The 57,671-nt window shown below is 71.3% G+C and carries 43 protein-coding genes, 1 tRNA gene and 1 pseudogene (1 of these 45 running past the window's edge); 26 read left to right on the forward strand and 19 right to left on the reverse strand.

Translation table 11 applies throughout. The features are described 5' to 3' along the window. Positions 1–211: 211 nt before the first annotated feature. A tRNA-Thr gene (locus AB0P17_RS35405) sits at positions 212–284 on the forward strand. A gap of 62 nt (positions 285–346) precedes the next feature. Here AB0P17_RS35405 and AB0P17_RS35410 read toward each other — a convergent pair. After that, positions 347–2,971 carry a SpoIIE family protein phosphatase gene (locus tag AB0P17_RS35410; protein ID WP_365817684.1) on the reverse strand — a complete coding sequence of 875 codons (2,625 nt, stop codon included), beginning with the start codon at positions 2,969–2,971 and terminating at the stop codon, positions 347–349. Between the two features lie 418 nt (positions 2,972–3,389). Here AB0P17_RS35410 and AB0P17_RS35415 point away from each other — a divergent pair, with 418 nt between their 5' ends. From AB0P17_RS35415 to AB0P17_RS35455, 9 genes are all read left to right on the forward strand, one after another. Next, positions 3,390–8,933, forward strand: a complete 5,544-nt coding sequence (locus tag AB0P17_RS35415) for a HAMP domain-containing protein (RefSeq protein WP_365817686.1) — start codon at positions 3,390–3,392, stop codon at positions 8,931–8,933. Positions 8,934–9,210: 277 nt separating this feature from the next. Beyond that, on the forward strand, positions 9,211–9,879 hold the full coding sequence (locus AB0P17_RS35420; protein ID WP_365817688.1) for a response regulator: 669 nt from the start codon (positions 9,211–9,213) through the stop codon (positions 9,877–9,879). 191 nt (positions 9,880–10,070) lie between these two features. Then, on the forward strand, positions 10,071–12,890 hold the full coding sequence (locus tag AB0P17_RS35425) for a DNA translocase FtsK (RefSeq protein WP_365817690.1): 2,820 nt from the start codon (positions 10,071–10,073) through the stop codon (positions 12,888–12,890). Positions 12,891–13,364: 474 nt separating this feature from the next. Further along, on the forward strand, positions 13,365–14,123 hold the full coding sequence (locus AB0P17_RS35430) for a helix-turn-helix domain-containing protein (protein ID WP_365817762.1): 759 nt from the start codon (positions 13,365–13,367) through the stop codon (positions 14,121–14,123). Positions 14,124–14,172: 49 nt separating this feature from the next. After that, the gene (gene rimO / locus AB0P17_RS35435) at positions 14,173–15,690 is read left to right on the forward strand and encodes a 30S ribosomal protein S12 methylthiotransferase RimO (RefSeq protein WP_365817692.1); all 1,518 of its coding nucleotides are present in this window, start codon (positions 14,173–14,175) and stop codon (positions 15,688–15,690) included. Next, on the forward strand, positions 15,687–16,355 hold the full coding sequence (pgsA, locus tag AB0P17_RS35440; RefSeq protein ID WP_365817694.1) for a CDP-diacylglycerol--glycerol-3-phosphate 3-phosphatidyltransferase: 669 nt from the start codon (positions 15,687–15,689) through the stop codon (positions 16,353–16,355). Before rimO ends, pgsA begins: the two co-directional genes overlap by 4 nt. A gap of 32 nt (positions 16,356–16,387) precedes the next feature. After that, entirely contained in the window at positions 16,388–16,909 is a 522-nt protein-coding gene (locus tag AB0P17_RS35445; protein ID WP_365817696.1) for a nicotinamide-nucleotide amidohydrolase family protein, read from the forward strand. A 109-nt stretch (positions 16,910–17,018) separates the two neighbouring features. Then, positions 17,019–17,402 (forward strand): helix-turn-helix transcriptional regulator, encoded by a 384-nt coding sequence (locus AB0P17_RS35450; RefSeq protein ID WP_365817698.1) that lies wholly within the window; start codon positions 17,019–17,021, stop codon positions 17,400–17,402. A 244-nt stretch (positions 17,403–17,646) separates the two neighbouring features. Beyond that, complete coding sequence (locus AB0P17_RS35455; RefSeq protein ID WP_365817700.1) at positions 17,647–18,117, forward strand: DNA starvation/stationary phase protection protein; 471 nt, start codon at positions 17,647–17,649, stop codon at positions 18,115–18,117. A gap of 105 nt (positions 18,118–18,222) precedes the next feature. On the opposite strand, the gene AB0P17_RS35460 is transcribed toward AB0P17_RS35455, so the two are convergent. Next, complete coding sequence (locus AB0P17_RS35460) at positions 18,223–18,981, reverse strand: DNA-formamidopyrimidine glycosylase family protein (RefSeq protein ID WP_365817702.1); 759 nt, start codon at positions 18,979–18,981, stop codon at positions 18,223–18,225. Positions 18,982–19,025: 44 nt separating this feature from the next. Continuing rightward, on the reverse strand, positions 19,026–23,657 hold the full coding sequence (locus AB0P17_RS35465) for an ATP-dependent helicase (RefSeq protein ID WP_365817704.1): 4,632 nt from the start codon (positions 23,655–23,657) through the stop codon (positions 19,026–19,028). 230 nt (positions 23,658–23,887) lie between these two features. On the opposite strand from AB0P17_RS35465, the gene AB0P17_RS35470 reads away from it, so the two are divergent. The 4 genes from AB0P17_RS35470 to AB0P17_RS35485 all read left to right on the forward strand — a co-directional run bounded on the left by AB0P17_RS35470 (position 23,888) and on the right by AB0P17_RS35485 (position 26,726). Beyond that, entirely contained in the window at positions 23,888–24,733 is an 846-nt protein-coding gene (locus AB0P17_RS35470) for an AzlC family ABC transporter permease (protein ID WP_365817764.1), read from the forward strand. Further along, positions 24,730–25,038: an AzlD domain-containing protein gene (locus tag AB0P17_RS35475; protein ID WP_365817706.1), complete on the forward strand. Its 309-nt coding sequence runs from the start codon at positions 24,730–24,732 to the stop codon at positions 25,036–25,038. Before AB0P17_RS35470 ends, AB0P17_RS35475 begins: the two co-directional genes overlap by 4 nt. 51 nt (positions 25,039–25,089) lie before the next feature. After that, entirely contained in the window at positions 25,090–25,284 is a 195-nt protein-coding gene (locus tag AB0P17_RS35480) for a DUF3046 domain-containing protein (protein WP_365817708.1), read from the forward strand. A 305-nt stretch (positions 25,285–25,589) separates the two neighbouring features. Continuing rightward, a complete protein-coding gene (locus AB0P17_RS35485; protein ID WP_365817710.1) occupies positions 25,590–26,726 on the forward strand; it encodes an AI-2E family transporter in 1,137 nt (378 codons plus the stop codon). 10 nt (positions 26,727–26,736) lie between these two features. Here AB0P17_RS35485 and AB0P17_RS35490 read toward each other — a convergent pair whose 3' ends face one another. From AB0P17_RS35490 to AB0P17_RS35510, 5 genes are all read right to left on the reverse strand, one after another. Then, the gene (locus tag AB0P17_RS35490; protein WP_365817766.1) at positions 26,737–28,743 is read right to left on the reverse strand and encodes an MMPL family transporter; all 2,007 of its coding nucleotides are present in this window, start codon (positions 28,741–28,743) and stop codon (positions 26,737–26,739) included. 233 nt (positions 28,744–28,976) lie between these two features. Further along, a complete protein-coding gene (locus tag AB0P17_RS35495) occupies positions 28,977–29,753 on the reverse strand; it encodes a cytochrome d ubiquinol oxidase subunit II (RefSeq protein WP_365817712.1) in 777 nt (258 codons plus the stop codon). 40 nt (positions 29,754–29,793) lie between these two features. Beyond that, on the reverse strand, positions 29,794–31,119 hold the full coding sequence (locus AB0P17_RS35500) for a cytochrome ubiquinol oxidase subunit I (protein ID WP_365817714.1): 1,326 nt from the start codon (positions 31,117–31,119) through the stop codon (positions 29,794–29,796). Between the two features lie 136 nt (positions 31,120–31,255). Beyond that, positions 31,256–31,921, reverse strand: a complete 666-nt coding sequence (locus AB0P17_RS35505) for a response regulator transcription factor (RefSeq protein ID WP_365817716.1) — start codon at positions 31,919–31,921, stop codon at positions 31,256–31,258. 10 nt (positions 31,922–31,931) lie between these two features. Further along, entirely contained in the window at positions 31,932–33,251 is a 1,320-nt protein-coding gene (locus AB0P17_RS35510) for a sensor histidine kinase (protein ID WP_365817718.1), read from the reverse strand. Positions 33,252–33,515: 264 nt separating this feature from the next. On the opposite strand from AB0P17_RS35510, the gene recA reads away from it, so the two are divergent. After that, a complete protein-coding gene (gene recA / locus AB0P17_RS35515; protein ID WP_365817720.1) occupies positions 33,516–34,643 on the forward strand; it encodes a recombinase RecA in 1,128 nt (375 codons plus the stop codon). Next, positions 34,577–35,233: pseudogene (recX, locus tag AB0P17_RS35520) on the forward strand (recombination regulator RecX); the annotation flags it as partial. The gene recA and the pseudogene recX, both read left to right, overlap by 67 nt. Before the next feature lie 422 nt (positions 35,234–35,655). On the opposite strand, the gene AB0P17_RS35525 reads toward recX, so the two are convergent. From AB0P17_RS35525 to AB0P17_RS35560, 8 genes are all read right to left on the reverse strand, one after another. Continuing rightward, positions 35,656–36,072, reverse strand: a complete 417-nt coding sequence (locus AB0P17_RS35525) for a rhodanese-like domain-containing protein (RefSeq protein WP_365817722.1) — start codon at positions 36,070–36,072, stop codon at positions 35,656–35,658. Beyond that, complete coding sequence (locus AB0P17_RS35530) at positions 36,069–36,626, reverse strand: cysteine dioxygenase (protein ID WP_365817725.1); 558 nt, start codon at positions 36,624–36,626, stop codon at positions 36,069–36,071. Before AB0P17_RS35530 ends, AB0P17_RS35525 begins: the two co-directional genes overlap by 4 nt. Before the next feature lie 76 nt (positions 36,627–36,702). Next, entirely contained in the window at positions 36,703–36,789 is an 87-nt protein-coding gene (locus AB0P17_RS35535; protein ID WP_311605579.1) for a putative leader peptide, read from the reverse strand. A gap of 32 nt (positions 36,790–36,821) precedes the next feature. Next, a complete protein-coding gene (locus AB0P17_RS35540; protein ID WP_365817727.1) occupies positions 36,822–38,534 on the reverse strand; it encodes an FAD-dependent monooxygenase in 1,713 nt (570 codons plus the stop codon). Between the two features lie 146 nt (positions 38,535–38,680). Beyond that, positions 38,681–39,592 carry an amino acid ABC transporter permease gene (locus AB0P17_RS35545; protein WP_365817729.1) on the reverse strand — a complete coding sequence of 304 codons (912 nt, stop codon included), beginning with the start codon at positions 39,590–39,592 and terminating at the stop codon, positions 38,681–38,683. Next, positions 39,589–40,263 (reverse strand): amino acid ABC transporter permease, encoded by a 675-nt coding sequence (locus AB0P17_RS35550; RefSeq protein WP_365817731.1) that lies wholly within the window; start codon positions 40,261–40,263, stop codon positions 39,589–39,591. The genes AB0P17_RS35545 and AB0P17_RS35550 overlap by 4 nt, the downstream gene beginning before the upstream one ends. Positions 40,264–40,338: 75 nt before the next feature. Beyond that, positions 40,339–41,178 (reverse strand): glutamate ABC transporter substrate-binding protein, encoded by an 840-nt coding sequence (locus tag AB0P17_RS35555; RefSeq protein ID WP_365817733.1) that lies wholly within the window; start codon positions 41,176–41,178, stop codon positions 40,339–40,341. Between the two features lie 280 nt (positions 41,179–41,458). Beyond that, on the reverse strand, positions 41,459–42,244 hold the full coding sequence (locus AB0P17_RS35560; RefSeq protein ID WP_365817735.1) for an amino acid ABC transporter ATP-binding protein: 786 nt from the start codon (positions 42,242–42,244) through the stop codon (positions 41,459–41,461). Between the two features lie 277 nt (positions 42,245–42,521). Between AB0P17_RS35560 and AB0P17_RS35565 the strand changes: the two genes are divergently transcribed. Beyond that, positions 42,522–43,229: a response regulator transcription factor gene (locus AB0P17_RS35565; protein ID WP_365817737.1), complete on the forward strand. Its 708-nt coding sequence runs from the start codon at positions 42,522–42,524 to the stop codon at positions 43,227–43,229. Then, positions 43,226–44,629 carry a HAMP domain-containing sensor histidine kinase gene (locus tag AB0P17_RS35570; RefSeq protein WP_365817739.1) on the forward strand — a complete coding sequence of 468 codons (1,404 nt, stop codon included), beginning with the start codon at positions 43,226–43,228 and terminating at the stop codon, positions 44,627–44,629. The genes AB0P17_RS35565 and AB0P17_RS35570 overlap by 4 nt, the downstream gene beginning before the upstream one ends. A 52-nt stretch (positions 44,630–44,681) precedes the next feature. Here the strand turns inward: AB0P17_RS35570 and AB0P17_RS35575 are convergent, their stop codons facing one another. Continuing rightward, positions 44,682–45,680 carry a TAXI family TRAP transporter solute-binding subunit gene (locus AB0P17_RS35575; protein ID WP_365817741.1) on the reverse strand — a complete coding sequence of 333 codons (999 nt, stop codon included), beginning with the start codon at positions 45,678–45,680 and terminating at the stop codon, positions 44,682–44,684. 92 nt (positions 45,681–45,772) lie between these two features. Here AB0P17_RS35575 and miaB point away from each other — a divergent pair, with 92 nt between their 5' ends. Both miaB and AB0P17_RS35585 read left to right on the forward strand, forming a co-directional pair. Next, the gene (gene miaB, locus AB0P17_RS35580; RefSeq protein WP_365817743.1) at positions 45,773–47,290 is read left to right on the forward strand and encodes a tRNA (N6-isopentenyl adenosine(37)-C2)-methylthiotransferase MiaB; all 1,518 of its coding nucleotides are present in this window, start codon (positions 45,773–45,775) and stop codon (positions 47,288–47,290) included. A gap of 164 nt (positions 47,291–47,454) precedes the next feature. Continuing rightward, entirely contained in the window at positions 47,455–48,177 is a 723-nt protein-coding gene (locus AB0P17_RS35585; protein WP_365817745.1) for a hypothetical protein, read from the forward strand. A gap of 91 nt (positions 48,178–48,268) precedes the next feature. Here the strand turns inward: AB0P17_RS35585 and AB0P17_RS35590 are convergent, their stop codons facing one another. Continuing rightward, the gene (locus tag AB0P17_RS35590; protein ID WP_365817747.1) at positions 48,269–48,511 is read right to left on the reverse strand and encodes an antitoxin; all 243 of its coding nucleotides are present in this window, start codon (positions 48,509–48,511) and stop codon (positions 48,269–48,271) included. Positions 48,512–48,774: 263 nt separating this feature from the next. Here AB0P17_RS35590 and miaA point away from each other — a divergent pair, with 263 nt between their 5' ends. The 6 genes from miaA to hflX all read left to right on the forward strand — a co-directional run bounded on the left by miaA (position 48,775) and on the right by hflX (position 56,885). Next, positions 48,775–49,713 (forward strand): tRNA (adenosine(37)-N6)-dimethylallyltransferase MiaA, encoded by a 939-nt coding sequence (miaA, locus tag AB0P17_RS35595; RefSeq protein WP_365817749.1) that lies wholly within the window; start codon positions 48,775–48,777, stop codon positions 49,711–49,713. Positions 49,714–49,842: 129 nt separating this feature from the next. Next, positions 49,843–50,280 (forward strand): hypothetical protein, encoded by a 438-nt coding sequence (locus tag AB0P17_RS35600; protein ID WP_365817768.1) that lies wholly within the window; start codon positions 49,843–49,845, stop codon positions 50,278–50,280. Positions 50,281–50,420: 140 nt separating this feature from the next. After that, positions 50,421–51,350 (forward strand): diaminopimelate epimerase, encoded by a 930-nt coding sequence (gene dapF / locus AB0P17_RS35605; RefSeq protein ID WP_365817751.1) that lies wholly within the window; start codon positions 50,421–50,423, stop codon positions 51,348–51,350. Positions 51,351–51,490: 140 nt separating this feature from the next. Next, positions 51,491–53,605, forward strand: a complete 2,115-nt coding sequence (locus AB0P17_RS35610; protein ID WP_365817753.1) for an HD domain-containing protein — start codon at positions 51,491–51,493, stop codon at positions 53,603–53,605. Between the two features lie 186 nt (positions 53,606–53,791). Then, a complete protein-coding gene (locus AB0P17_RS35615) occupies positions 53,792–55,357 on the forward strand; it encodes a M1 family metallopeptidase (RefSeq protein ID WP_365817755.1) in 1,566 nt (521 codons plus the stop codon). 37 nt (positions 55,358–55,394) lie between these two features. Beyond that, a complete protein-coding gene (gene hflX / locus AB0P17_RS35620; protein ID WP_365817757.1) occupies positions 55,395–56,885 on the forward strand; it encodes a GTPase HflX in 1,491 nt (496 codons plus the stop codon). Between the two features lie 194 nt (positions 56,886–57,079). On the opposite strand, the gene AB0P17_RS35625 is transcribed toward hflX, so the two are convergent. After that, positions 57,080–57,671 carry the final stretch of a hypothetical protein gene (locus tag AB0P17_RS35625; protein WP_365817760.1) on the reverse strand. It continues 605 nt past the right edge of the window, so 592 of the gene's 1,197 nt are visible here — the last part of the coding sequence; its start codon lies off the right edge, out of view; the stop codon is at positions 57,080–57,082.

Here is a 57,671-nt window from a genome sequence, read left to right on the forward strand (position 1 = left end):
CAGGGGGGACCCTGTGGGAGAGTAGGACGCCGCCGAACAATTATTGTGGGAATGCCCCGCACCGTATGGTGCGGGGCATTTCTGCGTTCAGGGGCAGGCAGGCGCTGTTTCCTTCCGGCGGTGCTGCCTGGTTCGTGGCGGGCGTCGCCGGCCGCGTTCTTGCTGGTCTTGCGCACCTCTGATCATCGGGTATGCTTTATCTCGTTGCTGCGCCCCAATAGCTCAGTCGGTAGAGCGTCTCCATGGTAAGGAGAAGGTCTACGGTTCGATTCCGTATTGGGGCTCAAGTAAAAGGAAAGGCCCCCGCCTCTTGGCGGGGGCCTTTCTCGTTGAGCCGGTGTGTGGCTCAGGTGGTGTGTGGCTCCGGGACGCGCATCGCGAGGATGGCCATGTCGTCCGAGGCCGGCTCGGCGGCGAAGCGTTCCACGGCGCGCAGGACGCGCGCGGCGACCGCGCCCGCTGTCAGGCCCGTACAGGTCGTGAGGACGTCGGTGAGACCGTCGTCGCCCAGCATGCGCGTGCCCTCCCGGCGTTCAGTGACGCCGTCGGTGACGCACAGGAGGACGTCGCCCGGGTCCAGGGTGATTACCTGTTCGTACAGCTCCAGGTCCTCCATGACACCTAGCAACGGCTGTGGTTCCGCCGCCGGTTCGACCGTGCCGTCCTGGCGCAGACGCAGTGGCAGGGGGTGCCCGGCGCAGACCACCTTCAGGACCGCGCTGCCGTCCTCCTGCGGCAACAGCTCGCCGTAGAGGAGGGTCAGGAAGCGGCTTCGGGCGCCCTCGTCGAGGATCGCCGCGTTCAGACGTTCCAGGACCGCGGGGCCGCCGAAGCCCTCCCGGGCGAGCAGCCGCAGGGCGTGGCGGGCCAGTCCGGTCACGGCCGCGGCCTCCGGGCCCGTACCGCAGACGTCACCGATGGCGAAGCCGTAGGCACCGTCCCGGATCGGGAACAGGTCGTAGAAGTCGCCCCCGACCTCGTTGCCCTCGCCCGCCGCGCGGTAGATGACGTCCACCTCGACGCCGGGGACCTGCGGGAGCCCCGGTGGCAGGAGGCTGCGCTGGAGGGCCTGGCTGATGGCTGTGCGTTCCGAGTAGAGGCGGGCGTTGTCGAGCGCGAGGGCCGCCCTGCGCGAGAGGTCCTCGGCCAGCTCCAGGATCTCCTGGCGGAAGTGGTCGCCCGAGGGCTTGCCCAGGGTCAGCATGCCGATGACGCGGTTACGGGCCACCAGGGGCAGGACGACGGTCTCGCCGCCCACGGCCGCCGCCGTCGCCAGGGTGGTGCCGATCCCGAGGGTGGGCGGCCGGTTGCTTCTGCTGACGTCGCGCATCGAGGTGCGCAGCGCCGCCTGGTGGGCCGCTTCCGCCGGGGCGGTCCAGATGCGGGCGCCCGGGGTGGGCACCGGGTCCGGTGGGGAGATCTTGGAGAGGAGGGCCTTGAGGCCGTCGATGCGGTCCTCGTCCTCGTGGAGCACGTACGAGAGGTACGGGTCGGAGGCCTGGTCGGCGATCGTGTAGACCGCGCACCAGGTGGCGAGCGTGGGGACGGTCATCTGGGCCATCAGGGCGAGCGTCTGGTCCCGGTCCAGGGTGCCCGCCAGCAGGTCCGACGCCTCGACGAGGAAGGAGAGGGAGCCGCGGCGCAGCCGTTCCAGCTCGCCCAGGCGGGCCGATTCGACGGCGAGGGCGATCCGGTCCGCGGCGAACTGCAGGCGCAGGGCCTCCTCGTTGGTGTAGCGTCCGGCGCCTTCCGCGGCGACGCCCAGGGAGCCCGTCAGCCGGCCCTCGACCTTGAGCGGGACCGTGACGACGGAGCGCATCCCCGTGCCGTTGAGGAGCGGAACGGCGCCGGGGACGGCGGTGAGGTCCTCGTGGACGGCGGGCATCCGCGCGGAGCCGAAGCGCCCCGCGCCGGCCTCCACCGGGACGCGGGCGAAGCGCTGGCGGGCGGAGGGGAGGCCGGTGGAGGCGCGTACCTCCAGTTCCGTCTCGTCGTCCGTGGCGAGGAGGAGGAAGGCCGAGTCACCGTCGAGCATGTCGCGGGCGCGCTCCACCGTGCGCTGGAGGAGCCCGTCGAGATCGTCGGGGGCGGGGGAGCCGATGAAGACCTCGAAGGGGTCCACGATGCGGCTCTCGGTGCCCGCCTCGGCCGCCGGGGTGCGCAGCGGGGTCTGGATCACGGCGCGTTCGTAATCGCGTACGAGGAGGCAGACCGTGGACGGCTCGCCATGGGTGTCGCGGACGCGGAGGTGGGACGCGTAGACGGGGACGACGCGGCCGTCCGCCGCACGGATGCCGTAGCTGCCCTCCCAGCGGGAGAGCTGGAGCGCTTCGACGATGCCGGTTCCGATGCCCGGTGTGTGGGGCCAGGCGGCGATATCGGTGAGGGGTTTGCCGATGACCTGATCGTCCGCGTAACCGAAAATGTGCTCGGCGTCCTCGTTCCAGTTGACGACGGCGCTCGCGCGGTCGATCTGGATGACGGCGACCCGTACGCGGTCGTCGGCCACGGGCAGCAGGTCGGTGGGGAGTACGGGGCCCGCGGAGCGGGTGCCCACCGGGCGCTGCGGCAGTTCGAGCTGGAACCACACCTGTTTGAAGGTGGGTGAATATTCGACGCCCCAGCGTGACGCGAGCGCGGCACAGAGAAGCAGTCCCCGGCCGTTCTCCTGCTCCGCGTTGGCGAAGGAGCGCGTGCTGCCCTGGATGGGGACCTCGCGCTCCGGATAGCGGTCGGCGACCTCGACGCGTACTCCCTCTTCCGTACGGAGGCAGAGGACGTCGGCGGACGTGCCGGCGTGGATGACGGCGTTGGTGACCAGCTCGCTGGTGAGAACGACCGCGTCGTCCACGACATCCGAATAACCCCACCCCTGGAGCGTGTCGCGGACAAAGGCACGGGCGGTCGCGACGGACCGCCCTACCGGATCGAAGGTGGCAGCCGCACGCGCGGTGATCACAGCACTCCCCATTGGTGTTTCGTCTCTCCCCAGAGTCCTGTGCCCGTTTCTTGTCGCTTCGATTCGCCTGCCAGGCTAGACGGTCGTCGGGTGCCTCGTGTGACGGAGTCCCGACTCGGTGAAGCTGCTGGGGTCCGGCGGCCACGCGCGCACCGCGGGCGCGGAGCCGGAGGGAAAGGTCTTCGTCCGGTGGAACGGTGGAATTCGTGGTCGTGGGGCACCGTCAGGCGCCGTGATGTGTTCGTGAGACTTCGATGACCATGAGGGCGGCTGTGCTACAAGGGCGGTCCCGCCCTTGTAGGCTTCAACGATTTGACGCTTGTGCCGTCACGCCTCAAGGGTTGGTTGTGGCAGTGAGCCGCAGTGAAACACTGGGCAGGCTTCCGGAGACAGCTCGGGCAGTACGGTCAACCCCTGCGGGAGGGACACGGTGGAGTCTGGCACGGCGGCGCGTGGCACGAGTACGCGCGCGAAAGGCGGACGGGCCCGCAGCAACGGGACGGTCGAGGTGGACGCGGCTGAGCTGAACAGACTGCTGACGGCCTTGGCGTCGATGCGGGACGGCAACTTCCGTAAACGCCTGACGGTCTCCGGGGACGACGTGATGGCGGAGATCGCCGCCGTCTTCAACGAGGTCGCCGACCGTAACATCCATCTCACCGGGGAGTTGGCGCGCGTACGCCGCGTGGTCGGGCGTGAGGGGAAACTCACGGAGCGGCTGGAGACCGGCGCCTGCGAGGGCTCCTGGGCCGCCGCGATCGACGCCTCGAACGCGCTGGTGGACGATCTGGCCCGGCCCGTCTCCGAGGTCGGCCGGGTGCTCACCGCGGTCGCGGAGGGCGACCTGGAGGAGCGCATGGATCTGCGCTCCCAGACGGTGGAGGGCGCGGAGCGTCCACTGAGGGGTGAATTCCTGAAGGTGGCCCGTACCGTCAACAGTCTGGTCGACCAGCTGTCGGCGTTCACGGACGAGGTGACGCGGGTAGCGCTGGAGGTCGGTACCGAGGGGAAGCTCGGGGGCCAGGCCAAGGTGCGCGGTATGTCGGGTTCCTGGAAGGACCTGACGGACTCCGTCAACACCATGGCGTACCGGCTGACCGCGCAGGTGCGGGACATCGCCCTGGTGACCACGGCGGTCGCCAAGGGCGATCTGTCGCGCAAGGTGACGGTCCATGTGGCCGGCGAGATGCTGCAGCTCAAGAACACCGTCAACACGATGGTGGACCAGCTGTCGTCGTTCTCCTCCGAGGTCACGCGGGTGGCCCGGGAGGTCGGCACCGAGGGCGAGCTGGGTGGTCAGGCGACCGTGCCGGGGGTGGCCGGGGTCTGGAAGGACCTCACCGATTCGGTGAACACGATGGCCGGGAACCTGACCAACCAGGTGCGCGGTATCGCCGAGGTGACCACGGCCGTCGCCAGCGGTGACCTGTCGCAGAAGGTCACGGTGAGCGCGCGCGGCGAGGTGGCGCAGCTCGCCGAGACGATCAACCAGATGACCGAGACGCTCCGTACCTTCGCGGACGAAGTGACCCGGGTGGCGAGCGAGGTCGGTGCCGAGGGACTGCTGGGCGGCCAGGCACAGGTGCCGGGTGCGGCGGGTACGTGGAAGGACCTGACGGACTCGGTCAACACGGTTTTCCGCAACCTGACCACCCAGGTGAGGGACATCGCGCAGGTGACGACGGCGGTCGCCAACGGTGATCTGTCCCAGAAGGTCACCGTGGACGTCGCGGGCGAGATGCTGGAGTTGAAGAACACCGTCAACACGATGGTGGGGCAGTTGAAGTCGTTCGGCTCCGAGGTGACCCGCGTCGCCCGGGAGGTCGGCGTCGAGGGCCGGCTGGGCGGCCAGGCCGAGGTGCCGGGTGCGGCGGGTACGTGGAAGGACCTCACGGACTCGGTCAACACGGCGTTCCGTAACCTCACCGGTCAGGTGAGGGACATCGCGCAGGTGACGACGGCGGTCGCCAATGGCGACCTCACCCAAAAGGTCACGGTCGACGTGGCCGGCGAGATGCTGGAGTTGAAGAACACCGTCAACACGATGGTGGCTCAGCTCTCGTCGTTCGCCGATCAGGTCACGGTAATGGCCCGCGACGTGGGCACGGAGGGCCGGCTGGGCGGCCAGGCGCGGGTGGACGGCGTCAGCGGTACGTGGAAGGAGCTGACCGATTCCGTCAACTCCATGGCAGGGAATCTGACCGATCAGGTGCGGCAGATCGCCCAGGTGACCACGGCGGTGGCGCGCGGTGACCTGTCGCAGAAGATCGACGTGGATGCCCGTGGCGAGATCCTGGAACTGAAGAACACGATCAACACGATGGTCGACCAGCTCTCCGCCTTCGCCGATCAGGTGACCAGGGTCGCGCGCGAGGTGGGCACGGACGGCCGGCTGGGCGGTCAGGCGCAGGTGCCCGGCGTGGCGGGGGTCTGGCGGGACCTGACGGACTCCGTGAACGGCATGGCGGGGAACCTGACGGCGCAGGTGCGCAACATCGCGGGTGTCGCGACGGCGGTGGCGCGCGGTGACCTGTCGCAGAAGATCGACGTGGACGCGCGCGGCGAGATCCTGGAGTTGAAGAACACCCTCAACACTATGGTGGACCAGCTCTCCAACTTCGCCGAGCAGGTGACGCGGGTCGCCCGTGAGGTGGGTACGGAAGGCATCCTGGGCGGCCAGGCCGAGGTCCAGGGTGTGTCCGGTACGTGGAAGGACCTCACGCAGTCCGTCAACTTCATGGCGAACAACCTCACTTCCCAGGTGCGCAACATCGCGGAGGTGACCACGGCGGTCGCCAAGGGCGATCTGTCGAAGAAGATCACTGTCGATGCGCGAGGCGAGATCCTCGATCTGGTGACGACGGTCAACACGATGGTCGACCAGCTGCTGAACTTCGCAGACGAGGTGACGCGTGTCGCGCGCGAGGTGGGTACGGAGGGCATCCTGGGCGGGCAGGCCCGGGTCCGGGGCGTCACCGGGATCTGGAAGGACCTCAGCGACAACGTCAACACCATGGCCAACAACCTGACCAGTCAGGTGCGGAACATCTCGCGGGTCTCGTCGGCGGTGGCCAACGGTGATCTGACCAAGAAGGTGACGGTGGAGGCGCGCGGGGAGGTCGCGGAGCTGGCCGACACCGTCAACACGATGGTGACGACCCTGTCGTCCTTCGCCGACGAGGTGACGCGCGTGGCGCGCGAGGTGGGCACCGAGGGCGAACTGGGCGGGCAGGCCCGGGTTCCCGGCGTCTCCGGCACCTGGAAGGACCTCACCGAGTCGGTGAACTCGATGGCGTCCAACCTGACGGGGCAGGTGCGCCAGATCGCCACGGTCACCACCGCCATCGCGAAGGGCGATCTCACCAAGAAGATCGACATCGACGCGCGCGGTGAGATCCAGGAGCTCAAGAACACCATCAACACCATGGTCGACCAGCTCTCCTCCTTCGCGCAGGAGGTGACCCGGGTGGCCCGTGAGGTGGGTACGGACGGTCAGCTCGGCGGTCAGGCGCGGGTCCGGGACGTCGACGGCACCTGGCGGGATCTGACGGAGTCGGTGAACGAGATGGCCGGCAATCTGACCCGCCAGGTGCGGGCGATCGCCGCCGTCGCCACCGCGGTGACCCGGGGCGATCTGAACCTCAAGATCGATGTGGACGCCGCCGGTGAGATCCAGGTTCTCCAGGACAACATCAATACGATGATCGCCAATCTGCGGGACACCACCCTCGCCAACGAGGAACAGGACTGGCTGAAGGGCAACCTCGCCCGGATCTCCGGGCTGATGCAGGGGCGCCGCGATCTCGACGACGTGGCATCGCTCATCATGAGCGAGCTGACGCCGGTCGTCTCGGCGCAGCACGGCGCGTTCTTCCTGGCGATGCAGACCGGGACGGTACCGCAGGTCGGTACGGACGTGGGCCGCGACGGTTCGTACGAGCTGTGCATGCGCGGCAGTTACGGCTACTCGGCGGGCTCGATGCCCACCGCGTTCCGTCCCGGTGAGACCCTGATCGGGACGGCGGCGGAGGAGAAGCGGACCATCCAGGTCAATGTGCCGCCGGGGTATCTGAAGATCTCGTCCGGGCTCGGGGAGGCGTCTCCGGCACATGTGATCGTGCTGCCGGTGCTCTTCGAGGGGAAGGTGCTCGGGGTGATCGAGCTGGCGTCGTTCCAGCCGTTCACGCAGATCCAGCGGGACTTCCTCAACCAGATCGCCGAGATGATCGCCACAAGCGTCAACACGATCAGCGTCAACTCGAAGACCGAGGTGCTGCTGAAGCAGTCGCAGGAGCTGACCGAGCAGCTCAGGGAGCGTTCGGCGGAGCTGGAGAACCGGCAGAAGGCCCTTCAGGAGTCCAACGCGGAACTGGAGGACAAGGCCGAGCTGCTGGCGCAGCAGAACCGCGACATCGAGGTGAAGAACACGGAGATCGAGGAGGCGCGGCAGGTGCTGGAGGAGCGGGCCGAGCAGCTCGCCGTCTCCATGCGCTACAAGTCGGAGTTCCTGGCTAACATGTCGCACGAGCTGCGTACGCCGCTCAACTCGCTGCTGATCCTCGCCAAGCTGCTCGCGGACAACGCGGAGTCGAACCTGTCGCCGAAGCAGGTGGAGTTCGCGGAGACGATCCACGGGGCGGGCTCCGACCTGCTCCAGCTGATCAACGACATTCTCGACCTGTCGAAGGTCGAGGCGGGCAAGATGGACGTGAGTCCGACCCGTATCGCGCTGGTGCAGCTCGTCGACTACGTGGAGGCGACGTTCCGGCCGCTGACGGCGGAGAAGGGGCTCGACTTCTCCGTACGGGTGTCGCCGGAGCTGCCCGCGACGCTGCACACCGATGAGCAGCGGCTGCTGCAGGTGCTGCGCAATCTGCTGTCCAACGCGGTCAAGTTCACCGACGGCGGGGCGGTGGAGCTGGTGATCAGGCCGGCGGGTGCCGATGTGCCCGACGCCATCAGGGAGCAGTTGCTGGAGGCGGGTTCGCTGCGGGAGGCGGACGGCGACCTGATCGCCTTCTCGGTGACGGACACGGGGATCGGGATCGCGTCGAGCAAGATGCGGGTGATCTTCGAGGCGTTCAAGCAGGCGGACGGTACGACCAGCCGGAAGTACGGCGGCACGGGGCTCGGGCTCTCCATCAGCCGGGAGATCGCGCGGCTGCTGGGCGGTGAGATCCACGCGGCGAGCGAGCCGGGCCGTGGCTCGACCTTCACGCTGTATCTGCCGCTCCACCCGAGTGAACTGCCGCCGCACGGCTATCCGCAGCTCACGCCCGCCGGTATGCGGCAACTGCCGCCCGTGGCGAAGACGGGAACGGCGGAGTCGCCGGGGCAGGCGGCGCCGGAGCCGCAGGCGCCGGCGGAGCGGCCCGGTCCCGCCGCCCTGTTCCGGCGTCCCCGCAAGAAGGCGGGCGGACCGGAGCGGAGTTCGGCGCACCCCCGGGGGACCGCGGGAGGGGCGTCAGGGGCCTCCGGAGGGGCGTCGGCGAGTTCCGGCGGGACCGGTGGTCCGTCGGGGCGGCCGGAGTTCTGGGGGGCGGAGGCGGCCTCCACGGACCGTCAGGAGGCGGCCGCCGAGGGCCGTGTCTTCTCCTTCGCCGGTGAGAAGGTGCTCATCGTCGACGACGACATCCGTAATGTGTTCGCGCTGACGAGCGTGCTGGAGCAGCACGGTCTGTCGGTGCTGTACGCGGAGAACGGCCGTGAGGGCATCGAGGTGCTGGAACAGCACGACGATGTGACGGTCGTTCTGATGGACATCATGATGCCGGAGATGGACGGGTACGCGACGACGACGGCGATCCGCAGGATGCCGCAGTTCGCCGGGCTGCCCATCATCGCCCTTACCGCGAAGGCCATGAAGGGCGACCGGGAGAAGGCCATCGACTCGGGTGCTTCCGACTATGTCACCAAGCCGGTCGATCCTGATCACTTGCTGTCCGTGATGGAGCGGTGGATGCGCGAGGAGTGAACGATGGGCGAGTGAATCAGCACGTTGTGCTGACCGGCTGTGTCCAGAGGCGTGTGAGCCGCTGGTATTCGGGGAACCTTCTGGTCTTCCGTCGCGTTTCCGCTTCGAGCGCAGTGACATCACGGTGACAGGGTGTGGCGACAGGCGGGGTGCGGCTACCATGACCGGCACAAGGACGGACGGCGTAAGGGAGTCGTCCCCTGGAACGGCGCCCGGCGTAACTCCCGGGTCCGTGAACAGGGGGCGCCCCATGCCGGGGCGAGGAGGGCGGGCTGCCATGGTGCAGAAGGCCAAGATCCTCCTGGTCGATGACCGGCCGGAGAATCTGCTGGCGTTGGAGGCCATTCTCTCCGCGCTCGATCAGACGCTGGTGCGGGCATCGTCAGGGGAGGAAGCGCTCAAAGCGCTGCTGACGGACGACTTCGCGGTCATTCTGCTGGATGTCCAGATGCCGGGGATGGATGGATTCGAAACAGCCGCCCACATCAAACGGCGCGAGCGGACCCGCGACATCCCGATCATCTTTCTGACGGCCATCAACCATGGCCCGCACCACACCTTCCGCGGGTACGCGGCGGGCGCGGTGGACTACATCTCGAAGCCGTTCGACCCCTGGGTGCTCCGCGCCAAGGTCTCCGTCTTCGTCGAGCTGTACATGAAGAACTGTCAGCTCAAGGAGCAGGCCGAGCTGCTCAGGCTGCAGCTCGCCGGGGCGGGCGAGGCGCGGGAGCCGACCGGGCTGCTGGCCGAACTCTCCGCGCGCCTCGCGGCAGTTGAGGAGCAGGCGGAGGCCCTCTCCAAACAGCTCGACGACGACGCCGCCGACGCCTCGGCGGTGGCGACCGCCGCGCACCTGGAGCGCAAACTCACCGGACTGCGGCGTGCCCTTGACGCGCTGGAGCCGGGCACGGGGAGCGGACCGGCCGCGCTCCCGTCCCAGAACTGACGGCACCAGAGGCACGCGAAGACGCAGTTCCGTACGGAAGGCACGGTTCCGGTCGGTACGTCCCGAGTGTGACGGGGAAACGTTCCGACCGCTGAAGCCGGGTCATTTTCCTGTGGAGTTGTGGGCGACACGAACGGGTGAAGCGGTAGGCACACGTGTCCCCGGCCGTTCACACCGGTAACCTCACCACCATGGCCTCACGTACGTCCGGCAATGGTTCCCAGGGCACGGCGGGCGCCGCGAAGCCGCGGGCCGGCCGTACGACCGGTGCCGCGAAAGCGGCGCCCGCCAAGAAGACGGCGGCGAAGAAGACCGCCCCCGCGAAGAAGGCACCGGCCAAGAAGGCCCCCGCCAAGAAGGCGGCGGCCAAGCCGGCGCCGAAACCCGCCCCCAACCCCACCGGGGGCGTGCTCTGGGTCGTACGCACCGTCTGGCTCGGCGCGGCACACGGTGTCGGAGCGATGTTCCGCGGCATAGGACGCGGCGCGAAGGGACTCGACCCCGCGCACCGCAAGGACGGCGTCGCCCTGCTCCTGCTCGGCCTGGCGCTGGTCGTCGCCGCGGGCACCTGGTCCAACCTGCACGGCCCGGTCGGCGACCTGGTCGAGATGCTGATCACCGGCGCCTTCGGCCGGCTCGATCTCCTCGTACCGATACTGATCGGCGCCATCGCCGTCCGGCTGATCCTCTACCCCGAGAAGCCCGAGGCCAACGGCCGGATCGTCATCGGCCTCTCCGCCCTCGTCATCGGGGTCCTCGGACTCGTCCACATCGCCTGCGGCTCCCCGGCGCGCAGTGACGGCACGGAGGCGATGCAGGACGCGGGCGGCCTGATCGGCTGGGGCGCCGCCACTCCGCTGATCTTCACCACGGGCGAGGTGCTGGCCGTACCGCTGCTCCTGTTGGTCACCGTTTTCGGGCTGCTGGTCGTCACCGCCACCCCGGTCAACGCGATCCCGCAGCGGCTGCGGCAGCTCGGCGTCAGACTGGGCATCGTCGAACCGCCCTACGAGGCGGAGCCCTTCGGCGACGAGTACGACGAGTACCCCGGCGACGACGAACGGTACGACGAGCAGTGGCGCCAGGCCCTGCCCGCGGGCGGGCGGCGGCGCTCCCCGGGGCGCCGGGGAGCGGCGGCGGCGCCCGACCCCGACCAGGCCGAGGCCGACGCGCTCGCCAAGCGGCGCCGGCCGCGCCGCCCCTCCGCCCAGCCGGCGATGGACCGCGAGATGGACGCCGTGGACGTGGCGGCCGCCGCGGCGGCCGCGCTGGACGGTGCCGTGCTCAACGGGATGCCGCCCTCGCCGATCGTCGCGGACCTCACGCAGGGCGTCTCCGTGGACCGTAAGCGGGGCACCGGCGGGCGCGCCGGGGAGCGTACGGACGCCGTGGCCGAGGGCCCCGTGTCCGTGCCGCCGGCGCGCGAGCCCGGGCGGCGGACACCGGGCGTCGCGGCCGTGGCCGATCTGACCAAGCCCACGCCCGAACTGGACAGGCCGCTGCCGCCGCGGGCCGAACAGCTTCAGCTCCGCGGCGACATCACCTACGCGCTGCCGTCGCTGGACCTGCTGGAGCGCGGCGGCCCCGGCAAGACCCGCAGCGCCGCAAACGACGCCGTCGTCGCCTCGCTCAGCAACGTCTTCCAGGAGTTCAAGGTCGACGCAGCCGTCACCGGATTCACCCGGGGCCCGACGGTCACGCGGTACGAGGTGGAGCTGGGTCCGGCCGTGAAGGTCGAGCGGATCACCGCGCTCACCAAGAACATCGCGTACGCCGTGGCCAGCCCCGATGTACGGATCATCTCGCCGATCCCCGGCAAGTCCGCCGTCGGCATCGAGATCCCGAACACCGACCGCGAGATGGTCAACCTCGGCGACGTACTGCGCCTCGCCGCCGCGGCGGAGGACGACCACCCGATGCTCGTCGCGCTCGGCAAGGACGTCGAGGGCGGTTACGAGATGGCCAACCTCGCGAAGATGCCCCACCTGCTCGTCGCGGGCGCCACCGGCTCCGGCAAGTCGTCCTGCATCAACTGCCTGATCACCTCGTTGATGGTGCGGGCGACCCCGGAGGACGTCCGGATGGTCCTCGTCGACCCCAAGCGGGTCGAGCTGACCGCGTACGAGGGCATTCCGCACCTGATCACCCCGATCATCACCAACCCCAAGCGGGCCGCCGAGGCGCTCCAGTGGGTCGTGCGCGAGATGGACCTGCGCTACGACGACCTCGCCGCCTACGGCTACCGGCACATCGACGACTTCAACAAGGCCGTGCGCGAGGGCAAGGTCACGAGTCCGGAAGGCAGCGAGCGCGAGCTGTCGCCGTATCCGTACCTGCTGGTCATCGTGGACGAGCTGGCGGACCTGATGATGGTCGCGCCGCGTGACGTCGAGGACGCCATCGTCCGGATCACCCAGCTCGCCCGTGCCGCCGGCATCCACCTCGTGCTCGCCACCCAGCGGCCCTCGGTCGACGTCGTCACCGGGCTGATCAAGGCGAACGTGCCGTCGCGGCTCGCCTTCGCGACCTCCTCCCTCGCGGACAGCCGGGTCATCCTCGACCAGCCGGGCGCGGAGAAGCTGATCGGCAAGGGCGACGGCCTCTTCCTCCCCATGGGGGCGAACAAACCGACCCGTATGCAGGGCGCCTTCGTCACCGAGGAGGAGATCCAGGCCGTCGTCCAGCACTGCAAGGACCAGATGGCCCCCGTCTTCCGGGACGACGTCGTCGTCGGCACGCAGAAGAAGAAGGACATCGACGAGGACATCGGTGACGATCTCGACCTGCTCTGCCAGGCGGTCGAACTGGTCGTCTCCACCCAGTTCGGCTCGACCTCGATGCTCCAGCGCAAGCTGCGCGTCGGCTTCGCCAAGGCCGGCCGGCTCATGGACCTGATGGAGTCGCGGAACATCGTCGGACCGAGCGAGGGATCCAAGGCGCGCGACGTCCTGGTCAAGGCGGAGGAAGTGGACGGGGTGCTCGCCGTCATCCGCGGGGAGTCCGCCCCGTAGGGGCCCGCCCGGGCGTTGCGGCACGGAGGGGAGGCTGTGCCTTCGGGGCGGGTCCGCGCGGGCGTCTCATTCCGGCCGATTCCGGTGTGATGGCCTCATCGGTTCGCCCGGATGGGCGGGGAGTCACCCGGACGCACCCGCGGGCGCCGTGATTTCAATCTGATTTCGGGGGAACTCGAAGGGCAACCGTTTCCCTTGGGCGGGCGTCAAGTTGGGGAGGGGAAAGGCATGATGTTCCTCTCGCGCGCCGTCCGGCCCTTCTGATGGCGTACAAAGTGCATCCGCCCGGTTGCCCCACCCTTTCGTACCACCCCTAGACTGAGTGTCCAGCAGGTGGCTACACGCTCGAAAGGCGCCCCCGTGTCCATCGGCAACTCTTCCGACGGCAAGTCCCCCGACGCCAACGCCCCCGACGACCGCGTCCCCGATCCTGGTGCCCCCGACGGCAACTCCCCTGAGGACGAACGGCCTTCGATCGGCCGGACGCTCCAGCAGGCCCGTATCGCCGCGCACCGCACGGTGGAGGAGCTGAGCGGCTCCACCCGAGTGCGCGTCCCCATCGTGCACGCGATCGAGGAGGACGACTTCTCACGCTGCGGTGGCGATGTGTACGCCCGTGGCCACATCCGGATGCTCGCGCGCGAGGTCGGACTCGACCCCCAGCCCCTCATCGAGCAATTCGACACCGAGCGCGGCGGACGCCCCGCGCCCACGCCCGCGGCGCCGATGTTCGAGGCGGAGCGGATCCGGCCGGAGCGCCGCCGCCCCAACTGGACCGCCGCCATGGTCGCCGCGATCGTCGCGGTGGTCGGTTTCGTCGGCTTCACGGTGTTGAACGGTGCGGACAAGGGCTCGAAGACCAATGAGGTCGCCGAGGGCCCGACGCCCGACAGCGGCACCAAGCCTTCTCCCACCAAGAAGACCGAGACCAGGCCGGAGCCCTCCGAGAGCGCCATCGCCGCCGCCCCCCGGGACAAGGTGACGGTGAAACTGTCGGCCATAGACGACAAGAGCTGGATCTCCGCCAAGGCGCACAACGGCAAACTCCTTTTCGACGGAATCCTTCTCAAGGGTGATTCCAAGACCTTCCAGGACGACGAGCAGATCGACCTGATCCTCGGCAACGCCGGGGCGATCGAGCTCTTCGTGAACGGCAAGAAGGTCGCCGACGAGTTCGAGCCCGGCCAGGTCGAGCGGCTCTCGTACACGCAGGGTGACCCCGAGGTCGGCTGACCAACCCTGCACGGCAGGGGCGGGGCCGGGACAAAGTACTCTTGGGCCCATGCCAGAACGCCGTACCGTCGCCCTTGTCACGCTTGGCTGCGCCCGTAACGAGGTGGACTCGGAGGAGCTCGCAGGCCGCTTGGCGGCGGATGGCTGGGAGCTCGTCCAGGACGCCTCAGGGGCGGATGTCGCCGTCGTCAACACCTGTGGATTCGTCGAAGCCGCCAAGAAGGACTCCGTCGACGCCCTGCTGGAAGCCAATGATCTCAAGGATCAGGGCAGAACCCAGGCCGTCGTCGCCGTCGGCTGTATGGCCGAGCGGTACGGCAAGGAGCTCGCCGAGGCCCTGCCCGAGGCGGACGGAGTCCTCGGCTTCGACGACTACGCCGACATCTCGGACCGCCTCCAGACCATCCTCAGCGGCGGCGTCCACGCCTCCCACACCCCCCGCGACCGCCGGAAGCTGCTGCCGCTCAGCCCCGTCGAGCGGCAGGGCGTCGAGGTCGCGCTCCCCGGTCACGCACAGGACCGCGAGGAGATCGCGCCGGCCCCCGCGGACCTGCCCGAGGGCGTCGCACCGGCCTCCGGGCCGCGGGCGCCCCTGCGCAGACGTCTCGACACCAGCCCCGTCGCCTCCGTGAAGCTCGCCTCCGGCTGCGACCGCCGCTGCTCCTTCTGCGCCATCCCGTCGTTCCGCGGCTCCTTCATCTCGCGCCGTCCCTCCGACGTGCTCGGCGAGACGCGCTGGCTGGCCGAGCAGGGCGTCAAGGAGGTCATGCTCGTCTCCGAGAACAACACGTCGTACGGCAAGGACCTCGGCGACATCCGGCTGCTGGAGACCCTGTTGCCGGAGCTGGCGGCGGTGGACGGCATCGAACGGGTACGGGTCAGCTACCTCCAGCCCGCCGAGATGCGGCCGGGCCTGATCGACGTCCTGACCTCGACGCCCAAGGTCGCCCCCTACTTCGACCTGTCCTTCCAGCACTCCGCGCCCGGTGTGCTGCGCGCGATGCGCCGCTTCGGGGACACCGACCGCTTCCTGGAGCTGCTGGAGACCATCCGCGGCAAGGCGCTGCAGGCCGGGGTGCGCTCCAACTTCATCGTCGGGTTCCCCGGGGAGAGCGAGGCCGACTTCGCCGAGCTGGAACGCTTCCTCAACGGGGCGCGCCTCGACGCCATCGGTGTCTTCGGCTACTCGGACGAGGACGGCACGGAGGCCGCCACGTACGAGAACAAGCTGGACGAGGACGTCGTCGCCGAGCGGCTGGCACACCTCTCCCGGCTGGCCGAGGAGCTGACCGCCCAGCGGGCCGAGGAGCGGCTCGGCGAGAGCCTCCAGGTGCTCGTCGAATCGGTCGACGCGACGGGCGACGGCGACGAGCCGGCCGTCGGCCGCGCGGCCCACCAGGCGCCGGAGACGGATGGCCAGGTGATCTTCACCTCGGGCGAGGGGCTGCGCCCCGGCCGTATGGTCGAGGCGAAGGTGGTCGGGACCGAAGGTGTGGACCTGGTCGCCGAGTGCTACGAGCTTCCCGGGGGCGGCTCCCGGATCCCGGGTGAGGAGGCGGCCAGATGACCGGAGTCCCGGCGTCCGCGGCGGGCGGTACCGGCGCGAAGCCGGCGCCCGGCGCCAAGCTGGCGGCGGTGGTGGTCAATCAGGCCAGTCTGTGGAACATCGCCAATATCCTCACCATGGTGCGGCTGGTGCTCGTGCCCGCTTTCGTGTACCTGCTGCTCCAGGACGGCGGGTACGACCCCGTCTGGCGCGCGTGGGCGTTTGCCGCCTTCGCCGTGGCGATGATCACGGACATCTTCGACGGCCACCTGGCCCGTACGTACAACCTGGTCACCGACTTCGGGAAGATCGCCGACCCCATCGCGGACAAGGCGATCATGGGCGCCGCGCTGCTCTGTCTCTCCGCGCTGGGGGATCTGCCGTGGTGGGTGACGGGCATCATCCTCTTCCGGGAGCTGGGTATCACGCTGATGCGGTTCTGGGTGATCAGGCACGGGGTGATCCCGGCCAGCCGCGGCGGCAAGATGAAGACGCTGGCGCAGGGGGTGGCCGTGGGGATGTACGTCCTCGCGCTGACCGGGCCGCTGGCCACGCTGCGGTTCTGGGTGATGACGGTGGCGGTGCTGCTGACGGTGCTCACGGGGCTCGACTACGTACGGCAGGCGGTCGTACTGCGCCGCCAGGGACTGGCGGCGGAGCGCGCCGAGGCGGAGTCCGCTCGGTGAGCGAAGCGGGGGCCGGGGCGGGGAGTGGTCCGGTGACCGGGACCGCGGCCCGTGCCGCGCGGGTGCTGGAGCTGCTGGTCGCCGGCGGCGGGACGCTGGCCGTGGCGGAGTCCCTGACCGGCGGTCTGGTGGCCGCGGAGCTGACCGGGGTCCCCGGGGCCTCCCGGGCCTTCCGCGGGGCCCTGACGGCCTACGCGACGGATCTCAAGCGGGACGTCCTGGGCGTGGACGCCGCCCTTCTCGACGAGCGGGGCGCCGTGGACCCCGAGGTCGCGCGCCAGATGGCGGCCGGGGTACGGCGGGTCCTGGGCGCCGACTGGGGCGTCGCGACCACCGGGGTGGCGGGCCCGGACCCGCAGGACGGGCAGCCGGTCGGCACGGTGTATGTGGCGGTCGCGGGACCGGAAGGTGTGGGGAAAGTGACCGCGCTGCGGTTGAACGGCGACCGGGCGGACATCCGTAAAGAGAGTGTACGGAGCGTACTGGGACTGCTCCTCGGCGAACTCTCCGGGAACGGGCGGGCACAGGATACGGAAGAGAACGGGGGGATTTGATGTTTACAGCCCTGAGTGAACACGACATCGCTCCCCGCACGGCCGCCGCGCGAGGCGGTACGGTGGGGCGTGAAGGATGCGGCTACGCGGTCCGAGGAGGGAGCCACCGATGATTCTGCTCCGTCGCCTGCTGGGTGACGTGCTGCGTCGGCAGCGCCAGCGCCAGGGCCGTACTCTGCGCGAAGTCTCCTCGTCCGCCCGAGTCTCGCTCGGCTATCTTTCCGAGGTTGAGCGGGGGCAGAAGGAGGCTTCCTCCGAGCTGCTCTCCGCGATCTGCGACGCGCTGGACGTACGGATGTCCGAGCTCATGCGTGAAGTGAGCGACGAACTGTCGTTGGCGGAGCTGGCCGCGTCGGCGGCGGCGAGCGAGCCGGTGCCCGCAGCAGTACGACCCATGCTCAATTCCGTCTCCGTCACGTCGGTGGCCGGTGTGCCGACGGAGCGGGTGACGATCAAGGCACCCGCGGAGGTGGCGGACGTCGTCGCCGCCTGAGGGTGCGGCTTTGAGGCTGTGACCGGGCCCCGGTCGGTAGCGATACCGGCCGGGGCTTCGGTGTGTCCGGTGTGCCCTGCGGGGGAGAGGCTCCGATCCGGTGAGGGCCCGGGGCCTGTGATGTGGGGATCTCTCCGGCTCGAATGACCGTTTTGTCGCACCTGTGTCATGGTGGACACGGAGCCGGACAGGGCTGGTGAGGCCGGTCGGGCCGGTGGAATCGACGGAACACTGGAGGGCCCGTATGTCTGTCGTGAAAAGTTCCCTGCCCGAGGAGGACCTGAAGCTGGTCGGCGAGGCGCTGCAGGGCGCGCTCGTGGATCTGGTGGATCTCTCGCTGGTCGCGAAGCAGGTGCACTGGAACATCGTCGGGCCGCGCTTCCGCTCCGTCCATCTCCAGCTCGACGAAGTCGTGACCACGGCGCGGCAGCATTCGGACACGGTCGCCGAACGCGCCTCCGCGATCGGTGTGACCCCGGACGGACGGGCCGCGACGGTGGCGGGGACCAGCGCGATCGGCCCGGTTCCCAACGGCTGGATCAAGGACGGGGACGCGGTGCGGACCCTCGTGGACGCGCTCGGCGCGGTGGTCACGCGGATGCGTGAGCGCGTCCAGGTGACGGACAAGCCGGATCCGGTGACGCAGGACATTCTGATCCAGGTCACGGCCGATCTTGAGAAGCACGCCTGGATGTTCCAGGCGGAGAGCGCGTAAGGCGCGGCGCACGCCGCGCGTGTGCCACCGATGCGCCGTGCCACCGATGCGCCCGGGCCGGTGGATCGTCAGGGACCGGCGGGTTGCCAGGGACCGGCCGGAGCCTCAGGGAGTGGGGCCCGACTGGCAGCGGGGGCACCAGTAGGCGGGACGCCCGTCCTGGTCGGCCGTACGGATCGGGGTGGCGCAGCGGCGGCAGGGCCGGTGGGCGCGGCCGTACACGGACAGCTCCCTGCGGTGGCCCGGGCGCTCCCGGTTGGCTTCGAGCAGTTTCTTGGCCGCCGCTACCAGCCGCTCGGGCGAGGGGAGTTCCCCCACCGGGAGCCACGGTGTCGCGCGCACGAGGAAGCAGGTCTCGGACTTGAAGATATTGCCCACCCCGGCGAGATTGCGCTGATCGAGCAGGGCTTCTCCGACGGGGCGGGCGGGGTCGGCGAGCAGACGCCGCAGGGCGACGGCGGGGTCCCAGTCGGGGCCGAGCAGATCGGGTCCCAGATGGCCGACCACCCGTTCCTCGTCGCGGGTACGGAGGAGTTCCAGGACGGGCAGCCGGTACCCGACGGCGGTCTGTCCGGCGGTGCCGAGGATCGCCCGTATCTGATGCGCGGCGCCGCCGCGCCAGCGCTCGCCCGGGGCGTAGACCTGCCATGCGCCGTCCATCCGCAGATGCGAGTGGAGGGTGAGCCCGCCCTCGATCCGGGTGAGCAAGTGCTTTCCGCGCGGGGTGACGTCGAGGACGGTCCTGCCGGTGAGATCGGCGGTCGCGTATCGGGGGACCCGCAGGTCGGAGCGGGTCAGCAGGTGTCCGGCCAGGGCTCTGTGCAGGCGCTGGGCGGTCTGCAGGACGGTGTCTCCTTCGGGCATGTCTCCCATGATGTGCTTGGGTGTGGGTGTGGGCCGGGTGGTGGTCAGGCGCGCAGGCGCAGGCCCCTGGGGGTGGCGTGGAAGCCCACTGACTCCAGGGTCCGGCCCAGAGGTGAGGTGAGCGCGGGTGTGCCGTTGGCCCGCTCGACCGTGACCGTACCGAGCGTGCCCGCGCGGGCGGCGTCCGCGAGCGCCCCCGCGGCGGCCGGCAGCGCGGGGTCCGCCGGGTCCGTGGCCCAGGCCAGCAGGGTCTTTCCGCCGCGCTCCAGGTAGAGGGTCAGCTCGCCGTCGACCAGGACGACCAGGGAGCCGGCCTTGCGCCCCGGTTTGTGGCCCGCGCCCTCCGGTGACTCCGGCCAGGGCAGCGCGGCCCCGTAGGCGTTGGCGGGATCGGCCGCCGCGAGGACGACGGCGCGCGGCGCGGGCTGCCCGGCGGCGCGGTCGCGGGCCGTCGCCGCGGCCCGCAGCCGGTCGACCGCCCCGTCCATCGCGAACTGGGCGGCGCCCAGGCCCTCCACGACATAGCCGCGCCGGGCCTGGCCGCTGTCCTCGAAGGCCGACAGCACGCGGTACGTGGCGGAGAAGCCGCCCGCCACGCCCTCGGCCGCGACCGCGCCCCGGGTCACCACGCCGTGACGGTCGAGGAGGGTGCGGGCCAGCGCGTGGGCGCGGTGAGTCGGGTCGGGTTCCTGGGCGGGCAGGAGCGACCAGCGCCCGCTCACGGTCGGCGGGCCCGTACGGGAGGCGGGTCTGGCGGCGGCCGTCAGGGTGCCGTACCGCCCCCGGGGCACCGGGCGTCGGGCGCGGTGGGCCGTGGAGCCCGCCGTACGGCCGGAGCCGAGCAGCGAGCGCAGCGGGGCCAGGGTGTCGTTGGTGAGCCGCCCGGACCAGGCCAGGTCCCAGAGGGCGTCGGCCAGTTGGGGGTCGGTCGCCTCGGGGTGGGTGGTCGCGCGCACCTGGTCGGCGATCTGCCGGAAGAAGAGCCCGTAACCGCCGGAGAGGGTGGTCAGCACCGAGGCGTGCAGGGCTGTCTGCTCCAGCGGGTGCGGGGCGGGGAGCAGCAGCGGCGCGGCGTCGGCGAGATAGAGCGAGACCCAGCCGTCCTTGCCGGGCAGGGCGCCGGCGCCGGCCCACAGGACCTCGCCCGTGGTGGTCAGCTCGTCCAGCAGCGCCGGGGTGTAGCCGGCGACCCGGGACGGCAGGATCAGCTTCTCCAGCGCGGAGGCGGGGACGGGGGCGCCCTGCAACTGCTCGACGGCGCGGGCGAGTCCGTCGATGCCGCGCAGGCTGTCGCCGCTCAGGTGCTGCCATTGGGGGAGGAACGTGGCGAGCGCGGCGGGTGCGACCGGCTCCAGCTCCTGGCGCAGCGCGGCCAGCGAGCGGCGGCGCAGCCGGCGGAGCACCGTGGCGTCGCACCACTCCTGGCCGATGCCGGACGGGTGGAACTCGCCCTGGACGACCCGGGCGCTCGCGGCGAGCCGCTGGAGCGCGCCGTCCGTGACCGCCGTCCCCAGACCGAAGCGCTCGGCCGCCGAGGACGAGGTGAACGGGCCGTGCGTACGGGCGTGGCGGGCGAGCAGGTCGCCCAGCGGATCCTTGACCGGTTCGGTGAACGCCTCCGGCACCCCGACCGGCAGCGCCGTGCCGAGGGCGTCCCGCAGCCGGCCGGCGTCCTCGACCGCCGCCCAGTGGTCCGCCCCGGCGATACGGACCGTGATGGCGCGGCGCGCGGCGGCCAGCTCCTCCGCCCAGGACGGCCGCGCGCCGCGCTCGGCCAGCTCGTCGTCGGTGAGCGGGCCGAGGACCCGCAGCAGGTCGGCGACGCCCTCGGCGTCCTTGACGCGCCGGTCCTCCGTCAGCCACTGAAGCTCCCGCTCCAGTTCCGTGAGGACCTCCGGGTCGAGCAGCTCCCGCAGCTCGGCCTGGCCCAGCAACTCGGCGAGCAGCCGCGAGTCCAGCGACAGGGCGGCGGCGCGCCGCTCGGCGAGGGGCGAGTCGCCCTCGTACAGGAACTGCGCGACGTAACCGAAGAGCAGCGACCGGGCGAAGGGCGAGGGCTCGGGGGTGGTCACCTCGACGAGCCGGACCCTGCGGGATTCGAGGTCACCCATGAGCTCGGTGAGGCCGGGGACGTCGAAGACGTCCTGAAGGCACTCGCGCACCGCCTCCAGCACGATGGGGAACGAACCGAACTCGCTCGCGACCTGGAGCAGTTGCGCGGCGCGCTGCCGCTGCTGCCACAGAGGCGTGCGCCTGCCGGGGCTGCGGCGCGGCAGCAGCAGCGCCCGCGCGGCGCACTCCCGGAACCGGGAGGCGAACAGGGCGGAGCCGCCGACCTGTTCGGTCACGATCCCGCGGATCTCGCCCGGGGCGAAGGCGACGTCCGCGGCGCCCAGCGGGGCCTGCTCGCCGTCGAAGGCGGTGCCGAGGCGGTCCCGATCGTCACCGTTTTCGACGTCCAGGAGGTCCAGGCCCATCAGATCGGCGTCCGGCAGCCGCAGCACGATGCCGTCGTCGGCGTGCATGACCTGCGCGTCCATGCCGTACCGCTCGGAGAGCCGGGCCCCGAGCGCCAGCGCCCACGGGGCGTGCACCTGCGCGCCGAAGGGGGAGTGGATCACCACCCGCCAGTCGCCGAGCTCGTCACGGAACCGCTCGACCAGGATCGTCCGGTCGTCGGGGACATGTCCGCAGGCGCGGCGCTGCTCGTCCAGGTACGAGAGGAGATTGCCGGCCGCCCAGTCGTCCAGGCCCGCCGTCATCAGGCGCAGCCGCGCGTCCTCCTCCGGGAGCGAGCCGACCTCCCGCAGGAAGGCGCCCACCGCGCGGCCCAGCTCCAGCGGGCGGCCGAGCTGGTCGCCCTTCCAGAAGGGCAGCCGTCCCGGGGCGCCGGGGGCCGGGGTGACCAGGACGCGGTCACGGGTGATGTCCTCGATCCGCCATGAGGTCGTCCCCAGGGTGAAGACATCGCCCACCCGGGACTCGTACACCATCTCCTCGTCCAGCTCACCGACCCGCCCGCCGCCCTTCTTCGGGTCCGCCCCGGCGAGGAAGACCCCGAAGAGGCCGCGGTCGGGGATCGTGCCACCCGAGGTGACGGCGAGGCGCTGCGCGCCCGGGCGGCCCGTGACCGTACCCGCGACGCGGTCCCACACCACGCGGGGCCGCAGCTCCGCGAAGGCGTCGGAGGGGTAGCGACCGGCGAGCATGTCCAGCACGGCGTGGAACGCGGAATCGGGCAGGGCGGCGAACGGCGCGGCCCTGCGGACCACGGCGAGCAGATCGTCCACCTGCCGGGTGTCCAGCGCGACCATGGCGACGAGCTGCTGCGCCAGCACGTCCAGCGGATTGGCGGGCACGCGCAGCGCCTCGATGGATCCGCCGCGCATCCGCTCCGTGACCACGGCGGCCTGCACCAGATCCCCGCGGTACTTCGGGAAGACGACGCCGGTGGAGACCGCGCCCACCTGATGGCCGGCCCGGCCCACCCGCTGGAGGCCGGAGGCGACCGAGGGCGGCGACTCGACCTGGACGACCAGGTCCACCGCTCCCATGTCGATCCCCAGCTCCAGGCTGGAGGTGGCCACGACGGCGGGCAGCCGGCCCGCCTTGAGGTCCTCCTCGACCTGGGAGCGCTGCTCCTTGGAGACCGAGCCGTGGTGCGCCCGGGCCAGCAGAGGGGGAGCGCCCTTCGCCGCGCCCGACTGGGCCATCACCTCGGCCGGGGCGTGCTCCTCGGGCATCGTCCGCCCCGTCGCACGCTCGTACGCGATCTCGTTGAGCCGGTTGCACAGCCGCTCGGCCAGCCGCCGGGAGTTGGCGAACACGATCGTGGAGCGGTGGGCCTGGACGAGATCGGCGATCCGCTCCTCCACATGCGGCCAGATCGACGGCTTCTCCCCGCTGTCCGTCTCCGACGCGGGGGAGCCGCCCAGCTCACCCAGGTCCTCGACCGGGACGACGACGGAGAGGTCGAACTCCTTGCCGGAGGGCGGCTGGACGATCTCCACCCTGCGCTGCGGCGACAGGTAGCGGGCCACTTCCTCCACCGGGCGGACCGTCGCGGACAGACCGATGCGCCGGGCCGGGCGCGGCAGCAGCTCGTCGAGCCGCTCCAGGGAGAGGGCGAGATGGGCGCCGCGCTTCGTCCCCGCCACGGCGTGCACCTCGTCCAGGATCACCGTCTCGACACCGGCGAGCGCGTCGCGCGCGGAGGACGTGAGCATCAGGAACAGCGACTCGGGGGTGGTGATCAGGATGTCCGGCGGCCGCGTCGCCATCGACCGGCGGTCGGCGGGCGGGGTGTCGCCCGAGCGGATACCGACCCGCACCTGCGGCTCGGGCAGCCCACGCCGTACGGACTCCTGCCGGATCCCCGTGAGCGGGCTGCGCAGATTGCGCTCCACGTCGACCGCGAGCGCCTTCAGCGGTGACACGTACAGCACCCGGCAGCGCTTCTTCGCCTCTGCGGGCGGTGGCGCCGAGGCGAGCTGGTCCAGCGCGGCGAGGAACGCGGCCAGGGTCTTGCCGGACCCGGTCGGCGCCACCACCAGCACGTCCGCGCCCTCCTGGATGGCGCGCCAGGCCCCCTCCTGTGCCGCGGTGGGCGCGGAGAAGGCCCCCGTGAACCAGCCGCGGGTCGCGGGGGAGAAGGAGTCGAGCGCGGTACCTGCCATGCCCCCCATCGTGCACCCGCCCACTGACAATCGCCCGGACCTGGGAGAACGGCCCCGGCCTCGCGGCCGCCCGCCCGCTGACCGCGGGGCGGGGGCGGGGATGGATACGAGGGAGCAGCGCCGCGGACGCGGGGGCGCACGCATGTACAAGACCTGAGGACCCCGCCCCGCGTAGCGTGCGCGACGTGACAGAACAGACAGCGTCCGCTTCCGCGGACATACCGGCCGGCATACCGGTGGACGGTCCTGGGGAAAGCACACCGCGACCCGGCCCCGAACCCGTACCCGACTCCGCCGTGGTGCGCGACGCACTCGGCGTCGGCATCGCCGTCGGGCTCTCGGGCTTCGCCTTCGGCGTCACCTCGGCGGGCGCCGGGCTCACCGTGGCGCAGAGCTGCGCGCTCAGCCTGCTGGTCTTCACCGGCGCCTCGCAGTTCGCGCTCGTCGGCGCCCTCGCGGCCGGCGGGAACCCGCTCACCGCCGCGGCGGGCGCGTTCTTCCTGGGAGTACGGAACGCCTTCTACGGCCTCAGGCTCTCCCGGTTGCTGCGGCTGCCGGGCCCCGTACGCCCGTTCGCCGCGCAGTGGGTGATCGACGAGACGACCGCCGTCACCCTCGCTCAGCCGACCCGGCGCGCCGCCAGGATCGGCTTCACGGTGACCGGGCTCACGCTCTACGTGCTGTGGAACCTGACCACTCTGGCCGGGGCGCTGGGCGCGGAGGCCCTCGGCGACACCGACGCCTGGGGGCTCGACGCCGCGGGCCCCGCCGTCTTCCTCGCGCTGCTCGCGCCGATGCTCCGCACCACCACGGAGCGGGCAACTGCCGGCCTCGCCGTCGTGCTGGGGCTGGGGCTGCTGCCGGTGCTGCCCGGCGGGGTGCCGGTACTCGTCGCGGCGCTCGCCGCACCGGCCGTGCTCTGGTTCCAGGGCCGTCGGCTCGGCGCCCGCCGGAATTCCGATGGACCGGAGGGCTCAGCAGGCGCGAAGGGCACAGATCCCGTGAAGGGCTCAGGAGGCGCGAAGGGGACAGGTCCCGTGAAGGGCTCAGGACGCACGAGGGGAACGGACCGTTGACCGTCTGGATCGCGATCGGCGCGACCGCCGTCGGCTGCTACCTCGTCAAGCTGCTGGGACTGCTCGTTCCCGCCGGTGCGCTGGAGCGCCCGCTCGTCCAGCGGCTGTCCGCCCTCCTCCCCGTCGCCCTGCTCGCCGCGCTCACCGCGCAGCAGACCTTCAGTGCGAACGGCGCGCTCGTCCTGGACGCCCGGGGCGCGGGGATCGCCGCGGCGGCCCTCGCGCTGGTGCTGCGCGCCCCGTTCCTGGTGGTCGTCGGCGCCGCGGTGGTGGTCACGGCGCTCGTACGGGCGGTGGCCGGCTGACTGTTCCGGCCTCGGGCCGGACCGCACTCCCCGGGGCGGGATACTGGAGGCATGCGGCTGACGATTTTCTGGGAGCGTATGGCGGACCACTTCGGTGCCGCCTACGCCGATTCCTTCGCCCGTGATCATGTGATGGCCGAACTGGGCGGCCGTACGGTGCACGAAGCGCTCGAAGCGGGCTGGGAGACCAAGGACGTCTGGCGCGCCGTCTGCGACGCCATGGGCGTACCGACCGAGAAGCGCTGACGCGCCGTCCGGCGGAACGGACCGCGATCCGGCACCGGGATTAGGCTCCGGGGACCGGTCCGTGACCCGTAGAGGACTCTCGTACAGGCCCCCTACCGGACCCTGCCGAAGTCCGGACCGCGGGGCCGGATGTCACAGCCGTAGTCCAGACTTACTCCGTGGCCCCGAACGACAACACCGCATCGGACGCAGAACCGCCGATCCCTCCGCCGGCCTCCCCGCCGGAGACCCCGCACGCCGCGTCCCCCGGGACGCCCGCGGGGGCCCTTCCGCGCCCGGACGCCGGGGGTGGGCGCGCCGACCGTATGCCCCGTTGGCTGCCGCGTGCCATGGTCCTCGCGCTGGGCCTCGTCGCCTGCTTCCAACTCGGCAACTGGGCGTTCCATCAGCTCATCGGACTGCTGATCAATGTGCTGATCGCCTTTTTCTTGGCGCTGGCCGTGGAGCCGGCGGTCAGCCGCATGGCGGACCGCGGGATGCGGCGCGGACTCGCCACGTTCCTGGTCTTCTCAGGGGTGCTGATAGCGAGCGCCGGTTTCGTGGTGATGCTCGGCTCCATACTGGCGGGCCAGATCATCGACATCGTCGACTCCTTCCCCCAGTACCTCGACTCGGTGATCAACTGGGTCAACCTGACGTTCCACACCGAGCTGTCCCGGGTCGCCGTCCAGGACAGCCTGTTGCACTCCGACTGGCTCCAGAGGTACGTGCAGAACAGCGCGAGCGGTGTCCTGGACATCTCCGCCACCGTGCTGGGCGGACTGTTCAGGCTCCTGACGATCTTCCTGTTCTCCTTCTACTTCGCCGCCGACGGGCCCCGGCTGCGCCGCGCGCTCTGCTCCGTCCTGCCGCCCGCCCGGCAGGCCGAGGTGCTGCGCGCCTGGGAGATCGCGGTGGTGAAGACCGGCGGCTATCTCTACTCACGCGGACTGATGGCCCTCATATCGGGTGTCGCGCATTACATCCTGCTGGAGATCCTCGGCGTTCCGTACGCGTCGGCCCTCGCGATGTGGGTGGGACTGGTCTCCCAGTTCATCCCGACCATCGGCACCTACCTGGCCGGTGCCCTGCCCATGCTGATCGCCTTCACCGTGGACCCCTGGTACGCGCTGTGGGTCCTCGGCTTCGTCGTCATCTACCAGCAGTTCGAGAATTACATGCTCCAGCCCAAGCTCACCGCCCGGTCCGTGGACATCCACCCGGCGGTCGCCTTCGGCTCGGTCATCGCGGGTACGGCGCTGCTGGGCGCCGTCGGCGCGCTGATCGCGATACCCGCCGTCGCGACCCTGCAGGCGTTTCTCGGCGCGTACGTGAAGCGGTACGACGTGATGGACGCCCCGAGGGTGGGTGGCCGGCCGCGGCGTCCCGGCATTCCGCTGCTGGGGCAGATACGGCGGGTGCTGCGTGTGGACGGGGACGACACCGGCCGCCCGCGCGCGTAGCCGGCCGGCCTCAGTGACGTTCCAGCTCCACCTTCGGCAGGATCCGGCCGAGCGGCTTCGGCAGCCACCAGGCGGCGCCTCCCAGAAGCCGCATCACCGCGGGCACGATGAGACAGCGGATGACCACCGCGTCCAGCAGGATCGCCACCGCCATCCCGAGGCCGAACTGCTGGAGCATCCGGTCGGGGCCGAGGACGAACGCCGCGAAGACCACGATCATGATCGCCGCCGCGGCCGTGATGACCTTCCCGGTCGCCGCCAGGCCCTCACGGACCGCGGCCTGCGGATCCCTGGTGCGCTCCCACTCCTCATGGATGCGGGAGAGCAGGAACACCTCGTAGTCCATCGAGAGCCCGAAGACGATCGCGAAGATCATGACGGGGATGAACGCCTCGATCGGCCCCGGCTCCACCCCGAACCAGCCGTGCTGGAAGACCAGGGTGATCGCGCCGAGCGCCGCCCCGATGCTCACCAGATTGAGCAGCGCGGCCTTCAGGGGGATCAGTAGGGACCGGAAGACCACGAGCAGCAGCAGGGCCGAGAGGCCCACCACGATCGCGACGAACAGCGGCATCCGGGCGGACACCGTGGCCGCGAAGTCCTCCGTCGCGGCGGTGGCGCCGCCGACCAGCAACTCCGCGCCCGTCCGCCGCTCCAGCGGCGGCAGGACCTCGTCGCGCAACCGGTCGACGAGGAGCGAGGTCGCCTCGGCCTGCGGCGCGGAGTCGGGGAAGGCGATGACCGTGGTGACGGAGGCGTCCCGCGTCGGGATCGGCGCCGACGCCGCGGCGACGCCGAGGGTGCTCTCCAGTGCCTGCCGCAGCGCAGCGCCGGTCCCCGCTCCGCCGCCGTCCGCGATCACGATCAGCGGTCCGTTGAAGCCGGCCCCGAAGCCGTCCGCCAGCAGGTCGTACGCCTGCCGGCTCGTCTTCGTCTCCGCGTCGCTGCCCGCGTCCGCGAAGCCGAGGCGCAGCCCGGCCGCCGGGGCGGCCAGCGCGCCCAGTGCGGCCAGGGAGACCAGCAGCACGGCCCACGGCCGTCGCTGTACCGCGCTCGCCCAGCGTCGCCAGGCCGCCCCCTCGGGGGCCCGGGCCGCTGCCGTGCGCCGGGCGGCCTGGCGCGCGATCCGTGCCCCGAAGACGCCCAGCAGGGCGGGCAGCAGGGTCAGCGAGGCAGCCATGGTGAGCAGCACGGTCAGGGCGACGGCCAGGGCGACGCCCTGGAGCGAGCCGAGCCCGAGCACGACCAGCCCCATCAGCGCGATGATCACGGTGCAGCCCGCGAAGAAAACGGTGCGCCCCGCCGCGTCCAGCGCCGCGCGCGTGGCCTGTTCGGGTCCGGCGCCCGCGCGCAGTTCGCTCCGGTACCGGGAGAAGATCAGCAGGGCGTAGTCGATGCCCACCCCCAGCCCGACCAGCATCATGACCGGCGGCGTGAAATCGGCGACGTCCGCGAGGTGCGAGGCGAGCGCGATCAGCCCGACGGAGGCGCCCACCGCGAAGACCGCCGTGACCACCGGCAGGCTCGCCGCGACCAGTGAGCCGAAGAGGAACACGAGGATCACCAGCGCGCCGAGGATGCCGAGCCCCTCGGCCGCCCCGCCGCCCGACTCCTCGGAGGTCCGCGCCGCTTCGCCGCCGACCGCCGTCTCCAGGCCGTCCCCCGCGAGGGAGCCGGCCACGTCGATGACACGGAGGACGTCCTCCTTGGGGACGCTCTCCGGCGCACCGTCCAGGGTGACGGTGGCGTAGCCGACGGTGCCGTCCCGCGACACCACGGCAGTGTCCTCGTACGGGCTCCGGACCTGAGTGACCCCCGGCAGGGCCGCGACCTTGTCGAGGGCCGCCCCGACGCGGCGTTCGACCGCGCCGTCGCGTATCCCGGCCGCGCTGCGCACCACGATCTGCACGGTCGCGTCGGCCTGGGCCGAGCCGTGCCGCTCCAGCACGCTCAGGGCGCGCTGCGAGTCCGTTCCCGGCAGCGCGAAGTCGTTGTGGTAGGCGCTGCCGACCGCCATGGAGACGCCCGTCGTGGCGGCCACCACCGCGATCCACAGGGTCAGGGCGCGCAGTTTGTGCCGGAAGGAGAAGGCGGCGAGGCGTTCGAAGACACCTGTCCGCCGCGGCGTACGGGGGCGTTCGTCGGTGATGCTCACAGTTGCGCTCCAGAGGATGAGGACAGGAGATGCCGGAAACCGAAAGCCGGAAGGAGGAAGGGAAGGGACGTCAGGGGTGAGGAAGTGCAGAGGGATCAGAGGTAGGAGGGTCGGGTCACCCGGTGCCGGAAGGTGTGCCACACCCATGCCTGGACGGCGACCAGCAGGGGGGTGACCGTCAGCACCACCGGGACGAGCAGCGCGAGCGTCGCCCCGTCCGCCGCCGACGCGTGCAGCGGCAGACCGCGCCCGGCGCATACGGGCAGCGCCGCCATCAGGACAGTGGTCAGCACCAGCGACGGCCCCGGGCCGGTGCGCCCCGTGAGCCGCCGGGCCCGCTCGAAGGGCGCGCCGGTCAGCCGCACGGCCGCGAAACCGAGGCCGTGCGCGGCGAACAGCGCGGCCACCGCGAGCGCCGTGAGTACGGCCACGGGGCCCGAGGCGGGCCGCTCCGGGGCGCCGGTGAACAGCGCGGCCAGCAGCCAGCCCCAGGTCAGTGCGACCGCCCAACTCCCGCAGACCACCGCGCCGTCGCACACCGCGCGCCGTACGGAGCCGCCGCTCCGCCCACGCAGCCACAGCCCCATGTCCCGGACGACCCATCCGACGAGCAGCGGCACGACCACCGTGAACTGTCCGCTGAGCAACTCCCCCTCCAGTTCGGGGAAGCAGCCGACGAGCACACCCGCGGCGGCGATCAGCCACACCTCGTTGCCGAGGAAGAAGGGGGAGAAGGACGTGAGCACGAGCCGGCGTTCGGCGGGGTCGCGGCCGAGATACGGCAGCAGCATGCCCGTACCGATATCCGTCCCGCCGAGGACGAAGTAGCCCGCCATGAAGAAGCCGAGCAGGGCGATGGCCAGGGTTTCCACGACGTCTCCTCGTTCTGGGGGCTCCCGGGTTCTCGGCTCTTCAGTAGCGCGGGGCGGCCAGGGAGTCCGCCGGGTCGGGGCTCGCGCCGTCGCCGTCCGTACGGTCGTCATGGCCGAGCCCCGCCGCCACGGGGCCCAGCCGGGCATGGCGCCACAGCAACACCGTGTTGACGACGGCGAGCAACAAGAAGAGCGTGGTGAAGACGGCCAGAGAGGCACGCATCGCGGCGGGGGAGAGGTCGGAGACCGCGTCCCGCGTCCTGAGCACCCCGTACACCACCCAGGGCTGCCGGCCCGCCTCCCGGAAGACCCAGCCGGCGATCATCGCCAGGTACGGCAGCGGTACGGACGCCATCAGCACCACGTGCCAGAGCCGGAAGCGGACGACAGCTTTCCGGGAACAGGCGAGCGCCGTACCGGCCAGGCAGAGGTACATCATCAACGCGAACGCGCCGAGCATCACCAGGGCGCCGCCCCGTGTCCACGCCGGTGACGGCACATAGTCACCAGGGCCGAACCGGGCGACCAGATCCGACTGGAGCTGAGCGATCTCGGCTGTCTTCTGCTCGAACACGGCCGACTTCATGGGCTGGAGCGTGACAAGTGAGGTGAGCTGAAGCCCGCCGAACACCGCGGTCACCATCAGCGCGGGGGCCGAGACGAACACCCCGGTCCGCAGCCCGAGCGTGAAGAACTCCCGCTCCTCGGTGCGCCGGAACAGGTGGTACGCGCTGACGCCGGCCATGAAGAAGCCCGCGGTGACCAGCGAACCGGCCAGGACGTGGCCGAACGCCAGCAGCGCTCTGGGGTTGGTGACCAGCGCGCCGACATCGGCGAGGACCGCCTGGCCCGCCTCCATCCGGTGGCCCACCGGGTGGTTGAGGAATCCGTTGGCGACCAGGATCCAGAACGCCGACAGATACGCGGTGAACGTGACGACCCAGATCATCGCGAGATGGGTCCGGGGGCCGAACCGGTTCCAGCCGAAGATCCACAGGCCGAGGAAGGTCGACTCGACGAAGAAGGCGACGATGGTCTCGACGGCGAGCGCGGCACCGAGCACATTGCCGGCGCCGTGGGTGAGCCCGCTCCAGCTCAGACCGAACTGGAACTCCATCACGATGCCGGTGACGATCCCGACGGCATAGTTGATGACGTACAACTGCCCCCAGTACCGCACCATCCGCGCGTGCTGCGGACGCCCGCTGATCGTGGCCCTGGTCTGCAGACAGGCCACGATCGTCGCCAGCCCCAGGGTCAGGGTGACGAACAGGAAGTGACCGCCCGCGGTCAGGCCGAACTGAAGCCGTGCGAGGTCCAGGGTTTCCGGGGATACGGTGCCGCTCGTGCCGCTGAGATCTGCCACGCCCACACAGTGGGCGTACGGTACGGGGCGCCGCGTCGCCCCGCGGAGGACACCGGGACTACCCCAGGAGTCGTGGGCGGACCCGGCTGCGTACCACGGAAGTTGCGGGCGCGCCGTCCGCTCGCGGGGACACCGGCTACGCCAGCCAGCCCGGGGTGATCATCCCCGACTCGTACGCGAGGATCACGAGCTGTGCCCGGTCCCGTACGGCCAGCTTGGTCATGATCCGGCTGACATGGGTCTTCGCGGTGGCCGGGGAGAGCACCAGCCGCCGCGCGATCTCGTCGTTGGACAGGCCCGCGCCGACCAGGCCCATCACTTCGCGCTCCCGCTCGGTCAGGGCGTTCAGCCGGGGACTCGGGTCGGGCTGCCGGCCGCGCACCGCGAACTCGGCGATCAGCCGGCGCGTGACGGCCGGCGCGATCAGCGCGTCGCCACGCGCCACGACGCGTACCCCGTGCAGCAGTTCCATCGGTTCGGTGTCCTTGACCAGAAAGCCGGAGGCGCCCGCACGCAGCGCCCCGTACACGTAGTCGTCGATGTCGAAGGTGGTGAGGATGACGACCCGTACGCCCTCCAGGCGTGGGTCGGCGAGGATACGGCGGGTGGCCTCCAGGCCGTCGAGTACCGGCATTCTGATGTCCATGAGGACCACATCGGGGCGGAGTTCGCGAGCCAGCGTGATCGCCTGCTCGCCGTCGGCGGCCTCGCCCACCACCTCCATGTCGGTCTCGTCGGCGAGTATCGAGCGGAATCCGGCCCGTACGAGGGTCTGGTCGTCGGCCAGTACCACGCGGATCATTCGGTCCCTTTCAGTCGGTGAGAGCCTGTGGCGGGCCGGTGTCGGGCGATGACGCCGCGGGCGGTCCGGTGGTGGGTGGTGCCAGTGGCAGCCTGGCCTCGACCCTGAAACCACCGGGCGTGTTCCGGGCTGTCAGTTCGCCGCCGAACGCCTTCGCGCGCTCGGCCATGCCGCGGATGCCGCTGTCCGTCGGCCCTGTGCCCGGCTCCGTACGGGGCCCCGTACGTGGCCCCTGGCGGGCGTTCGCCGCGTGTCCGGTGCCCGTTCCGGTGTCCGCGCCCCGTCCGTCGTCCTCGATCCGTACGCGGATGTCCGTGGCGCCGTGAATGATGGTCACCAGCGCGCTGAGGGCGCCGGAGTGGCGCGTCACGTTCGTGAGCGACTCCTGCACGATCCGGTACGCGGCCAGGTCGACCGGCGGCGGCAACGGGCGCCCGCCGCCTTCCGTACGGACACCGACCGCGATGCCTGTCGAGCGGGCCCGCTCGACCAGCTCACCGAGCCGGTCGAGGCCGGAGGTCGGCGCGGTCGGCGCCGCCTCGTCGGCCTGCCGCAGCACTCCGAGCGTGCCGCGCAGTTCGCGCAGGGCCTCCTTGCTGGTGGCCTTGACCGCTTCGAGCGCTTCCTCGGCGGCCGCGAGGGCGACCGGTGGCTCGGGCTTCTTGCCCAGCCGGTGCAGCACCGCGCTGGACTGCACGTTGATCAGGGAGATGCTGTGCCCGAGGACGTCGTGCAGTTCGCGCGCGATCCGCAGCCGCTCCTCGGTGGCGCTCTGCCGGGCCCGTGCCTCCTGCTCGCGCTCGGCGGCCAGCGCACGCTGCTCGGCCTCGTGGAGGTAGGCGGCCCTGGTGCGCTGGGCGCGGCCGACGGCGACCAGGCTGATCAGCCAGCCGGTGAGCATGACGAGAGAGGTGTCGTCGATCTGGCGGTGGCCCGAGTCCTGGCGGAGCTCGCCGTAGCCCACGGCGAGCAGGGTGGCGGAGGCCAGCGCGACCGAGGCGGTGAAGCGGCCTTCGGCGGCCAGGGTGTAGAGCGCGACCGCGAAGGTGGTCATCAGCGGGCCGTCGGTGACGCTCACCGGGTAGTAGACGCAGGACGTCAGCAGTGTGATGACGCCCACGGCCACGGGCCGGCGCCGCCGGAAGTACAGGGCGCCGCAGCCGAGGGCGATCAAACCCCAGCCGATCAGCGCGCGGCCGGGCGGTTCGTCCCCCGAACGCATCTGGAGCAGGGTCCAGACGGCCACGACGGCGGAGACGACGAGTGCCACGGCGAGGTCGGTCTCCCGTACGGACAGCCGTCGGCGGCGGGCGGGGGAGGTGAGCACCATGCGAGGAAGGATAGGCGGGGCCCGTCACGTGTCGCTTGACACCAAAATCGAACATCCATTCTTATGGGGAGGGCTGCCGGTGTTTCCCCGGTCCGGTCGGCGGAGTGTGTGGTGGCGTGGTGGAGGGGGCGGCGGCCGGCGGTTGGCCCGGCCGGGTTGTCCGCAGTTGTCCACAGGCGGGGAGGCGTCGGGGGCGCGTTGTCAGTGGCAGGGGATAGCGTCGTTGACGTGAAGCGATCGACTCAAGCAAATCGGGTGGAACCCATGGCAGGAACCGACCGCGAGAAGGCGCTCGACGCCGCTCTCGCACAAATTGAACGACAATTCGGCAAGGGCGCAGTGATGCGCATGGGCGACCGGCCGAACGACCCCATCGAGGTCATCCCCACCGGATCGACCGCGCTCGACGTCGCGCTCGGCGTCGGCGGCCTGCCGCGCGGCCGGGTGGTGGAGGTGTACGGCCCCGAGTCCTCCGGCAAGACGACGCTGACGCTGCACGCCGTGGCGAACGCGCAGCGGATGGGCGGCGCGGTGGCCTTCGTGGACGCCGAGCACGCCCTCGACCCCGAGTACGCGAAGAAACTCGGCGTCGACATCGACAATCTGCTCCTCTCCCAGCCGGACAACGGTGAGCAGGCCCTGGAGATCGTGGACATGCTGGTCCGCTCCGGCGCGCTCGACCTGATCGTCATCGACTCCGTCGCCGCGCTGGTGCCCCGCGCGGAGATCGAGGGCGAGATGGGCGACTCGCACGTCGGCCTCCAGGCGCGGCTGATGAGCCAGGCGCTCCGGAAGATCACCAGCGCGCTCAACCAGTCCAAGACCACCGCGATCTTCATCAACCAGCTCCGCGAGAAGATCGGCGTGATGTTCGGCTCGCCGGAGACCACGACCGGTGGCCGGGCGCTCAAGTTCTACGCGTCGGTCCGGCTCGACATCCGCCGTATCGAGACCCTGAAGGACGGCACCGAGGCCGTCGGCAACCGCACCCGGGTCAAGGTCGTCAAGAACAAGGTCTCGCCGCCCTTCAAGCAGGCCGAGTTCGACATCCTCTACGGCCAGGGCATCAGCCGCGAGGGCGGTCTGATCGACATGGGCGTGGAGCACGGCTTCGTCCGCAAGGCCGGCGCCTGGTACACGTACGAGGGCGACCAGCTCGGCCAGGGCAAGGAGAACTCCCGCAACTTCCTCAAGGACAACCCCGATCTCGCCAATGAGATCGAGAAGAAGATCCTGGAGAAGCTGGGGGTCGGCGTCCAGCCGCAGGCGCCGACGGCCGAGCCCGGAGCGGACGCCGCGGGCGCCCCCGCCTCCGGTGCCGAACCGGTGAAGCCGGCCACCGCCACTGCCTCCAAGGCCAAGTCGGCCAAGTCGGCAGCGGCCAAGAGTTAGTTCCTGCCGTGCCTTACGCGAAGAGGCGGCGGACCGAAAAGCCGGGCGGCAGCTCCGACTCGTCGAGGGCCGAGCAGGAGCTGTCGCCCCAGGATCCGGCCGAGCGGGCGCGGGCGATCTGTCTGCGCCTGCTCACCGGCACCCCCCGTACACGCAAACAGCTCGCGGACGCTCTGGAGAAGCGGGAGATCCCGGAGGAGATCGCGGAGGAGGTGCTCTCCCGCTTCGAGGACGTGGGACTGATCAACGACGCGGCGTTCGCAGACGCGTGGGTCGAGTCACGGCACCACGGCCGCGGTCTGGCCCGGCGCGCCCTCGCGCGGGAGCTGCGGACGAAAGGCGTGGAGTCCGCGCTGATCGACGAGGCGGTCGGGCAGCTCGACTCCGAGCGGGAGGAGGAGACCGCCCGCGAGCTGGTCGCCCGCAAGCTCCGCGCCACCCGTGGCCTGGAGCGGGACAGACGGGTGCGCCGGCTCGCGGGGATGCTGGCGCGCAAGGGATATCCGGAGGGCATGGCGCTCCGGGTGGTCAAGCGGGCGCTGGAGGAGGAGGGCGAGGACACCGAGGGGCTGGAGGAGGGCGTCCATTGAGGGGGCGACCTCCGGGCCAGGACCTGGACACACAGACCCGGACCCGGGACCGGCACCCGGACCTGGGACCGGCACCGGACTCAGGCGGGCGGGCATGAGACCGGAGACGGACACGAGACCCGGGGTCCGGACCTGGGCTCAGGACACGGGCACGGACACGGACCCGGCCCGGGGTCGGCCTCGGACTGAGGTACAGGACACGGACCGTGGGCCGGACCGGCACCCGGACCTGGGACCGGCACCGGACACGGACCATGGGCCGGAGCTGGACCGGAACCGGACACGGACCGGGGCCGGAGAACGGACCTGGAGCGGGGCCGGAGAACGGACCTGGAGCGGGGCCGGCGCCGGGGGTTCCGGTCGGGTCGTTGGCGTGGCCGGTTCGGCTTCGTACGGGAGGGCTCGGTGCCGCGTGTGTACGGTCACCGTGTGACGGGCAGCCCCTCGGCCTTCCACGCCTGGAAGCCTCCGACGAGGTCGGTCGCGCGGTGCAGTCCCAACTGCCGCAGGGACACCGCCGCCAGGCTCGACGCGTACCCCTCGTTGCAGACGACCACGACCCGCAGCTCATGGCTGGTCGCCTCCGGGGCTCGATGGCTGCCCCGCGGGTCGAGCCGCCACTCCAGCTCGTTGCGCTCCACGACCAGCGCTCCCGGGATCAGCCCGTCGCGCTCGCGCAGCGCCGCGTACCGGATGTCCACCAGCAGCGCGCCGGCCGCCGCGGCCTCGAACGCCTCCCGGGGCTCCAGCCGGTCCAGGTCCGCCCGGACCCGTTCCAGCAGCTCGTCTATGCCCACCGGCTCGCCGCCCGGCCGCTCATCGGTTCCCCGCGCGCTCACTGCCACTCCTCGGGACGCTCGACCTGTTCGAGACGGAGTACCTGTCCGGTGCGGCTGTAGCGCCGCATCAGCGGCAGCGGCGGGTAGTACGCGTGGACGGACACGGCATGCGCGGTCCCGGACTCGTTGCGCACCTCATGGACATGGTGCCGGCCGAACGCCCGGCCCTCGCCCGCCGTCAGCTGCCGCTCGCGGTCCACGTCCTCGGCCAGCTCCAGGGTCTTCCACCCCTCGGTGGGCAGCCGCGCCGCCAGCGAGTCCTCCTTGAGCGTGCCCGCCGCCGTGGCGAACGCGCCGTGCGAGCCACCGTGGTCGTGCCAGCCGGTACCCGTGCCGGGCGGCCAGCCGATCAGCCACGCCTCGCTGCCCTCCGGCCCCTCCAGCCTGATCCACGTACGCCCCTCGGGGTCGAGCGGCAGGGAGTCGATCAGCGCGCGGTCGGCGGCGGCGCCGCGGACGAAGTCCAGCAGCTCGGCGGGGGTAGGACCGGCGGCCGGGCCGGACGCGACGGGCCCGGCGGCGGGTGCGGATGTGGGTACGGGAACAAGAGACACGGTGACCGTCCTGAGAGGTTCGCGGGGGTGCGCCGCCGTGGCGCTGAGCGGCGGGCGCGGAGCGGAAAGGGGCGAATCAACAGGACGGGCGACACACGCAGCCCGCATAGCGGACCAGGTCCATATGGACCCTCCGCCACAGGCGCACATCGGTGTCAGTCACGATTCGGAGTACACCATGTGAGCCCGCGGCGGTCAATTGATGTTCGCGGTGCGGTCAGGAGTTACCGGAGCGTTCGGCTTCGGAACGGTGTGCGCCGTCGGTTGATCGGCGCCGCCCGGAGCCTTGGCACCGCCCGACGCCCTGCCGGCGTCCGGACCCCCGGCGCTCCCGGAAGGCGCGTCCGGCGCACCGCCGCGCGCCGCGTCCGCCGCCGCGTAGAGGTCCCCCGGCCGTACTCCGCCGAAGGCCGTCACGAGGTGCCCGTCCGGCCGCACCAGCAGCACACTGTGCGCGGAGGCCCCGGGATACGCCTCCGTGACCAGCAGCTCCGCCCGTACCGGCAGGGCCGACACGGCCTCGGCCAGCCGCGGCATCACCCCCGCCGTCAGCCAGTGCCGCCGGTCCCAGACCCCGGTGCCCGGGGCAACCAGCACCACCAGCAGCCGGCCCTGTCCCAGCCGCTCGCCGAGGCGGGTGGTCGTGCCGTCCGGCGCCGTCACCCGTACGTCGTCGACCAGGGCGCCGGGCGGCGTGCCCACCGCCGTCTGCGTGTCGGTGCGCGGGGGCGCGAGGGGGGAGTGCGGATAGGAGGGCGGCGCGCCCAGCGGACCGTGCCCGAGGTGCCCATCGGCGAGCAGGGTGTCGTGCCCGCGGGTCGCCCCCGGCATGTACGTACGCAGCCCGCCGCCTCCCCGCAGTATCGGCAGCGACTGGTCGGCCGCGCGGAGCCGCGCGGCCACGGCGGTGCGGCGCTCGGCCTGGTAGCTGTCCAGGAGCGTCTCGGAAGCCCCGTGGTGCCAGTCCTCGCCGAGCTTCCAGGCGAGGTTGCCGATGTCGCGGAGCCCCTCGTCGAGCCCCTGCGTGCCGACGGCGCCCAGCAGATGCGCGGCGTCCCCGGCGAGAAAGGCCCGGCCCGCGCGCCAGCGTCGGGCGAGCCGGTGGTGCAGCGTGTATACGCCCGTGTCGAGGAGTTCGTACGGCGGTGTCTCACCGCACCAGCCGGCCAGGGTGTCCCGTAAACGCGACACCAGCGCGTCGGGCGTCACCAAGTCGCCGCGGGCCGGCAGCAGCCAGTCGACCCGCCACACACCGTTCCCGAGCGGCCTGGCGGAGACCTCCTCGCCGCCGCCCGGCCACGGTGGCCTGCGGTGCAGCAGCGCCTCGTCCGGCCACGGCAGCTCCGCGCGGAGCGCGGCGACCGCGTGCCGCTCCACCGCCGTACGCCCCGGGAAACGGATGCCGAGGAGCTTGCGGACCGTGGAGCGGGCGCCGTCGCACCCCACGAGGTGGCTGCCACGCCACCAGGTCGCGCCGGGGCCGCGGGTGTGCGCGGTGATCCCGTGGCCGTCCTGCTCCAGGGCGTCGAGCCGGCTCCCGGGGACCACCCGGATCAGGCCCTCCTCGGCGATGGAGGCGCGCAGTCCGCGCGTCAGGGCGTGCTGCGGGATGTGCAGCGGGGCCGGGGAACCGTCATCGGTCCGGCCGAGGGGCAGTTCCCGCATGAGCTGCTTGCGCCGCATCAGACGCCAGCCCACCCAGCGTGCTCCCTCGTCACCGAGGGTGGTGCAGCCGAGCCGGGCCAGCAGCGCGACGGTGTCCGGCCGCAGTACGGCCGTCCGCGCGGGGCGCGGATCGTCCGTGCCGGTGCCCTCGTCCAGCACGACGGAGGGGACACCCTGCACGGCGAGGGCCAGCGAGAGCGCGAGCCCGACCGGGCCCGCGCCCACGACGATCACCGGGTCCACGGCGCGCCCCTTCGGGCCCGTGCGGTCATACGGTCAAGGGCGGTAGGAGCCCGGTGTGTGATCACAGAACGTATGCAACCTACTGGGGGTGCTCGCGTCAAGCGACGGGCGGGGAGGCGCGCACACCCCCCGCCCCGCCCGCCTCATCAGGCAGAGTTGTTGCCGCCGTCCATGGTGTGCCCCGGGCCGTAGGCCAGATGAGGTTCCCCGGCCCCGAGGACCTCACCGGTGCTCTTCTTGCCGCGCCGCAGCCGCCGCTCCAGCCAGCTGGCGAAAGCAGTGAGCGCGGAGTTCAGCGCGATGTAGATCAGGGCGATGACGACGAGCGTGGCGATGGTGTTCGCACCGTAGTTGGCGGTGATCGAACGGTTCTGCGCGAGTAGTTCGGAGAAGCCGAGCATCGCGCCGCCCAGCGCCGTGTCCTTGACGACCACCACGAGCTGGCTGACCAGGGCCGGCAGCATCGCGGTCACGGCCTGCGGCAGCAGGACGTACGACATGGTCTGGCCCTTGCGCATCCCGATCGCCTTCGCGGCGTCGGTCTGACCGTTCGGCAGCGTGAGGATGCCGGCCCGGACGATCTCGGCGATGACCGAGGCGTTGTAGAGCACCAGGCCCGTCACCACGGCGTACAGCGGCCTCAGGTCCGAGGAGACATTGCTGAACTGCACGTACAGCGCGGAGGCGAACACCATCATGAGCAGCACCGGGATGGAGCGGAAGAACTCCACCACCACGCCGACCGGCACCCGGACCCACACGTGGTCGGAGAGCCGCCCGATGCCGAGCAGCGCGCCGAACGGCAGGGCGATCACGATGGAGAGAGCCGCGGCCGTGAGGGTCTCCCAGAGGCCGGGCAGCAGATAGGTCGTCCAGACGGCGGAGTCCGTGACGAACGGGCTCCACTTCTCGGACGCGAGCTGCTCCTTCTCGGCCATGGCGGCCAGTACCCACCAGGCGGCGAGCGCGAAGACCACCAGGAACACGACCGTGTAGAGGATGTTGCGCCGCTTGGCGCGGGCCCCCGGGGCGTCGTACAGGACGGACGTGCCACTCATCGCTTCACCGCCACACGCTTGCTGACCCAGCCCAGAACCAGGCCGGTCGGGAGGGTGAGAACGACGAAGCCGAAGGCGAACACCGCGAACACGGTGAAGAGCGCACTGGTCTCGTTCTCGATCATGGTCTTCATCAGCGCCGAGGCTTCCGCTACCCCGATGGCCGCGGCGACCGTCGTGTTCTTCGTCAGCGCGATCAGCACGTTGGCCAGCGGCGCCACCACGGAGCGGAACGCCTGGGGCAGCACGATCAGCGTCAGCACCTGGAAGAAGCTCAGCCCGAGCGCGCGGGCGGCCTCCGCCTGCCCGACGGGCACGGTGTTGATGCCGGAGCGCAGGGACTCGCAGACGAAGGTGCCGGTGTAGGCGACCAGGCCCAGCACGGCGAGCCGGAAGCCGATGGACTTGAAGTCCCCGCCGCCGAGCGTGATCTGGAGGGTCTGACCGAGCGCTAGTGAACAGCCCACGAGTATCACGGTCAACGGGGTGTTACGGATGAAGTTGACGTAGGCGGTGCCGAAGGTACGCATGAGTGGTACGGGACTGACACGCATCCCGGCCAGCAGCGTTCCCCATATGAGGGAACCCACTGCGGAATAGAGGGTGAGCTGCACCGTCACCCAGAAGGCGCCGAGCAGGTCGTACTGCCCGGAATCAAGAAAGTCGAACACGATGCCCCGCGCTCTCCCCTGGTTTGCTGGTCGGTACGCGCCGCCGGCCCGGCCGGCGGCGCGTCACTGCTTCTCTCAGCTCGTCGCGTCGATCTTCGGGGCGGGCTCGTTCTTGTAGTTGGCCGGACCGAAGTTGTCCTTCACGGCCTTCTCCCAGGAACCGTCCGACTCCATCTTGGTGAGCGCGTCGTTGATCTTCTTCTGGAGCTCGGTGTCGCCCTTCTTGAGGCCGATGCCGTAGGGCTCGTCGCTGAGCTTGAGGCTCAGGAGCTTGAACTTGCCCTGGTGCTCCTGCTGCGAGGCGTACCCCGCGAGAATGGAGTCGTCCGTGGTCAGGGCGTCAACAGCCTTGTTCTCCAGGCCGGTCAGGCACTCGGAGTAGCCGCCGAACTCCTGGAGGTCCGCCTTGGGGGCGAGCTTGTCCTTGACGTTCTGCGCCGAGGTGGAGCCGGTGACGGAGCAGAGCTTCTTGGAGTCCAGGTCCGCGGCCTTGGTAATGGAACTGTCGTCCGCACGGACCAGCAGGTCCTGGTGGGCGAGGAAGTAGGGACCGGCGAAGTCGACCTTCTTCTTGCGCTCGTCGTTGATCGTGTAGCTCGCGGCGACGAACTTCACGTCGCCGTTGGAGATCAGGTTCTCGCGCTCGGCGCTGGGCGCCTCTTTCCAGACGATGTTCTTGGCGTCGTAGCCCAGTTCCTTGGCGACATACGTGGCGACGTCGACGTCGAAGCCCGCGTAGGTGCCGTCCGGCTTCTTCAGGCCGAGGCCGGGCTGGTCGAACTTGATGCCGATGGTGATCTTGTCGCCGCCGCCGGAACCGCTGTCGCCCTCGTTGCTCTCGCCGCCGCAGGCGGTGGCGGTCAGGGAGAGGACCAGGGCGGCGGCCGCGGCCGCGCTTGCCTTGTGGAGCTTCATGCGTGAACTTCCCTCGGGTGAGACGTGAACGAATCAGGTTCTGCGGAACGCGGTGGTGCCCGTAGAGCCGTAGAGACGTAGAGCCATGAGCCGTAAGCCGTAGAGACGTAAGCCGTGGCGTACGAAGTGCCGTAAGCCGTCAAGCGGAGTCGGTGGCGCTGATCAGCGGGTCGGTGGATCAGCTGATGAGTGGATCAGCGAATCAGCGGACAGCGAATCGGCGGAACAGGACATCGACGGAACAGGACATCGACGGACCGGTGTGGTGCGGGATCGCGGATCAGTGGTGCAGGATCTTCGAGAGGAAGTCCTTGGCGCGGTCGCTGCGCGGATTGCTGAAGAACTCGTCGGGCGTGGCCTGCTCGATGATCCGGCCGTCCGCCATGAAGACGACCCGGTTCGCGGCCGACCGGGCGAAGCCCATTTCGTGCGTGACGACGACCATCGTCATTCCGTCACGGGCCAGTTGCTGCATGACTTCGAGCACTTCATTGATCATCTCCGGGTCGAGCGCCGAGGTGGGCTCGTCGAAGAGCATGACCTTCGGGTTCATCGCCAGTGCCCGCGCGATGGCGACGCGCTGCTGCTGTCCGCCCGAGAGCTGGGCGGGGTACTTGTCGGCCTGCGAGCCCACACCCACGCGGTCGAGCAGCGTGCGCGCGGTCTCCTCGGCCTTCTTCTTGTCCGTCTTGCGGACCTTGATCTGGCCCAGCGTGACGTTCTCCAGCACCGTCTTGTGTGCGAAGAGGTTGAACGACTGGAAGACCATGCCGACATCGGCACGCAGCCTCGCCAGTTCCTTGCCCTCCTCGGGCAGGGGTTTGGCGTCGATCGAGATCGAACCCGAATCGATCGTTTCCAGGCGGTTGATGGTGCGACACAGTGTGGACTTGCCGGACCCGGAAGGCCCGATGACGACCACGACCTCGCCACGGGCGATGGTCAGATCGATGTCCTGGAGCACATGCAGCGCGCCGAAGTGCTTGTTCACGTTGCTCAGTACGACCAGGTCGCCCGTCGCCGGCCCGGCGCCCCCGGTGTCCTTGGCCACTGACACTCCGCTCATCGGCTTTTTGCTCCGTCCTCACTCGGTTGGGGAGGACCCTAATCACGCACTGCGATCAGCGTCATTACATCTGAGCTGAAATTGAGCATAACGATCCGGCCGCAACCGGACACTCCGCGTGAACTGGGCAGTGCGGGGAGTACCGGGTGGGTAACGGAAACCTTGGTGTAACGGGAAGGCTCTTGACTGGCGCCCCGTCATCGGCGTGGATGCCATTTACGTACTTCGGACATGGCTCAAGATCACGACATGCAGGAAGTGACCGAAAAGGAGGCCTGTGAGGCTTTTGCTCGTGGAGGACGACGACCATGTCGCCGCCGCTCTGTCCGCCGTGCTCGCCAAGCACGGATTCCAGGTCGTCCATGCCCGCAGCGGCGAGGAGGCGCTGCAGGCCGTGCTGCCCGCCGCCGGCAAGCCGCCGTTCGCGGTGGTGCTGCTCGACCTCGGCCTGCCCGACCAGGACGGCTACCAGGTCTGCGGCAAGATCCGGAAGATCACCTCGACCCCGGTGATCATGGTGACGGCCCGGGCCGACGTACGGTCCCGGATCCACGGCCTCAATCTGGGGGCCGACGACTACGTGGTCAAGCCGTACGACACCGGTGAACTCCTCGCCCGTATCCACGCCGTGAGCCGGCGCACTGTGAGCGGGGACGAACCGGGGCACCCGGAGGAGGCGGTCCAGCGGCTCGGGAGACTCACGCTCGAACTGCCCACCCGCCGCGTCACCGTGGACGGTACGGCCGTACAGCTCACCCGCAAGGAGTTCGACCTGCTGGCCCTGCTCGCGCAGCGCCCCGGGGTCGTCTTCGGCCGGGAACAGATCATCAGCGAGGTGTGGCGCACGAGTTGGGAGGGGACGGGGCGCACCCTGGAGGTCCATGTGGCGTCGCTGCGTTCCAAGCTCGGCATGCCCGCGCTGATCGAGACCGTACGGGGGGTCGGCTACCGGCTGGTCGTGCCGGCCGGGCACCCGCACCGGTGAGCACCCGGCTTCTGCCGCTGCTGATCATTCTCATGGCGGCCGTGCTCCTCGCCCTGGGCTTCCCGCTCGCCGTCAGCCGGGCCGCCGCCGAACAGCAGGACGTCGTCATCGACCGGATCGACGACACGGCCCGCGTCGCGGCCCTCGCGCAGTTCGTCTCCGAGGGCCGCACCGGTACGGAGGGCCGCGCGGGCAGCGAGGAACGGCGCGACCTGCTAAGGGAGGAGCTGACCCGCTACCACGAGGTGTACGGGATCAGGGTCGGCGTGTTCTACCGCGACGGCAGGGCCATGGCCAGCGCCCCGGGGAACTGGCGCGTGCCGGCGGAGGGCAAGGAGCGCCAGTCCTTCCAGGAGGCTCTGCTGGGGCGCCGCAGCGACGACCCCGAGCAGGTCTGGCCCTGGCAGGACGGCCGGCTCATCGTGGACTCGCCGGTCGTACGGGACGGCGACGTCGTCGCCGTCGTGGTGACGGACTCACCGACCGGCCAGATGCGTTCGCGCACGCTGCGGAGCTGGCTGGTCATCGCGGCGGGTGAGGCGGTGGCCATGCTCGTGGCGGTCGGGGCCGCCATCCGCCTGACCGGGTGGGTGCTGAGACCCGTACGGGTCCTCGACGCCGTCACCCACGACATCGCCACCGGACGGATGAAGTCGCGGGTCGCCGCGGCCGGCGGACCGCCGGAACTGCGGCGGCTGGCCGGCTCGTTCAACGAGATGGCCGACAACGTCGAGGACGTGCTGGAACAGCAGCGCGCCTTTGTCGCCGACGCCTCCCACCAGTTGCGCAACCCGCTCTCCGCACTGCTGCTGCGGATCGAGCTGCTCAGCCTCGAACTGCCCGAGGGGAACGAGGAGATCGCCTCCGTACGCACCGAGGGCAGGCGGCTGGCCCAGGTCCTCGACGACCTGCTCGACCTGGCGCTCGCCGAGCACACCGCCGCCGACCTGCGGATCACCGATATCGGGGAGGTGGCCGCCGAACGGGTCGCGGCATGGCGGGCCGTCGCCGAGGAGAAGGGCGTACGGCTGACCGAGCACCGCGCCGCGGTCACCGGCTGGGCCGATCCCATCGCGCTCTCCAGCGCCCTGGACGCCGTGATCGACAACGCCCTCAAGTTCACCCCGGCCGGTGAGGAGGTCACGGTCACGGTCGCCCGTAACGGCACGACGTCCACCATCGTCGTCAACGACGGCGGTCCCGGGCTCACCGACGAGGAGCTGTCCCGGATCGGCGACCGCTTCTGGCGCAGCAACCGCCACCAGAACATCAAGGGATCGGGGCTCGGCCTCTCCATCACGCGGGCGCTGCTCGCGGCGGGCGACGGCACCATCACGTACGCGCACGGCGAGCCGCGCGGTCTGCGGGTCACGGTGGCCGTCCCGCGCACGGCACCCTGACCCTCGGCGGCCGTGTCCCTGCGGGTCGCCCTCTGCGCCCTTGCCCGGAACGCTACGGTTTGACCGACTGGTAGTACCGCTGGGCGCCCTTGTGCAGCGGGAGCGGAGCCGTGTAGATGGCGGTCCGCAGATCCACCAACTGGGCCGGGTGCACCTGGTGGCCGATGCGGTCGCGGCTCTTGATCACCGTACGGGTGAACCCCTCCACCAGGTCCGGGTCGATCCGGTCGTCGGTGACGAGCAGATTCGCCACCGCCACGGTGGGGACGGGGGTGCTGTTCCGTATCTTCTTGTACGCGTCGGCGGGTATCTCGGCGGAGCGGTAGTAGCGCGCGGAGGCCCCGCCGGCGGTGTGCAGCTTCTCGACCAGCGCGGCGTCCAGCGGGACCAGCCGTATGTCGTAGCGGTCGGACAGCTTCTCGACGGCGTTGGTGGGGAGCCCGCCCGACCAGAAGAAAGCGTCCAGGTCGCCCTCTTCGAGGAGCCGCGGCATGGTGTCTATCCCGGCCAGGACCGGGCTGACGTCCTGGTCGGGGTCAAGCCCCGCGGCCGTCAGGATCCGCTCCGCCAGCAGCCGGACCCCTGATCCCTCCTGGCCCACGCCGACCTTCTTGCCCCGCAGCCCGGCGACGGAGCTGATGCCGGCGCTCCTGGCGGCGATGAGCTGCACGTAGTCGTCGTAGAGCCGCGCGCAGCCGCGCAGCCCGTCCGCGCCGGGACGCCGGTCCTTCTGGTACTTGGCGACGGCGTCGGCCGTGGCGATCGTGAAGTCGGCGTCGCCCGTCGCCACCCGCGCCAGGTTCTGCTGAGAGCCCTCGCTGTCCCGCAGATCGACCGACACCCGTGGCAGATCGCGGGCGAGGTCCTCCTTGAGCAGCGTCCCGTACCGCTGGTAGACCCCGGTGGTCACTCCCGTGCTGAAGGTGACCGAACCGCTCGGCGTGGCCGCGCGGAGCGGTACCAGCCACCACACGAGCAGCCCGAGCACCATCAGCCCGGCGACGGCCCCCAGGGCGCGGCCACGGCTGATCCGGGGCGGAACGGTGAACATGGGCCGATCCTGTCAGCTCACTCCCGGTGATGGCCAGGCCCTGTCCGGCACCCGCCATTTACCACGCGCCTCTTCCGCCTACTCTGGTGGGCATGAGCAGCGGCGACCGGAGTCAGGCAGTGGGCGGTACGAGAAGTTACGAGGTGCGCACCTACGGGTGCCAGATGAATGTCCACGACTCCGAACGGCTCTCCGGCCTCCTGGAGGACGCGGGGTACGTCCGGGCGCCCGAGGGCTCCGACGGGGACGCCGACGTCGTCGTCTTCAACACCTGCGCCGTGCGGGAGAACGCCGACAACAAGCTGTACGGCAACCTCGGCCGGCTCGCGCCGATGAAGACCAGGCGCCCGGGCATGCAGATCGCCGTCGGCGGCTGTCTGGCCCAGAAGGACCGCGACACCATCGTGCGGCGCGCGCCCTGGGTCGATGTGGTCTTCGGCACGCACAACATCGGCAGACTGCCGGTCCTCCTGGAGCGTGCCCGCGTCCAGGAGGAGGCGCAGGTCGAGATCGCCGAATCGCTGGAGGCGTTCCCCTCCACGCTGCCGACCCGGCGCGAGTCCGCGTACGCCGCCTGGGTCTCCATCTCGGTCGGCTGCAACAACACCTGCACCTTCTGCATCGTCCCCGCCCTGCGCGGCAAGGAGAAGGACCGCCGTCCCGGCGACATCCTGGCCGAGATCGAGGCCCTGGTGGCCGAGGGCGTCTCCGAGATCACGCTGCTGGGCCAGAACGTCAACGCGTACGGCTCCGACATCGGTGACCGCGAGGCCTTCTCCAAGCTGCTGCGCGCCTGCGGGGCGATCGAGGGGCTGGAGCGCGTCCGCTTCACCTCGCCGCACCCGCGCGACTTCACGGACGACGTGATCGCGGCGATGGCCGAGACGCCGAACGTGATGCCGCAGCTCCACATGCCGCTCCAGTCCGGCTCGGACCCGGTCCTCAAGGCGATGCGGCGCTCGTACCGGCAGGACCGCTACCTCGGCATCATCGGCAAGGTGCGGGCCGCGATCCCGCACGCCGCCATCTCCACCGACATCATCGTGGGCTTCCCCGGCGAGACCGAGGAGGACTTCGAGCAGACCATGCACGTGGTGCGTGAGGCGCGCTTCGCGCAGGCGTTCACCTTCCAGTACTCCAAGCGCCCCGGGACCCCGGCCGCGGAGATGGACGGCCAGATCCCCAAGGAGGTCGTCCAGGAGCGCTACATGCGGCTGTCCGCCCTTCAGGAGGAGATCTCCTGGGAGGAGAACAAGAAGCAGGTGGGCCGGACGCTGGAGATCATGGTCGCGGAGGGCGAGGGGCGCAAGGACGGCGCCACGCACCGGCTCTCGGGGCGCGCGCCCGACAACCGGCTCGTCCACTTCACCAAGCCGGACGAGGAGGTGCGGCCGGGCGACGTGGTGACCGTCGGGATCACCTACGCCGCCCCGCACCACCTGCTCGCAGAGGGCCCGACGACGCGGGTACGGCGCACCCGGGCCGGCGACGCCTGGGAGAAGCGGCACGCCGCGCAGGCGGCGAAGCCGGCGGGGGTCCTGCTGGGCCTGCCCACGGTGGGCGTCCCCGCACCGCTCCCCGCCGCGACGGGGGGCTGCGCCGCCCCGTGACCGGTGCGGCGTGAGAGACGGCCCGGCGATCGGTCGGCGCCCCGTGACTGGCGGCCCGGCGATCGGCGGCCCGTGACCGGCGCCCCCGTGACCGGCGGGGCCGTGACCGGCGGGCCGGCGGTCGGCAGCCCGGCCCGGAACGTGGCCTGGGTAGGCTGCTGATCATGCTCGTATCCGCTGCCGTATGTCCCAGTCCGCCGCTGCTGGTGCCCGCCGTGGCGGCCGGTGCCGCGCCCGAGCTCGACGGGGCGCGCGCCGCCTGCGCGGACGCCCTGGGGGTGCTCGCGGCCGCCCGGCCCGACCGGCTGGTCGTCGTCGGCCCGGCGGAGCCGGCGGCCACGGGAGAACACCCGCGGGGCGCCACGGGGTCGTTCCGCGGCTTCGGAGTGGACGTGGACGTCGTCCTCGGCGGGGCCGTGCCGGGCGGCGCCGGGGTCCCCGGGCGGGCGCTGCCGTCCTCCCTCGCCGTCGCGGCGTGGCTGCTGGAGCACGTCCACTGGTCCGCCGCCCCGGTGTCCGGACTGGGTGTGGACGAGCGGCTCGCCACCGGGCGCTGCGTCGCGGCCGGGCAGGAGATCGCGGCGGGGGACGACCGGGTGGCGCTGCTGGTGATGGGCGACGCCAGCGCGTGCCGCACGCTCAAGGCGCCCGGTTACCTGGACGACCGGGCGGCCGGCTTCGACGAGGCGGTGGCGGCGGCCCTGTCGGCGGCGGACGTGGCGGCGCTCACGGCGCTCGACACGGAGCTGGCGTCCGCGCTCAAGGCGGCGGGCCGGGCCCCCTGGCAGGTGCTCGCCGGCGCGGCCGAGGGCGCGGGGCTGGGCGGCGCGCTGCTGTACGAGGACGCCCCGTACGGGGTCGGCTACCTCGTGGCGGCCTGGTCGTAGCGGACACGGCGCGACGGGGCGGTACGGGGCGGTACGGGGCGCCACGGCCCCGTACCGCCCCGTCGCGCCGTCAGGGTCCGCGTGTGACCGATCAGGAAGCGGCCGGTGGCGGGGGAGTGCCGTCGTCCTTGTGGGAGAGCTTGCCGAGCGCGTCCTTGGCCTTGCCCGTACCCGCGTCGATCTTGTCGCTGTACTTGCCCTTGGTCTTCTCGTCGACCGTACGGGCGGCCTTGTCCAGCCCGTGTTCGATCTTGCCCCCGTGCTGCTGCGCGAGGTCGGCGACCTTTTCCTTGGCCGGACCGATCTTGGCCTTCAATGAATCCAGGAAGCCCATGGGCCACCTTCCCTCGGAGGAGACAACAGCCTACTTGTGGGTGCTTTTTCCCCGCCTCACCGTTCGCAGTCGGCTCCGTCCTGACGGAGCCGACTGCGAACGGTGAGGCACCGGGCCGGCTGTCGAACCATGAAAAAACGCCCTTAATCTCTCCATATCGTACTCGTGGGGACGAAGATCCGCGCTGCCCCGAGCCCCGTCCCGGAGGTGTGCTGTCACGTAACCCGTTCGGGCAGGGGACCGCTGTTTGCGAGACTGGGGCAGTGAGAAGCGCACCTACCGCACCGCGGGTCATCGCCGTCGTCGGTCCCACCGCGGCCGGCAAGTCCGATCTGGGCGTCCACCTTGCCCGGCAACTCGACGGTGAGGTCGTCAACGCGGACTCCATGCAGCTCTACCGGGGCATGGACATCGGCACCGCCAAACTGACGACGGAGGAGCGCGCCGGAGTGCCGCACCACCTCCTGGACATCTGGGAGGTCACCCAGGCGGCGAGCGTCGCCGAGTACCAGCGTTCCGCCAGGGCGGTGATCGACCGGCTGCTCGCCCAGGGGCGTACGCCCGTCCTGGTGGGCGGCTCCGGGCTCTACGTACGCGGGGCCATCGACGCCCTCGACTTCCCCGGCACCGACCCCGAGGTACGCGCCAGGCTGGAGGCGGAGCTGCTGCTCCGCGGCTCCGGCGCCCTGCACGCCCGGCTCTCCGCCGCCGACCCTCCCGCGGGCCGCGCGATCCTGCCCAGCAACGGCCGCCGCATCGTCCGCGCGCTGGAAGTGATCGAGATCACCGGCAAGCCCTTCACGGCCAATCTGCCGGGCCATGACGCGGTGTACGACACCCTCCAGATCGGCGTCGACGTCGCCCGCCCCGAGCTGGACGCGCGGATCGCGCGCCGGGTCGACCGGATGTGGGACGAGGGTCTGGTCGACGAGGTACGCGCCCTGGAGGCGCGCGGGCTGCGCGAGGGACGTACCGCCTCCCGCGCCCTCGGCTACCAGCAGGTGCTCGCGGCGCTGGCCGGTGAGTGCACCGAGGAGGAGGCACGCGCGGAGACCGTTCGCGCCACCAAACGCTTCGCGCGCCGTCAGGACTCCTGGTTCCGCCGCGACTCCCGGGTGCACTGGCTGGGCGGCGGAACGGAGCAGCGGGAAGAACTCCCGCACCGGGCGCTCGCGTTGGTCGAACGAGCGGTCACAGCCTGATCACGTGATGGCATCGGGACGCTCCGGGCGTCCGTGCGGTCCCCGCGGGCGTGCCATCATCGAGCAACGGTCGACCATCGGGCATCGATCGATCGACCAGTGGAGTCCGACTTGGGAGGGCGCGTGGCGATGGAGGCCGGCCCTCGCGACAGAGAACCCACGTCCTCGGAGACGTCGGAGGACGGCCCCAGGCTGAGCCCTGACGGTCCGGAGGAAGAGACCCTGGCCGACGAGGTCGAGGTCGAACTCAGGCCCCAGCCCAGGCTGCGGATCTGGCAGCTCGCCCCGATCGTGACGCTGGCCGCCGTCGGCTCCCTCATGTTCGCCTTCCCCCTCGCCTTCGGCACCGGGGACGGCGGGGCGGTCGTCGCCATGCTCGGGCTGCTGATCAGCTGCTGCGCCGCGGGCGCGGGCATGATGGCCGCGCGCCGCGTCGGGCACACGTGGCCGGGGCTGCCGAGCCGGTCCTCGGGCGAGCGCCCCGACTGGCGCGTCCTCGCCCTGTACGTCGCGGTGGGCGCCGCCCTGGTCGCCCTCGCCGTCTGGCGGGTCGCCCGGCTGCGCTGACCGCCCCGTACGGTGCGGGCCGGGCACGGGACGGTGAGCGGCGCGGGGCCCCGTACGGCGCGGGCACCGGTCCTGGCCGAGCGGTCCCGGGACCGCCGCACCGGCCGCTCCGGACGGCCATGTCCGACCAGCCTCGTACGATGGATTCCGTGAGCACTTCCCAGACCGCAGCCCGGCCGACCGCGCCCATCGCCTTCCTCAAGGGACACGGGACGGAGAACGACTTCGTGATCGTTCCCGACCCGGAGAACGCCCTGGACCTCTCCCCCCGCGCGGTGGCGGCCCTGTGCGACCGCCGGGCCGGGATCGGCGGCGACGGGCTGCTCCATGTCGTACGGTCGGCGGCCCACCCCGAGGCGCGTGCCATGGCCGGGGAGGCCGAGTGGTTCATGGACTACCGCAACGCCGACGGGTCGGTCGCCGAGATGTGCGGCAACGGAGTGCGGGTCTTCGCCCGGTACCTCCAGCGGGCCGGACACGTGGAGGCGGGAGATCTGGCCGTCGCCACCCGCGGCGGGGTCAAGAAGGCGCACCTCGCCAAGGACGGGCGCGGTGCGCAGGGCGGGGCCGGTGACATCACCGTCCACATGGGGCGCGCGGCGCTCCCCGAGGAGCAGGCGACGGTCACGGTCGGCGGCCGGCAGTGGCCCGCCCTCAACGTCAACATGGGCAATCCCCACGCGGTCGCGTTCGTCGAGGACCTGGCCCACGCGGGGGACCTGTTCACGGAGCCGCCCGTCAGCCCCGCGTCCGTCTACCCGGACGGGGTGAACGTCGAATTCGTCGTCGACCGCGGGCCGCGCCACGTCGCCCTCCGCGTCCATGAGCGCGGCTCCGGCGAGACCCGCTCCTGCGGTACGGGCGCCTGCGCCGTGGCCGTCGCCGCGGCCCGCAGGGACGGCGCCGACCCCGCGGTGACGGGCGAGCCCGTCACGTACACCGTGGACCTCCCCGGCGGACGGCTCGTCATCACCGAGCGCCCGGACGGCGGGATCGAGATGACCGGGCCCGCCGAGATCGTGGCGGAGGGTCACATCGACCCGGTCTGGCTCGAATCCGCCTTCGGTTAAATCTTCGCTCGGATGGGTGATCCGTTTCACGTCGGGCGGGACCGGGACTGCCGCACGCCACGGGGTCGATAGCATCAAGCACCGGCCCGGAGGGCGTCCCCGCCCTCTTCCCGCCGGTCGATGCTGCCCGGAGGTGCCCCATGAGCGCAGAGGCAACCAGCCCTGGTGCCCACAGCCGCAGACGCGGCCTTCCCCGGATCGACCTCCGCAGGCTCGGCAGGGCCGCGTTACTCGGCCCCGCCACCAGGGACCGGCTGCCGGCCGCGATCGGCCATGTCGCGGACGCGCACCGCGCGCACCACCCGGACGCCGACCTCGCCGTACTGCACAAGGCGTACGTCCTCGCGGAGGCCTCGCACCGCGGGCAGTACCGCAAGAGCGGCGAGCCCTACATCACCCACCCGCTCGCCGTCACCCTGATCCTGGCCGAACTGGGCGCCGAGACCACGACCTTGACCGCCTCCCTCCTCCACGACACCGTCGAGGACACCGATGTGACCCTGGATCAGGTGAGGGCGGAGTTCGGCGACGAGGTCTGCTACCTGGTCGACGGCGTGACCAAGCTGGAGAAGGTCGACTACGGGGCGGCGGCCGAGCCCGAGACCTTCCGCAAGATGCTCGTCGCCACCGGCAACGACGTCCGGGTGATGTCGATCAAGCTGGCGGACCGGCTGCACAACATGCGGACCCTCGGGGTGATGCGCCCCGAGAAACAGGCCCGGATCGCGAAGGTCACCCGCGACGTACTCATCCCGCTCGCGGAGCGGCTCGGCGTCCAGGCGCTCAAGACCGAACTGGAGGACCTGGTCTTCGCCATCCTCCATCCCGAGGAGTACGCGCAGACCCGCGCCCTGATCGCGGACAACGCCACCGCGGGGGACGCCCTCGCGGCCATCTCCGAGGACGTCCGGCGTGTGCTGCGCGAGGCGGGCATCACCGCCGAGGTCCTGGTGCGGCCCCGGCACTCCGTCTCCGTGCACCGCTCGGGGCTGAAGCGCGGCGAACTGCGCGGCACGGACTTCGGCAGGCTGCTGGTGCTGGTCACCGAGGACGCCGACTGCTACGCGGTGCTGGGGGAGCTGCACACCTGCTTCACCCCGGTGATCTCCGAGTTCAAGGACTTCATCGCGGCGCCCAAGTTCAACCTGTACCAGTCGCTGCACACGGCGGTCGCGGGTCCGGACGGCGCGGTCGCCGAGGTTCTCATCCGTACGCACCGGATGCACAAGGTCGCCGAGGCAGGGGTGGTTGCCCTGGGCAACCCGTATGCGTCCGCCGACGCCACAGGGGGCCAGGACGGCACGGAGCGCGCCTCCGCCGCGGACCCGCAGGACGGCGAACGCGCCGACCCGACCCGGCCCGGCTGGCTCTCCCGCCTCCTGGAGTGGCAGGAGGCCACCACCGACTCGGACGCCTTCTGGGCCACTCTCCGCGACGACCTGGCCCAGGACGCGGAGATCACCGTCTTCCGCGCCGAGGGCGGGCTGCTCGGCCTGCCCGCGGGGGCGAGCTGCGTGGACGCCGCGTACGCGCAGCACGGCGAGGCCGCGCACGGCTGCCTCGGGGCGCGGGTCAACGGCCGTCTGGCGCCGCTCAGTACGGTTCTGCGGGACGGCGACACGGTGCAGCTGCTGCTGGCCCAGGACGCCGCGTCGGGGCCCTCCCCGCAGTGGCTCGACCACGCCCGTACGCCCGCCGCGCGGATCGCGATCACGGGCTGGCTGAGGGCCCACCCCGAGGTCGTGGGGACGCCCGACGCGGCGCCCCGCGCGGCGCTCGCCGTCACCGCCGACCGGCGGGGCGAGCCCAACGCCGTCGTGGACCTGCCGGGCGCCACCGTACGGCTCGCCGGCTGCTGTACGCCCGTACCGCCCGACGCGGTGACCGCCTTCTCCGTACGCGGCGGCGTCGTCACCGTCCACCGGCAGGAGTGCCGCGCCGTGGACCGGATGCGGGCGCTGGACCGGCGCCCGATCCCGGTGAGCTGGGGCGACGCGCCGGAGTGCCGGGTGACGCTGTACGCCGAATCGTTCGGGCGGCCCCGGCTGCTCGCCGACCTCACGGAGGCCATCGCCACGGCGGGCGCCGCGATCGTCTCGGCGACGGTGGAGCCGCCGAGCGAACAGCGCGTACGGCACACGTACACGCTGGAGCTGCCGGACGCGGCGGGCCTGCCCGGTCTGATGCGCGCCATGCGCGACGTACCGGGCGTCTACGACGTCAGCCGCGCCCAGCAGCAGCCGGCGACCGCCTGAGCGCCCGCCGTGCCCGTACGTCCTCCAGGGCGGGCGTCGCACGGCGGGCTCCTCCAGGTCCTCACCCGCCGTCAACTTCGTGCCGCGGGGCATCCGGCCGCCAGGCCCGCCCGCCACCTGCCCCTTTCGGGTGGGGCCGGTGCGCGCCGCCGTCGCGCGCCGGGCGGCCGCTGATAGCCGTGGTCCGTGCTGTCAACGTTCTCCACCTCACGCTCCCGCCGACTGCGCGCCGCCCTGCTGGCGGCCGCCTCGGCCACCCTCGTCGCCGCGACCCTGCCCCCGCCCCAGCCGCTCGGCATCGGGGACCCGCTCTTCCCGTACCTGGGCAACCCCGGCTACGACGTCCTCGCCTACGACATCGCCTTCACCTACAAGGGCGACAACACCAAGCCCCTCGACGCCGTCACCAAGATCGACGCGACCGCCACCCGGCGTCTGGACCGGATCAACCTCGACTTCACCCATGGCACGGTCCGTTCGGTCAAGGTCGACGGCGTCCCGGCGCGGTTCGCGACGGCCGGGGAGGACCTGGTGATCACCCCCGCCGAGGAGGTGGAGGCGGGCGACCGGACAAGGATCACCGTCCGCCACACCAGTGACCCCGGCGGAGAGGGCGGCGGCTGGGTGCGGACCACCGACGGGCTGGCGATGGCCAACCAGGCCGACGCCGCCCACCGGGTCTTCCCCGGCAACGACCATCCCTCCGACAAGGCGTACTTCACCTTCCGGATCACGGTGCCCGGGCGGCTCACCGCGGTCGCCAACGGCCTCCCCGTGGCCAGGGCCGTGGCCGGCGCGCGCACCACCGTCGTCTACCGCACCCGGCACCCCATGGCGACCGAACTGGCGCAGGTCTCCATCGGCGACTCGGCCGTCGTGCGCCGCCAGGGCCCCGGCGACCTCCCCGTACGCGACGTGGTGCCCGCCGCCGACCGCGAGGTGCTGGAGCCCTGGCTCAAGAAGACCCCGGACCAGATCCGCTGGATGGAGGCGCAGGTCGGCACGTACCCCTTCGAGACGTACGGCCTGCTGATCGCCGGCGCCGACACCGGATTCGAACTGGAGACACAGACCCTCTCGCTCTTCGAGCGCTCCCTGTTCACCGGTTCCGTCTATCCCGAGTGGTACGTCGACTCGGTCATGGTCCACGAACTGGCCCACCAGTGGTTCGGCGACAGCGTCGCCCCTCGTACCTGGTCGGACCTCTGGCTCAACGAGGGACACGCCACCTGGTACGAGGCCCGGTACGCGCAGGAGCACGCGGGCAAGGCGCTGGAGACCCGGATGCGGGACGCCTACCGCCGGTCCGACGGCTGGCGGGCGGACGGCGGCCCGCCCGCCGCCCCGAAGCCGCCGACACCGGGGGACCAGATCAGCCTCTTCCGGCCGGTCGTCTACGACGGCAGCGCCCTCGTCCTGTACGCGCTGCGCCAGGAGATCGGGAAGGACGCCTTCGCCCGGCTGGAACGTGACTGGGTACGGATCCACCGGGACGCCACGGCGACCACGGCCGACTTCACCGCGCTGGCCTCCGAGGTCGCGGGGCGTGACCTGGCCGGCTTCCTCAAGCCGTGGCTGTACGGCCGGACGACACCGCCGATGCCGGGCCACCCCGACTGGCGCAGCGACCCGCCCAAGGCCGGGAAGGGCGCGAAGAGCGGGGAAACCGGAGTGACGCCGGGGCTGAAGCGTGCCACCATCGACGAGTCGGCGACGCGGCCGGGAATCAATCCGGGCCGTCACACGTTGTGACTGACGTAACGGACATTTCTTTCGACGTAAGGATCCAATGACCTCCTCTTCCTCCCCTTCCCAGGACACGCAGAACTTCGCGGACTCCCGCACGGAAAGCCTTCGGGCCGATGCCCTGATGGAAGAGGACGTCGCCTGGAGCCACGAGATCGACGGAGAGCGGGACGGCGATCAGTTCGACCGCTCGGAGCGGGCCGCGCTGCGGCGCGTGGCGGGTCTCTCCACGGAGCTCGAAGACGTCACCGAGGTCGAGTACCGGCAGCTGCGCCTGGAGCGCGTCGTCCTGGTCGGTGTCTGGACCTCGGGCACCCTGCAGGACGCGGAGAACTCCCTCGCGGAGCTCGCCGCCCTCGCCGAGACGGCCGGCGCGCTCGTGCTCGACGGGGTGTTCCAGCGCCGCGACAAGCCCGATTCCGCGACGTACATCGGCTCCGGCAAGGCCCAGGAGCTGCGGGACATCGTGGAGGAGAGCGGCGCCGACACCGTCGTCTGCGACGGAGAGCTCAGCCCCGGCCAGCTCATCCACCTTGAGGACGTCGTCAAGGTCAAGGTCGTCGACCGTACGGCGCTGATCCTGGACATCTTCGCCCAGCACGCCAAGTCCCGTGAGGGCAAGGCGCAGGTGGCGCTCGCCCAGATGCAGTACATGCTGCCGAGGCTGCGCGGCTGGGGCCAGTCGCTCTCCCGGCAGATGGGTGGCGGCGGCGGTGGCGGCATGGCCACCCGCGGTCCCGGTGAGACCAAGATCGAGACGGACCGGCGGCGGATCCGCGAGAAGATGGCGAAGATGCGCCGGGAGATCGCGGAGATGAAGACCGGCCGCGAGATCAAGCGGCAGGAGCGCCGGCGCAACAAGGTGCCGTCGGTGGCCATCGCCGGATACACCAACGCGGGCAAGTCGTCCCTGCTCAACCGGCTCACCGGCGCCGGTGTCCTGGTGGAGAACGCGCTGTTCGCCACCCTGGACCCGACCGTCCGGCGGGCCGAGACCCCGAGCGGCCGGCTCTACACGCTGGCCGACACGGTCGGCTTTGTCCGCCATCTGCCCCACCACCTGGTCGAGGCGTTCCGCTCCACGATGGAGGAGGTCGGCGACTCCGACCTGATCCTGCACGTGGTGGACGGCTCGCATCCGGTGCCGGAGGAGCAGCTCGCCGCCGTGCGTGAGGTGATCCGTGAGGTCGGCGCGGTGGACGTGCGCGAGATCGTCGTGATCAACAAGGCGGACGCGGCCGACCCGCTGGTCCTCCAGCGGCTGCTGCGCACGGAGCGGGACGCGATCGCCGTCTCCGCGCGTACGGGCGAGGGCGTCGCGGAGCTGCTCGCACTGATCGACGCGGAGCTGCCCCGGCCCGAGGTCGAGGTCGAGGTGCTGCTGCCCTACACGGCGGGCGCGCTGGTCTCGCGGGTGCACGCCGAGGGCGAGGTGCTCTCCGAGGAGCACACCCCGGAGGGCACGCTGCTCAAGGCGCGGGTCCACGAGGAGCTGGCCGCGGCGCTCGCACCGTACGTGCCGGTGGCCGGCTGACGCCGCTGACGGACGGAGGCCCGCCTCCCTCACCCACGGGTGAGGGAGGCGGGCCTCCGTCGTGCCGCTCGGCGCCGTACGGGCCCGGCCCGGTGCGGGGCGCCGTCCGTCCGGCCCGGCCGCTGAACCGGGCACGGGGCCCGGCCCGGGGCCGTCCGGGCCCCTCAGGGCCCTTCAGGGCCCCTCTTGGACCCTCAGCGGGAGCCGAACTTGTCGCTCATCGCCGTGTAGATCCGCTCGGCGCCCGGGCCCAGCCGGGGCCCGGCCAGCCATCCCGAGGTGACCGGGCCGATCGAGGTGTTGGAGACCAGCACGAGCTTGCCGCCCGGCTGCGTGGCGAACCATCCGCCGCCCGAGGAACCCCCGGTCATGGTGCAGCCGATCCGCCACATTGTCGGCGTACCGGGGCTGACGGAGAGCCGGCCCGGCTTGTCGACGCACTTGTGCATCAGCAGCCCGTCGTACGGGGCGGCGGCCGGGTAGCCCCAGGCGCCCATGCCGTTGATGTTCGCGGCCTCGGGGAGGTCGAAGTCCACGTCCAGGGCGGTGCCCACGGTCTCCTCCAGCGACCTGCCGCCCTTCTCCGGTTCGACGTGCATCACGGCGTAGTCGTACGCCGCGCCCGCGCCGCCGGTCGGGCCGCCGCCACTGATCCACTCACCGGAGGTGGAGACCCAGTCCGCCCAGTAGACGCCGTACGGGGCGATCTCCCGCGGCTGCGCGTTGTCGAGCGCCGCCGCGGACTTGCCCAGGTCGTTGTAGGCCGGGACGAAGGCGATGTTGCGG

Origin of the sequence: Streptomyces sp. NPDC088124 (assembly GCF_040685895.1) — a bacterium.
Classification (GTDB): Bacteria; Actinomycetota; Actinomycetes; order Streptomycetales; family Streptomycetaceae; genus Streptomyces.

What these genes read in the sequence shown, in the direction of transcription:
- dapF (WP_365817751.1), top strand. Translation starts at nt 50,421, where the DNA reads ATGGATTCCGTGAGCACTTCCCAGACCGCAGCCCGGCCGACCGCGCCC.
- AB0P17_RS35485 (WP_365817710.1), top strand. Translation starts at nt 25,590, where the DNA reads ATGCCCCGTTGGCTGCCGCGTGCCATGGTCCTCGCGCTGGGCCTCGTC.
- AB0P17_RS35560 (WP_365817735.1), bottom strand. Translation starts at nt 42,244, where the DNA reads ATGAGCGGAGTGTCAGTGGCCAAGGACACCGGGGGCGCCGGGCCGGCG.
- AB0P17_RS35610 (WP_365817753.1), top strand. Translation starts at nt 51,491, where the DNA reads ATGAGCGCAGAGGCAACCAGCCCTGGTGCCCACAGCCGCAGACGCGGC.
- miaB (WP_365817743.1), top strand. Translation starts at nt 45,773, where the DNA reads ATGAGCAGCGGCGACCGGAGTCAGGCAGTGGGCGGTACGAGAAGTTAC.
- AB0P17_RS35590 (WP_365817747.1), bottom strand. Translation starts at nt 48,511, where the DNA reads ATGGGCTTCCTGGATTCATTGAAGGCCAAGATCGGTCCGGCCAAGGAA.
- AB0P17_RS35505 (WP_365817716.1), bottom strand. Translation starts at nt 31,921, where the DNA reads ATGATCCGCGTGGTACTGGCCGACGACCAGACCCTCGTACGGGCCGGA.
- AB0P17_RS35480 (WP_365817708.1), top strand. Translation starts at nt 25,090, where the DNA reads ATGCGGCTGACGATTTTCTGGGAGCGTATGGCGGACCACTTCGGTGCC.
- AB0P17_RS35455 (WP_365817700.1), top strand. Translation starts at nt 17,647, where the DNA reads ATGTCTGTCGTGAAAAGTTCCCTGCCCGAGGAGGACCTGAAGCTGGTC.
- recA (WP_365817720.1), top strand. Translation starts at nt 33,516, where the DNA reads ATGGCAGGAACCGACCGCGAGAAGGCGCTCGACGCCGCTCTCGCACAA.
- AB0P17_RS35460 (WP_365817702.1), bottom strand. Translation starts at nt 18,981, where the DNA reads ATGCCCGAAGGAGACACCGTCCTGCAGACCGCCCAGCGCCTGCACAGA.
- AB0P17_RS35450 (WP_365817698.1), top strand. Translation starts at nt 17,019, where the DNA reads ATGATTCTGCTCCGTCGCCTGCTGGGTGACGTGCTGCGTCGGCAGCGC.
- AB0P17_RS35425 (WP_365817690.1), top strand. Translation starts at nt 10,071, where the DNA reads ATGGCCTCACGTACGTCCGGCAATGGTTCCCAGGGCACGGCGGGCGCC.
- AB0P17_RS35420 (WP_365817688.1), top strand. Translation starts at nt 9,211, where the DNA reads ATGGTGCAGAAGGCCAAGATCCTCCTGGTCGATGACCGGCCGGAGAAT.
- AB0P17_RS35510 (WP_365817718.1), bottom strand. Translation starts at nt 33,251, where the DNA reads ATGGTGCTCACCTCCCCCGCCCGCCGCCGACGGCTGTCCGTACGGGAG.
- AB0P17_RS35555 (WP_365817733.1), bottom strand. Translation starts at nt 41,178, where the DNA reads ATGAAGCTCCACAAGGCAAGCGCGGCCGCGGCCGCCGCCCTGGTCCTC.
- rimO (WP_365817692.1), top strand. Translation starts at nt 14,173, where the DNA reads ATGCCAGAACGCCGTACCGTCGCCCTTGTCACGCTTGGCTGCGCCCGT.
- AB0P17_RS35600 (WP_365817768.1), top strand. Translation starts at nt 49,843, where the DNA reads ATGGAGGCCGGCCCTCGCGACAGAGAACCCACGTCCTCGGAGACGTCG.
- AB0P17_RS35465 (WP_365817704.1), bottom strand. Translation starts at nt 23,657, where the DNA reads ATGGCAGGTACCGCGCTCGACTCCTTCTCCCCCGCGACCCGCGGCTGG.
- hflX (WP_365817757.1), top strand. Translation starts at nt 55,395, where the DNA reads ATGACCTCCTCTTCCTCCCCTTCCCAGGACACGCAGAACTTCGCGGAC.
- AB0P17_RS35545 (WP_365817729.1), bottom strand. Translation starts at nt 39,592, where the DNA reads ATGAGTGGCACGTCCGTCCTGTACGACGCCCCGGGGGCCCGCGCCAAG.
- AB0P17_RS35585 (WP_365817745.1), top strand. Translation starts at nt 47,455, where the DNA reads ATGCTCGTATCCGCTGCCGTATGTCCCAGTCCGCCGCTGCTGGTGCCC.
- pgsA (WP_365817694.1), top strand. Translation starts at nt 15,687, where the DNA reads ATGACCGGAGTCCCGGCGTCCGCGGCGGGCGGTACCGGCGCGAAGCCG.
- AB0P17_RS35575 (WP_365817741.1), bottom strand. Translation starts at nt 45,680, where the DNA reads ATGTTCACCGTTCCGCCCCGGATCAGCCGTGGCCGCGCCCTGGGGGCC.
- AB0P17_RS35490 (WP_365817766.1), bottom strand. Translation starts at nt 28,743, where the DNA reads ATGGCGGTCGGCAGCGCCTACCACAACGACTTCGCGCTGCCGGGAACG.
- AB0P17_RS35410 (WP_365817684.1), bottom strand. Translation starts at nt 2,971, where the DNA reads ATGGGGAGTGCTGTGATCACCGCGCGTGCGGCTGCCACCTTCGATCCG.